55 protein-coding genes and 1 pseudogene (2 of these 56 only partly in view) are annotated in these 54714 nt (G+C 72.4%); 27 read left to right on the plus strand and 29 right to left on the minus strand.

Annotation, left to right across the window (positions count from 1 at the left end):
- Together ACFYUV_RS18775 and ACFYUV_RS18780 are read left to right on the plus strand one after the other, a co-directional pair.
- On the plus strand, positions 1–14 hold the 3' end of the coding sequence (locus ACFYUV_RS18775) for a CHAT domain-containing protein (protein WP_387670377.1). 292 nt of this gene lie to the left of the window's left edge; 14 of the gene's 306 nt are visible here — the last part of the coding sequence; the start codon falls outside the window, past its left edge; the stop codon is at positions 12–14.
- Between the two features lie 271 nt (positions 15–285).
- Positions 286–1647 carry a phenylacetate--CoA ligase family protein gene (locus ACFYUV_RS18780; RefSeq protein ID WP_387669889.1) on the plus strand — a complete coding sequence of 454 codons (1362 nt, stop codon included), beginning with the start codon at positions 286–288 and terminating at the stop codon, positions 1645–1647.
- A 25-nt stretch (positions 1648–1672) separates the two neighbouring features.
- On the opposite strand, the gene ACFYUV_RS18785 is transcribed toward ACFYUV_RS18780, so the two are convergent.
- The 6 genes from ACFYUV_RS18785 to ACFYUV_RS18810 are packed head-to-tail and all read right to left on the minus strand — an operon-like array spanning position 1673 to position 7506.
- Positions 1673–3262, minus strand: coding sequence for a SpoIIE family protein phosphatase (locus ACFYUV_RS18785; protein ID WP_387669891.1), 1590 nt, complete (start codon positions 3260–3262; stop codon positions 1673–1675).
- Positions 3255–4937 carry a hybrid sensor histidine kinase/response regulator gene (locus ACFYUV_RS18790; RefSeq protein WP_387669892.1) on the minus strand — a complete coding sequence of 561 codons (1683 nt, stop codon included), beginning with the start codon at positions 4935–4937 and terminating at the stop codon, positions 3255–3257. Before ACFYUV_RS18790 ends, ACFYUV_RS18785 begins: the two co-directional genes overlap by 8 nt.
- Positions 4924–5925 (minus strand): ATP-binding protein, encoded by a 1002-nt coding sequence (locus tag ACFYUV_RS18795; RefSeq protein ID WP_387669894.1) that lies wholly within the window; start codon positions 5923–5925, stop codon positions 4924–4926. Before ACFYUV_RS18795 ends, ACFYUV_RS18790 begins: the two co-directional genes overlap by 14 nt.
- Positions 5913–6296, minus strand: a complete 384-nt coding sequence (locus ACFYUV_RS18800) for an anti-sigma regulatory factor (RefSeq protein ID WP_352354272.1) — start codon at positions 6294–6296, stop codon at positions 5913–5915. The genes ACFYUV_RS18795 and ACFYUV_RS18800 overlap by 13 nt, the downstream gene beginning before the upstream one ends.
- Before the next feature lie 8 nt (positions 6297–6304).
- Positions 6305–6670, minus strand: a complete 366-nt coding sequence (locus tag ACFYUV_RS18805; RefSeq protein ID WP_221762408.1) for an STAS domain-containing protein — start codon at positions 6668–6670, stop codon at positions 6305–6307.
- Positions 6670–7506 (minus strand): STAS domain-containing protein, encoded by an 837-nt coding sequence (locus tag ACFYUV_RS18810; protein WP_387669895.1) that lies wholly within the window; start codon positions 7504–7506, stop codon positions 6670–6672. The genes ACFYUV_RS18805 and ACFYUV_RS18810 overlap by 1 nt, the downstream gene beginning before the upstream one ends.
- 255 nt (positions 7507–7761) lie before the next feature.
- Here ACFYUV_RS18810 and ACFYUV_RS18815 point away from each other — a divergent pair, with 255 nt between their 5' ends.
- Entirely contained in the window at positions 7762–8412 is a 651-nt protein-coding gene (locus ACFYUV_RS18815; RefSeq protein WP_352354231.1) for a biliverdin-producing heme oxygenase, read from the plus strand.
- Here ACFYUV_RS18815 and ACFYUV_RS18820 read toward each other — a convergent pair.
- From ACFYUV_RS18820 to ACFYUV_RS18835, 4 genes are read right to left on the minus strand one after another with little or no spacing between them, the layout of a single operon-like run.
- Positions 8396–10405 (minus strand): APC family permease, encoded by a 2010-nt coding sequence (locus ACFYUV_RS18820; RefSeq protein ID WP_387669896.1) that lies wholly within the window; start codon positions 10403–10405, stop codon positions 8396–8398. The genes ACFYUV_RS18815 and ACFYUV_RS18820 overlap by 17 nt on opposite strands.
- 22 nt (positions 10406–10427) lie before the next feature.
- On the minus strand, positions 10428–10805 hold the full coding sequence (gene crcB / locus ACFYUV_RS18825; RefSeq protein ID WP_387669898.1) for a fluoride efflux transporter CrcB: 378 nt from the start codon (positions 10803–10805) through the stop codon (positions 10428–10430).
- Positions 10802–11194 (minus strand): fluoride efflux transporter CrcB, encoded by a 393-nt coding sequence (crcB, locus tag ACFYUV_RS18830; RefSeq protein WP_352330239.1) that lies wholly within the window; start codon positions 11192–11194, stop codon positions 10802–10804. Before crcB (ACFYUV_RS18830) ends, crcB (ACFYUV_RS18825) begins: the two co-directional genes overlap by 4 nt.
- A complete protein-coding gene (locus ACFYUV_RS18835) occupies positions 11194–12411 on the minus strand; it encodes an ammonium transporter (RefSeq protein ID WP_387669900.1) in 1218 nt (405 codons plus the stop codon). Before ACFYUV_RS18835 ends, crcB (ACFYUV_RS18830) begins: the two co-directional genes overlap by 1 nt.
- Positions 12412–12636: 225 nt before the next feature.
- On the opposite strand from ACFYUV_RS18835, the gene ACFYUV_RS18840 reads away from it, so the two are divergent.
- From ACFYUV_RS18840 to ACFYUV_RS18880, 9 genes and pseudogenes are all read left to right on the plus strand, one after another.
- On the plus strand, positions 12637–13569 hold the full coding sequence (locus ACFYUV_RS18840; RefSeq protein ID WP_387669901.1) for an urea transporter: 933 nt from the start codon (positions 12637–12639) through the stop codon (positions 13567–13569).
- 9 nt (positions 13570–13578) lie between these two features.
- Positions 13579–13884 (plus strand): urease subunit gamma, encoded by a 306-nt coding sequence (locus tag ACFYUV_RS18845; RefSeq protein WP_387669903.1) that lies wholly within the window; start codon positions 13579–13581, stop codon positions 13882–13884.
- A gap of 31 nt (positions 13885–13915) precedes the next feature.
- Positions 13916–14221: pseudogene (locus ACFYUV_RS18850) on the plus strand (urease subunit beta); the annotation flags it as partial.
- A gap of 238 nt (positions 14222–14459) precedes the next feature.
- Positions 14460–16184, plus strand: coding sequence for an urease subunit alpha (gene ureC / locus ACFYUV_RS18855; RefSeq protein WP_387669904.1), 1725 nt, complete (start codon positions 14460–14462; stop codon positions 16182–16184).
- The gene (locus ACFYUV_RS18860) at positions 16181–16852 is read left to right on the plus strand and encodes an urease accessory protein UreF (protein WP_387669905.1); all 672 of its coding nucleotides are present in this window, start codon (positions 16181–16183) and stop codon (positions 16850–16852) included. The genes ureC and ACFYUV_RS18860 overlap by 4 nt, the downstream gene beginning before the upstream one ends.
- A 16-nt stretch (positions 16853–16868) precedes the next feature.
- Positions 16869–17552: an urease accessory protein UreG gene (gene ureG, locus ACFYUV_RS18865; protein ID WP_387669906.1), complete on the plus strand. Its 684-nt coding sequence runs from the start codon at positions 16869–16871 to the stop codon at positions 17550–17552.
- Positions 17534–18475 (plus strand): urease accessory protein UreD, encoded by a 942-nt coding sequence (locus tag ACFYUV_RS18870; RefSeq protein WP_387669907.1) that lies wholly within the window; start codon positions 17534–17536, stop codon positions 18473–18475. The genes ureG and ACFYUV_RS18870 overlap by 19 nt, the downstream gene beginning before the upstream one ends.
- A gap of 111 nt (positions 18476–18586) precedes the next feature.
- Positions 18587–19186, plus strand: a complete 600-nt coding sequence (locus tag ACFYUV_RS18875; RefSeq protein ID WP_352330623.1) for a TetR/AcrR family transcriptional regulator — start codon at positions 18587–18589, stop codon at positions 19184–19186.
- A gap of 57 nt (positions 19187–19243) precedes the next feature.
- Positions 19244–20650 carry an MFS transporter gene (locus tag ACFYUV_RS18880; RefSeq protein ID WP_387669908.1) on the plus strand — a complete coding sequence of 469 codons (1407 nt, stop codon included), beginning with the start codon at positions 19244–19246 and terminating at the stop codon, positions 20648–20650.
- On the opposite strand, the gene ACFYUV_RS18885 is transcribed toward ACFYUV_RS18880, so the two are convergent.
- Positions 20640–21869: a cytochrome P450 gene (locus tag ACFYUV_RS18885; protein WP_387669909.1), complete on the minus strand. Its 1230-nt coding sequence runs from the start codon at positions 21867–21869 to the stop codon at positions 20640–20642. The genes ACFYUV_RS18880 and ACFYUV_RS18885 overlap by 11 nt on opposite strands.
- A 136-nt stretch (positions 21870–22005) precedes the next feature.
- On the opposite strand from ACFYUV_RS18885, the gene ACFYUV_RS18890 reads away from it, so the two are divergent.
- The gene (locus tag ACFYUV_RS18890) at positions 22006–23385 is read left to right on the plus strand and encodes an FG-GAP and VCBS repeat-containing protein (protein ID WP_387669910.1); all 1380 of its coding nucleotides are present in this window, start codon (positions 22006–22008) and stop codon (positions 23383–23385) included.
- On the opposite strand, the gene ACFYUV_RS18895 is transcribed toward ACFYUV_RS18890, so the two are convergent.
- From ACFYUV_RS18895 to ACFYUV_RS18920, 6 genes are read right to left on the minus strand one after another with little or no spacing between them, the layout of a single operon-like run.
- Positions 23370–24848 (minus strand): sensor histidine kinase, encoded by a 1479-nt coding sequence (locus ACFYUV_RS18895; protein WP_387669912.1) that lies wholly within the window; start codon positions 24846–24848, stop codon positions 23370–23372. The genes ACFYUV_RS18890 and ACFYUV_RS18895 overlap by 16 nt on opposite strands.
- Complete coding sequence (locus ACFYUV_RS18900; protein ID WP_352330355.1) at positions 24845–25537, minus strand: response regulator transcription factor; 693 nt, start codon at positions 25535–25537, stop codon at positions 24845–24847. Before ACFYUV_RS18900 ends, ACFYUV_RS18895 begins: the two co-directional genes overlap by 4 nt.
- Positions 25534–26097 carry a hypothetical protein gene (locus tag ACFYUV_RS18905; RefSeq protein WP_387669913.1) on the minus strand — a complete coding sequence of 188 codons (564 nt, stop codon included), beginning with the start codon at positions 26095–26097 and terminating at the stop codon, positions 25534–25536. The genes ACFYUV_RS18900 and ACFYUV_RS18905 overlap by 4 nt, the downstream gene beginning before the upstream one ends.
- A gap of 5 nt (positions 26098–26102) precedes the next feature.
- Positions 26103–27362, minus strand: a complete 1260-nt coding sequence (locus tag ACFYUV_RS18910) for an ABC transporter permease (RefSeq protein WP_387669915.1) — start codon at positions 27360–27362, stop codon at positions 26103–26105.
- Positions 27349–28104, minus strand: a complete 756-nt coding sequence (locus tag ACFYUV_RS18915; RefSeq protein WP_387669917.1) for an ABC transporter ATP-binding protein — start codon at positions 28102–28104, stop codon at positions 27349–27351. Before ACFYUV_RS18915 ends, ACFYUV_RS18910 begins: the two co-directional genes overlap by 14 nt.
- Positions 28101–29189, minus strand: coding sequence for an efflux RND transporter periplasmic adaptor subunit (locus ACFYUV_RS18920; protein WP_387669919.1), 1089 nt, complete (start codon positions 29187–29189; stop codon positions 28101–28103). Before ACFYUV_RS18920 ends, ACFYUV_RS18915 begins: the two co-directional genes overlap by 4 nt.
- A 176-nt stretch (positions 29190–29365) precedes the next feature.
- Between ACFYUV_RS18920 and ACFYUV_RS18925 the strand changes: the two genes are divergently transcribed.
- Positions 29366–31300 carry an efflux RND transporter periplasmic adaptor subunit gene (locus ACFYUV_RS18925; protein WP_387669920.1) on the plus strand — a complete coding sequence of 645 codons (1935 nt, stop codon included), beginning with the start codon at positions 29366–29368 and terminating at the stop codon, positions 31298–31300.
- 138 nt (positions 31301–31438) lie between these two features.
- On the opposite strand, the gene ACFYUV_RS18930 is transcribed toward ACFYUV_RS18925, so the two are convergent.
- From ACFYUV_RS18930 to ACFYUV_RS18940, 3 genes are all read right to left on the minus strand, one after another.
- Positions 31439–32983: an alkaline phosphatase D family protein gene (locus tag ACFYUV_RS18930; protein WP_387669921.1), complete on the minus strand. Its 1545-nt coding sequence runs from the start codon at positions 32981–32983 to the stop codon at positions 31439–31441.
- Positions 32984–33078: 95 nt separating this feature from the next.
- Positions 33079–33669 (minus strand): HAD family hydrolase, encoded by a 591-nt coding sequence (locus tag ACFYUV_RS18935; protein WP_387669923.1) that lies wholly within the window; start codon positions 33667–33669, stop codon positions 33079–33081.
- Complete coding sequence (locus tag ACFYUV_RS18940) at positions 33666–34487, minus strand: hypothetical protein (protein ID WP_387669924.1); 822 nt, start codon at positions 34485–34487, stop codon at positions 33666–33668. The genes ACFYUV_RS18935 and ACFYUV_RS18940 overlap by 4 nt, the downstream gene beginning before the upstream one ends.
- Before the next feature lie 155 nt (positions 34488–34642).
- Between ACFYUV_RS18940 and ACFYUV_RS18945 the strand changes: the two genes are divergently transcribed.
- Complete coding sequence (locus tag ACFYUV_RS18945; RefSeq protein WP_387669925.1) at positions 34643–34909, plus strand: helix-turn-helix domain-containing protein; 267 nt, start codon at positions 34643–34645, stop codon at positions 34907–34909.
- A 20-nt stretch (positions 34910–34929) separates the two neighbouring features.
- On the opposite strand, the gene ACFYUV_RS18950 is transcribed toward ACFYUV_RS18945, so the two are convergent.
- On the minus strand, positions 34930–35709 hold the full coding sequence (locus ACFYUV_RS18950; protein ID WP_387669926.1) for a hypothetical protein: 780 nt from the start codon (positions 35707–35709) through the stop codon (positions 34930–34932).
- Between the two features lie 145 nt (positions 35710–35854).
- Between ACFYUV_RS18950 and arfB the strand changes: the two genes are divergently transcribed.
- Entirely contained in the window at positions 35855–36265 is a 411-nt protein-coding gene (gene arfB / locus ACFYUV_RS18955; RefSeq protein WP_387669927.1) for an alternative ribosome rescue aminoacyl-tRNA hydrolase ArfB, read from the plus strand.
- Positions 36266–36289: 24 nt separating this feature from the next.
- Here the strand turns inward: arfB and ACFYUV_RS18960 are convergent, their stop codons facing one another.
- From ACFYUV_RS18960 to ACFYUV_RS18980, 5 genes are all read right to left on the minus strand, one after another.
- Positions 36290–36823, minus strand: a complete 534-nt coding sequence (locus tag ACFYUV_RS18960; protein WP_352327446.1) for an NAD(P)H-dependent oxidoreductase — start codon at positions 36821–36823, stop codon at positions 36290–36292.
- 96 nt (positions 36824–36919) lie between these two features.
- Positions 36920–38887, minus strand: coding sequence for an AarF/UbiB family protein (locus ACFYUV_RS18965; RefSeq protein WP_358293201.1), 1968 nt, complete (start codon positions 38885–38887; stop codon positions 36920–36922).
- A 53-nt stretch (positions 38888–38940) separates the two neighbouring features.
- Positions 38941–39870, minus strand: coding sequence for an acyl-ACP desaturase (locus tag ACFYUV_RS18970; RefSeq protein ID WP_387669929.1), 930 nt, complete (start codon positions 39868–39870; stop codon positions 38941–38943).
- Between the two features lie 79 nt (positions 39871–39949).
- Positions 39950–40132 (minus strand): hypothetical protein, encoded by a 183-nt coding sequence (locus tag ACFYUV_RS18975; RefSeq protein WP_358293204.1) that lies wholly within the window; start codon positions 40130–40132, stop codon positions 39950–39952.
- Between the two features lie 163 nt (positions 40133–40295).
- The gene (locus tag ACFYUV_RS18980; protein WP_364334674.1) at positions 40296–41036 is read right to left on the minus strand and encodes an HAD-IIA family hydrolase; all 741 of its coding nucleotides are present in this window, start codon (positions 41034–41036) and stop codon (positions 40296–40298) included.
- Positions 41037–41136: 100 nt separating this feature from the next.
- Here ACFYUV_RS18980 and ACFYUV_RS18985 point away from each other — a divergent pair, with 100 nt between their 5' ends.
- The 8 genes from ACFYUV_RS18985 (at position 41137) to ACFYUV_RS19020 (ending at position 50062) form a co-directional block, all read left to right on the plus strand.
- Positions 41137–42330 (plus strand): M20 family metallopeptidase, encoded by a 1194-nt coding sequence (locus ACFYUV_RS18985; RefSeq protein WP_387669931.1) that lies wholly within the window; start codon positions 41137–41139, stop codon positions 42328–42330.
- Positions 42330–43295, plus strand: coding sequence for a zinc-dependent alcohol dehydrogenase family protein (locus ACFYUV_RS18990; protein ID WP_387669933.1), 966 nt, complete (start codon positions 42330–42332; stop codon positions 43293–43295). The genes ACFYUV_RS18985 and ACFYUV_RS18990 overlap by 1 nt, the downstream gene beginning before the upstream one ends.
- A gap of 170 nt (positions 43296–43465) precedes the next feature.
- Entirely contained in the window at positions 43466–45298 is a 1833-nt protein-coding gene (locus ACFYUV_RS18995; RefSeq protein ID WP_387669934.1) for an ABC transporter substrate-binding protein, read from the plus strand.
- A gap of 3 nt (positions 45299–45301) precedes the next feature.
- Complete coding sequence (locus ACFYUV_RS19000) at positions 45302–46309, plus strand: ABC transporter permease (RefSeq protein ID WP_387669935.1); 1008 nt, start codon at positions 45302–45304, stop codon at positions 46307–46309.
- Positions 46306–47211, plus strand: a complete 906-nt coding sequence (locus ACFYUV_RS19005) for an ABC transporter permease (RefSeq protein ID WP_387669937.1) — start codon at positions 46306–46308, stop codon at positions 47209–47211. The genes ACFYUV_RS19000 and ACFYUV_RS19005 overlap by 4 nt, the downstream gene beginning before the upstream one ends.
- Before the next feature lie 3 nt (positions 47212–47214).
- Positions 47215–48201: an ABC transporter ATP-binding protein gene (locus ACFYUV_RS19010; RefSeq protein ID WP_387669939.1), complete on the plus strand. Its 987-nt coding sequence runs from the start codon at positions 47215–47217 to the stop codon at positions 48199–48201.
- Positions 48198–49208, plus strand: coding sequence for an ABC transporter ATP-binding protein (locus ACFYUV_RS19015; RefSeq protein WP_352354161.1), 1011 nt, complete (start codon positions 48198–48200; stop codon positions 49206–49208). The genes ACFYUV_RS19010 and ACFYUV_RS19015 overlap by 4 nt, the downstream gene beginning before the upstream one ends.
- Entirely contained in the window at positions 49208–50062 is an 855-nt protein-coding gene (locus ACFYUV_RS19020) for a GNAT family N-acetyltransferase (protein WP_387669940.1), read from the plus strand. The genes ACFYUV_RS19015 and ACFYUV_RS19020 overlap by 1 nt, the downstream gene beginning before the upstream one ends.
- A gap of 2 nt (positions 50063–50064) precedes the next feature.
- Here the strand turns inward: ACFYUV_RS19020 and ACFYUV_RS19025 are convergent, their stop codons facing one another.
- Positions 50065–51177 (minus strand): exo-beta-N-acetylmuramidase NamZ domain-containing protein, encoded by a 1113-nt coding sequence (locus ACFYUV_RS19025; protein ID WP_387669941.1) that lies wholly within the window; start codon positions 51175–51177, stop codon positions 50065–50067.
- A 57-nt stretch (positions 51178–51234) separates the two neighbouring features.
- On the opposite strand from ACFYUV_RS19025, the gene murQ reads away from it, so the two are divergent.
- The 3 genes from murQ to ACFYUV_RS19040 are packed head-to-tail and all read left to right on the plus strand — an operon-like array spanning position 51235 to position 53669.
- On the plus strand, positions 51235–52134 hold the full coding sequence (gene murQ, locus ACFYUV_RS19030; protein WP_358293220.1) for an N-acetylmuramic acid 6-phosphate etherase: 900 nt from the start codon (positions 51235–51237) through the stop codon (positions 52132–52134).
- A 55-nt stretch (positions 52135–52189) separates the two neighbouring features.
- Positions 52190–53284, plus strand: a complete 1095-nt coding sequence (locus ACFYUV_RS19035; protein ID WP_387669942.1) for a serine hydrolase domain-containing protein — start codon at positions 52190–52192, stop codon at positions 53282–53284.
- Positions 53285–53288: 4 nt separating this feature from the next.
- Positions 53289–53669 carry a VOC family protein gene (locus tag ACFYUV_RS19040; RefSeq protein ID WP_358293224.1) on the plus strand — a complete coding sequence of 127 codons (381 nt, stop codon included), beginning with the start codon at positions 53289–53291 and terminating at the stop codon, positions 53667–53669.
- Here ACFYUV_RS19040 and ACFYUV_RS19045 read toward each other — a convergent pair.
- Together ACFYUV_RS19045 and ACFYUV_RS19050 are read right to left on the minus strand one after the other, a co-directional pair.
- Complete coding sequence (locus tag ACFYUV_RS19045) at positions 53666–54562, minus strand: TIGR03619 family F420-dependent LLM class oxidoreductase (RefSeq protein ID WP_387669943.1); 897 nt, start codon at positions 54560–54562, stop codon at positions 53666–53668. The genes ACFYUV_RS19040 and ACFYUV_RS19045 overlap by 4 nt on opposite strands.
- Positions 54563–54591: 29 nt before the next feature.
- A protein-coding gene (locus ACFYUV_RS19050; protein ID WP_387669944.1) for a hypothetical protein crosses the window boundary here: on the minus strand, positions 54592–54714 show its end. Its footprint extends 189 nt past the window's final position; 123 of the gene's 312 nt are visible here — the last part of the coding sequence; its start codon lies beyond the right edge, outside the window; it ends in the stop codon at positions 54592–54594.

A 54714-nucleotide genomic window follows, 5' to 3' on the forward strand; every position in this document is an offset into this window, starting at 1 on the left:
ACCACGGCCCCTGACCCCCATGCCGGCAAGTCCTGACCTCATGGCACGCCCCTGGCCCTTACGGCGCAGTTTCCCTTCGCGGGCCATGGGCGGCCGACATGCGACGGTGTCATCCCCTGGACGCGAGGCGACGCGGTACACCCAAGGCGTGACCGCCGCTCGGACGGTGAGGACGGGCGAGGAGTGGTGTCACCATGGGGGCTGGAGACGATCGATTCTTGGAGGGAGGAGGCGTGGGGGCTGGTCCGGGGCGCAGGGTTCCGGGCGGTCGGCCGCGCGTGCCCCATGGATCCCCTTGAGCTCTTCCATCAGGTGGCCGCCACCGTGCCCGCCTACCGTTCGTTCCTGGCCGAGCACGGTGTCGACCCGGCGGACGTCACCGATCTGGAGCGCTTCAGCCGGCTGCCGATGACGTCCAAGGACACCTACATCCGCCGTCACCCGCTCCCCGACCTCTGCCGGGACGGCGTGATCGGGGACATGATCGCCGTGTCCTCGGGCTCGACCGGCACGCCGTCGTTCTGGCCGCGCTCGGTGGCGGACGAGCGGGTGATCGCGTCCCGCTTCGAGGAGGTCTTCCGGGACTCCTTCGGGGCCCGCGAACGCCGTACGCTGGCCGTGGTCTGTTTCGCCCTGGGCACCTGGGTGGGCGGCCTGTTCACCATCGAGTGCTGTCGTCACCTGGCCGAACGCGGCTACCCGATCACCGTCGTCGCGCCAGGCACCGACCGCCGGGAGATCGCCCGGGTGCTGCCGGAGCTGGCGCCGCACTTCGACCAGGTGGTCCTGCTGGGCTATCCGCCGTTCCTGAAGAACGTCATCGACACCGAGCCGCTCCCCTGGGCCGACTGGAACGTCAAGCTGGTCACGGCGGGCGAGGTGTTCAGCGAGGAGTGGCGCACGCTGGTGGCCGAGCGGGCCGGGATCGCCGACCCCGTGCGCGGGATCGCCTCCCTGTACGGCACCGCGGACGCCGGGGTGCTCGGCAACGAGACGCCGCTCTCGGTCGAGCTGCGCCGGTTCCTGTCCGGCCGCCCGGACACGGCCAGGGAGCTGTTCGGGGAGTCCCGGCTGCCGACCCTGGTGCAGTACGACCCGGGGGTGCGCTTCTTCGAGGAGCACGAGGGCACGCTGCTGTTCTCCGGCGACAACGGCGTGCCGCTGATCCGGTACCACATCGCCGACGAGGGCGGCGTGATCCCGTACGAGCGCATGCTGGAGTTCGCCGAGCGGCACGGTTTCCGGTCGGACGTCGCCGGCCCGCGGCATCCGTTCGTCTACGTGTTCGGCCGGAGCCATTTCACGCTGTCGTACTACGGCGCGAACGTCTACCCGGAGAACATCGCGGTCGGGCTGGAGCAGCCGGAGGTCAGCGGATCGGTGACGGGCAAGTTCGTGATGGAGGCGGCCGAGGACGCCGACCACGACCGGCACCTGACGGTCACGGTGGAGCTGATGCCCGGCGAGAAGCCTGCCGACGAGGTCGCCCAGGCGGTGGGCGCCTCGATCCTGGCCCAGCTCCTGCGGCTGAACAGCGAGTTCGCGAACTATGTGCCGGTGGCGCAGCAGATGCCGTTCATCCGGTTGCGTGAGGCCGGGGACCCGGAGTACTTCCCGCCCGGAGCCAAGCACCGGTACACCCGCTGAGGGGTTCAGGCCCAAGCACGGCGGTTCAGGCGCCGGCGGAGTCCGCGTCGAGGGTGCGGCGGACGACGACGAGCGCCACGTCGTCCTCGCGCGCCCCGAACGCCGCCAGCATGCGCTCGGCGAACTCCTCCAGGTCGTCCTCGACGGTCTCGGCGAGTTGCCTGGCCTTCTCCATGCTGTCGTCGAGCAGGATGTGCCGGTCCTCCAGCAGGCCGTCGGTGAACAGCATCATCGTGCCGCCGGGCGGCAGCTTGAGCCGGTCCACCTGGTACCGCTCGGGCACCGCGCCGAGCAGCAGGTTGCCCAGCGTGTGGTACGAGCTGCCGGGCCCGGCGAACAGCGGCGGCATGTGCCCGGCGTTGGCCAGCTCGAGCTCGCCGGTGGCCGGGTCGATGAGCATCAGGCACACGGTGGCGGTCAGGCCCCGGTGGTAGCGCCGCATCATCTGGTTGAGCAGGTCGAGGGAGGCGCTCAGGTCGACCTGGGCGATGAGCGAGGCGCGCAGGGCGTGGCGCACCTCGGCCATGACGGTCGCGGCGTGCAGGGAGTGGCCCTCCACGTCGCCGACGGCGATCAGCACGCGTCCGTCGACCTGCAGCACCTCGTAGAAGTCGCCGCCGACCTCGACGTTGTCCACGGCGGGCTGGTAGCGCAGCGCGACCTGCAGGCCCGGCACCTCGGGGATGCGGCTGGGCAGCAGGCTGCGCTGCAGGGTCAGCGCGATGTCGTGCTCCTCGGTGTAGGCGCGCAGCGCGCCCAGCGCCAGGGCCAGCTCCTGGCCGAGCTGGCGCAGCAGGTTCACCTCGTCGGCGTCGAGCGGCGAGACGGCCTCGACGCCCAGGTAGACCGGCGACGGGGAGTTCTTGGTGCGGCAGAGCACGCCGGTGGTGGAGTCCTCGGCGCGCACGTCGGGCAGCAGGCTCTCCCATTCGCTGGTGGCCAGGGTGAACACCCGGGCCCTGGTGGCGTCCTTCAGCGTCCGCTCGGACAGGCGGTCCAGCACGTCGGGGGCGGCGGGCTGGACACTGGCCGGCTCGCCGGGGCGGGCGCGGAAGCGCCGGACCCGCCCGTCGGGCAGCATGGCGAGCGTGCCGCTGTAGCGGCCGAGCACCTCGGCGGTGCCCTCGACGGCCACGGTCAGCAGCTCGTCGAACGTCTCGGCCTCGTTCATCCGCAACGTCACCTCGGCGAGCTTGGCCAGGCGCTCGGCCATCAGCTCGGCCCGCCAGCGTGCCCGGTAGTAGCGCAGCATGGCCTCGACGGTCGCGGCGAACTCGGTGGGCTCGATGGGCTCGCTCAGGTAGGCGTCGGCGCCGCGTTCCAGCCCCTCGGTGCGGTCGGCGGGGGTGATCGCGTTGGCCGACACCTGGATGACGGGGATGGAGGCGGTGGCCGGGTTGGCCTTGATCAGCTCGCAGACCTCGTAGCCGTTGATGTCGGGCAGCCGGACGTCGAGGACGACCAGGTCGACCTGGTTGGCGGCGAGCAGGCCGAGGGCCTCCTCGCCGCCTCTGGCCTCCAGCACCTGGTGCCCCGACCGTCGTAGCCAGCTCGACAGGATGTAGCGCTTGGTGGGGGTGTCGTCCACCACCAGCACGCGTGCGGACTCAGACATCCTGGTCCTCTCCAGCACCGCTGTTCTCGCCCTGGCGGGCGCTGCGGATGGCCTGCAGGAGTTGTTCCCTGCGCAGCCCGTGCTTGGACAGTACCGGCCGGTTGCCGGGAGCGTGTTGCGGGGCGATGGTCACGATGACGACCGGGATGTCGCTCAGCCGCTCGTCCTCGGCCATCTGGTGCAGCAGCACGTGGCCGTCCACACGGGGCATGAGCAGGTCGACCAGGATCACGTCGGGCGGGGAGGCGGCCATGACCTCCAGCGCGGCGGCGCCGTCGGCGGCCTCGTCCACGTGCACGGTGAAGCCGTAGAGCATGCGGCGGGCGCTGGCGCGGAAGACCTCGTCGTCGTCGGCGATCAGCACCCGCTGCACCTCGGGCGTGCCGCTCTGGTGCGGCAGCCGCAGGGTGGCGGTGGTGCCCTCGCCCGGCGTGCTGGTGAGATCCAGCGTGCCGCCCAGGGCCTCGGCGAGCCTGCGCGCGTACGGCAGGCCGAGGCCGGTGCCCCTGGCCCTGACCTGGAGCGAGCCGGGAACCTGGTAGAAGTCCTCGAACACGCGCGTCAAGTGTTCCTCCGAGATGCCGATGCCGGTGTCCGCGACCGTGATGACGATCTCGCCCTTGGCTTCGTCGGCATGCGCGGCCAGCACTACCTGCCCGCTTTGAGTGAATTTGAGCGCGTTCGAGAGCAAATTGCGCAGAATTCTGAGCAGCATGCTCTCGTCGGCGTACAGCTCGGTGGCCTCCGGCGTGATCTCGTGGCTCAGCGTCACGCCGGCGCGCTCGCTGGTCGGCCGCATCGTGACGTGCAACTGCCCGGCCATCCGCGCCAGGTTGACCAGCGTGGGCTGCGGGTCCAGGCGGCCGGACTCGGCCTTGGCCATGTCGAGCAGCTCGCTGACGAGTTCGAGCAGCGTCTGCGCCGAGTCGCCGATCAGCCCGATCTGGTGGGCCTGCTCCTCGGTCAGCGGCTCGCCGCCCTGGCCGGTCAGCAGCCGGACCAGGCCGATGACGGAGTTCAGCGGGGTGCGCAGCTCGTGGCTGACGGTGGCCCAGAACCGGTTGCGCGCCTCGATGGTCTCGCGGAGCTGGGCGGACTTCTCGTCCAGCTCGGCGTACAGGGCGACGACTCCCCTGTTGGTCTCCTCCAGCTCGGCCGAGAGCTGGTTGTACATGGCCAGCACGCCGGTGTTGGTCTCCTGCAGCTCGGAGTTGAGCCGCAGCACGTCCTCCAGGGTCTCGGCCAGCTCCCTGTTCTGCTCGCGCAGCTCCTCCAGCGCGCTGATCGGCGCCAGCCTGGCGAGGTCGGCGCGGACGGCCTCCAGCGGGAGGGCGGTCGCCCGCGGCCGCAGCCGCTTGGTGATCGTGACGTGGCCGTCGCCGAGGGCGATGTCGTCGACGAGCCGGCCGGCCAGCGTCACGCCTTCGGAGCGGTCCAAAGCGGACGGCCTGGTGTGGCGGATGGTGATCGCGAGCACGTCGGGGCCGAGGGCGATCACGGCGGCGGCGCCCTTGCCGAAGGCCTCCCTGCCGACCTCGCTGAGGGCGGTGGCGACCCGGATCTGGTCCTGGGACTCCAGCCCGACCAGCTCGGCCGCGGCCCGGCCGAGGCGGCGCAGGACGAAGACGTCCTGGTCGGTGTCGAGCCTGACCCTGATGAGCTCAGTCGCCGCCATTGCCGGGCCTCACCGTCACCACGCAGGCGTCGTCACGCCTGCTGCCCGCCTCGCGCAGCAGGCCCGCGGCGATGACCGCGGGGGTGCGCGCGAACAGCCCCGGCACGTTCCCGGGGTCCCATCGGTCGGTCAGGCCGTCGGAGTGCATCACGACGGTGGCGTACGGGGGGATCTTGTACTCGTACTGGCGGAGCGTGCGTCCCTGGTGGCCGGCGATGCCGGGCAGCGAGATCATGCCCTGCCGGCCGCCGGCGTCGGCGACCCAGCCGGAGACGTTGCCCAGCCCTGCGTAGGTGACGGTGTCCCGGCCGACCCGGGCGACCGCGACGGCGCCGCCGCGGGTCCCGCTCAGTCCGCGGTGCAGGTGTTCCAGGATCGACAGCGGCTCCTGGTCCTGGACCTGCGCGAACAGCTCGATGGCGGTCTGCGCGGCGATGGCGGCGATGTGGCCGTGGCCGAGGCCGTCGCACAGCAGCACCGTGGTGCTCTCGCCGTTCTCGGCGATGGCGTAGCCGTCACCGCAGCTCACCTCGTCGCCGATCGGCCGGGTCAGGCCGCTGGCGCGCAGCGGAGGGCCGGGCGTGCCCTCGGCGGTGAAATGCATGACGAGCACAGTGCCCATGCCGGGCACCGAGTGAACGTCGTATCCGGTGGCGATGCGGGCGATGGCCCCCATGCCGATGCCGAGGGTCCCGGAGGTGGAGTAGCCGTCGCGCAGGGCGCGGGCCACGTCGGCCATGCCGGGGCCCTTGTCCACCGCGACGAGCTCCACGCCGGCCGGGGCCTCGGGGTGCGGCCGCACCAGGACGACGCCCTCCACGGCGTGCTTGACCAGGTTGGAGACGGCCTCGCTGACGGCCACGGCCGTCTGCCCGGTGCGGGTGGTGTCGAAGCCGGCCGCCTCGGCCAGCTCGACCGCCCGCCGCCGGACGGCGCCGACGGCACTCGGGTCCTCGGCGCGCACCCAGGCCGGGTTCACCTCGCCCACTTGGTCACCGTCACGGTCGTGCCCTTCCCTGGGGCGGAGATCAGGTCGAACTCGTCGACCAGCCGGCGGGAGCCGCCGAGGCCGAGGCCCATGCCGCCGCCGGTGGTGAAACCGTCGGTGAGCGCCTTGTCCAGGTCGGGGATGCCGGGGCCGTCGTCGCTGAAGACCAGCTTCAGGCCCCGTTTCCGGCCGTTCTCGACGAGGTCGATGCGCACGTCGCCGCCGCCGGCGTAGACGAGCGCGTTGCGGGCCAGCTCGCTGGCCGCCGTGACGATCTTGGTCTGGTCCACGAGGGAGAGCCCTGCCTCGATCGCGAGGGTCCGCACGATCTGCCGGACCATCACGACGTCCGCGCTGCCCGCGATCGTCATCGTCTCGGTCACGTGGCGGCGCCCCTGACGTGGTCGAGCAGCGCCACTCCCTTCTCCAGGTTCAGCGCCGTGCGCACGCCGCCCAGCGACAGGCCGAGCTCGACCAGGGTGATCGCCACCGCGGGACGCATGCCGACGACCACGGTCTGGGCGTCCAGCATGCGGCACATGGTGGCGATGGTGGCCAGCATGCGGCCGATGAAGGAGTCGACGATCTCGACCGCGGTGATGTCGATGATCACGCCTCTGGCCCCGGTGGCGACGACCCGCTCGGCCAGGTCCTCCTGGAGGGCCAGCACGCTCTGGTCCTCCAGGTCGATCTGGATGGAGACGATCAGGATGTCGCCGAGCTTGAGTACGGGCACCCGGTCCATCAGGCGCCCTCCGCCCGGACGGCGATGCGGGCGTGCTTGGACTGCGTCACCTGCACGCCGCTGCGCTTGAAGGCGTGGGCGAGGGCGTCGGCCAGCGACGCCTTGGTGACGATGTCGCCGAACTCGATGCCGAGCGTGACGATGGTGTGCGCGATCTGCGGGCGGATGCCGGAGATGACGCATTCTGCGCCCATCAGCCTGGCGGCCACCACGGTCTTGAGGAGGTGCTGGGCCACCTGGGTGTCCACGGCGGGCACGCCGGTGATGTCGATCACAGCGTGCTCGGCGCCGGTGTCGACCAGGGTCTGCAGCAGCTTCTCCATCACGACCTGGGTCCTGGCGGAGTCGAGGGTGCCGATCAGCGGCACGGCGACGATGCCCTCCCAGAGCTTGACCACCGGGGTGGACAGTTCGAGCAGTTGCTCGGCCTGGTCCAGGATGATCTTCTCGCGGGCGTCGGCGAAGGTCTCGAAGGTGAGCAGGCCGAGGTCGTCGATGAGCCGGGAGAACCAGATGAAGCCGCGCAGGGCCTCGGGCTCGCCGTCGGCCTCGACGATTTCGTACAGGGCCTCCTTGAGCCCGAAGACCGCGCGGGCGGTGTCGGCGGGCTGGTGGCCCGCACGGGCGCGGGTGCGGGAGAGCTCCGCGAGCAGCCCGCGGACGTCGGCGAGGTCTCCCTTGCCCTGATCGAGCGAGGACCGCAGGGCGCGGTAGATGTCGAGAAGCTCGTCCGACGGGGCCTTGGCGAGCTGCACCCAACGGGTGAGGATCTGCTCCTCGTGCTCACGGAGCAGCTCTTCGATGCGTCGCCTGGCGACGTCGGCTTGGACGGTCAAGGATCACTCCTGGGTTGGCTAGCGAGTGACGGTGTCACCGTATGTTAGAGCGATTTTTCCAGGTAGCGGACCGTTTGACGCCCGCCACTGTGCGCGACGGGCGGCCCCGCCAGGCCCGCCCCCTTGAGCGCCGCCTTCCTGGGTAGATGAACGGCGGAGGCGAGTTTTGCTGACATGCTGTCGCCATCACCTTGACGGAGCCTCCGAGGGTTGTGACACTGTGTCAGAAACATTCGCGCGAGTTGGGGAAGTGCTGTGACGACGTCGTTCTCCGAGACCTTGAGGGCCGCCACCTGGGGCGACCACGAGTCGGCCGAGTCCGAGGGCTACCTCGCCGAGCTGATGAGCGGCCGGTTGACCGAGCACGAGTACGGCGAGATGGTCGCCCAGCACTACTTCGCCTACCTCGCCCTCGACGGCGTCTCCAAGGAGCTGGCCGCCCACCCGGTCGCCGGCCGCTTCGTCTTCCCCGAGCTGTACCGCGAGCCCGCCCTGGAACGCGACCTGGCCACCATCTACGGCCCCGCCTGGCGCGAGCGCGTGGCCCCCTCCAAGGCCACCCGCACCCTCCAGGCCCGCATCCACCAGATGACCGACTGGCCCGGCGGCTACGTCGCCCACCACTACACCCGGTACCTCGGCGACCTGTCGGGCGGCCAGTTCATCCGCATGGAACTGCAGAAGATCTTCGGCTACCGGGCCGGCGGCGGCGTCGACTTCTACATCTTCGACGAGGTCGGCAGCCTGCCGCGGTTCAAGACCGAGTACCGGGCCCGGCTCGACGCCCTCGGCGCGGAGCTCGACGAGCGCGAACGGCAGCGGATCATCGGCGAGGTGCGGCTGGCCTACCAGCTCAACACCGAGGTCCTGGCCGAGCTCATGCACGTCGTCAGGGCCGCGGCGTAGCCGCCTGCGCCGGGTCGTCGCCGCCGTCCGGCGCCTGGGCCAGGACGGCCAGGCGCGTGGGCAGCCGCGGCGGGCGCTCGGCGCGTCCCTCGCCCGAGGCCAGCCGGTAGGGCACCAGGGTGACCATGACCCCGGGGAGCAGCAGCAGCCGGTCCCGCAGCCGGGCGGTCAGCCGGTTGTGCAGGGCCGGCTCCCACCAGCGGCCGGTGACGTAGTCGACGATGTAGACGGTCACGATCTGGCCGGGGTGCAGGGCCAGCCAGTCGCGTACGTGCCGCAGGATCGGGCCCACGGCGGTCCGGTAGGGCGCCTCGATCATCCTCAGCGGCACGGAGGAGGGCGCGTAGTGCTCCCAGCCCTCGCGCAGCTCGCGGGTCGCCTCCTCGTCGGTGCACACGTGCACGGCCTCCAGCCCGGCCGGGCGGGTGGCCGCGGCGTAGGCGACCGCCTGGAGCGCGGGGCTGCCCAGCCGGGAGACCAGCACCATGGCGTGGGCGCCGCCCGGCAGCTCGACGGGCGTGTCCGGGGTGGTGGCCGCCCGTACCTGGTCGTAGTGCCGCCTGATGCCCTTCATGAGCGCGAACAGGCCCGGAATGGCCAGGCAGACCAGCCAGGCGCCGTTCGCGAACTTGGTGACCAGCACGATCACCAGGACGGCGGCGGTCACCGTCGCGCCGGTCGCGTTGACGGCCTGGCGCCGCCGCACGCCGGGCGAGCGCGGGCCGGTCCGCTGCCAGTGCCGCACCATGCCGGCCTGGCTCAGCGTGAAGGAGATGAACACGCCGATGATGTAGAGCTGGATGAGCCGGGAGCTGTTGGCGTCGAAGACGACGAGCAGCACGGCCGCGGCCGTCGCGAGCAGCAGGATGCCGTTGCTGAAGACCAGCCGGTCGCCGCGCTTGTGCAGCTGGCTGGACAGGTAGGAGTCGGCGGACAGGATCGAGGCCAGCATGGGGAAGCCGTTGTAGGCGGTGTTGGCCGCCATGATCAGGATCGCCGCGGTGCTGGCCTGGAGGAAGGCGTACAGGACGCCGCGGCCGAGTACGGCGTCGCCGATCTGGGCCAGGGCGGTGGGCTCGACGTACCCGGCGGGCATCCCGGCGAGCCGGCCGGGGTGGTCGGGGTCGGTCATCCGGACGTGGGTGAGCAGGGCCAGCACGGTGATGCCGGAGAACATGGTGACCGACAGCACGCCCATGATCGCCAGGGTGTTCGCCGCGTTCCTGCTCTTGGGCCGGCGGAAGGCGGGCACGCCGTTGCTGACCGCCTCCACCCCGGTCAGCGCCGTGCAGCCGGAGGCGAACGCGCGCAGCACCAGGAAGACGGCGACGAAGCCGACGGGCTGGTAGAGCGGCTCGATGGTGAAGCCGGCGCTGACCGCCCGGGGACGTTCGCCGGTCAGCAGCCGCCAGGCGGCGACCAGGAACATCAGGTAGACCGCGGCGATGAAGGCGTAGGTGGGCACCGCGAACCCGCGGCCGGACTCGCGGGTGCCGCGCAGGTTGACCAGGGTGAGCAGCGCGACGCAGGCCACGCTCAGCGGCGCCGACCAGCGGTCCAGGCCGGGCGCGTAGGAGGTGATGGCGTCCACCCCGGCGGCGACGGAGACGGCGACGGTCAGCACGTAGTCGACCAGCAGCGCGCTGGCGGCGACCAGGCTGGCGTTGACGCCCAGGTTCTCCCGGCTGACGACGTACGCGCCGCCGCCGCCCGGGTAGGCGTAGCAGGTCTGCCGGTAGGACACGATGATGATCACCAGCATGGCCGCGATGGCCAGGGCGATCCAGCCGGTCACGTGCAGCAGGGCGAGACCGCCCAGGGTGAGGGCCATGATGATCTGCTCGGTCGCGTACGCCACCGACGAGATCGGGTCGCTGCAGAAGACCGGCAGCGCCAGCCGCTTGGGCAGGAGCTGCCGTTCCAGGTGCTGGGTCCGCAGCGGCCGGCCGACCAGGGCCCGCTTGGCCCGCTCCCACGGGGAGGCGGTGGTCATGGGCGTTCCCGCCTCCTTCCGGTCAGCCGGCGATCGCCCTGCCGAGCAGGTAGCCGAGGCTGACGACGGCCAGGCCGAGCACCAGGTTCAAGGCGATGTTGGCCAGCGCCCGGCCGGTGGACCCGGCGGCCAGCAACTTCCAGGTGTCGGCGCTGAAGGTGCTGAACGTGGTGAGCGCGCCGCAGAACCCGGTGCCGACCAGCGACAACACGGCCGGCGGCAGGGCGCCGTGGGAGGCGATGCCCATCAGGACGCCGAGCACGGCCGAGCCGATGACGTTGACGGCCAGCGTGCCCCACGGCATCGCCTTGCCGGCCGCCTTGGTGACGCCTGCGTCCACGAGGTAGCGGGCCGGCGCGCCGATCAGGCCGCCGACGAAGACGACCAGCGTGAGGATCATCGACGGCCGCCCAGCCGCAGGCCCGCCCAGACGGCCAGGAGGCCCAGGACGACGCTGAGCACCAGGTAGAGCACCGCCCAGCCGGCCGCGCCGCCGACGGTGAGCTCGCGGACGCCGTCCACCAGGTGCGAGAAGGTGGTGAAGCCGCCCAGGAAGCCGGTGCCGAGCAGCGCCTTGACCGGCATGCGGTGCAGCGGGTGGCGGGTCAGCTCGCCGGTGAGCAGGCCCATCAGCAGGCAGCCGAGGACGTTGACCACCAGCGTGGGCCAGGGCAGCGGGTGGTCGGCGCCCATCAGGGTCTGGGTGAGCAGGTGGCGGGCGACCGCGCCGACGCCGCCGCCCACCCCGATCAGGACGAGCGCGCGGGCCGGATGGCGGGTGGCGGCCATCAGTCCTCCGTCCCGAGCTGCGCGTCGGTGCCGGCGAGCTGTTCGGCCTCGGTCTCGCGCATCCGGCAGAGCCGGTCCACGACCCGGCCGATGAGGTAGGTGACGACGAAGGAGTAGAGGCCGACGACGACGATCGCGGCGAGCTGCTTGAGCAGCACCTCGATCGAGCCGCCGTACAGCAGGCCCTTGGTCCTGGTGGCGCTGACGCCGGTCGCGAGCAGGCCGATGAGGGCCGTGCCGACGATGCCGCCCGCGCCGTGCACGCCGACGACGTCGAGGGTGTCGTCGTAGCCGAGGACGAGCTTCCAGGTGACCGCGTACGACACCACGACGGCGGCCACGATGCCGACGACCAGGGCGCCCTCGGCGTTGACGAAGGCGCAGGCGGGCGTGATGGCCACCAGCCCGGCCAGCGCGCCGGTGGCCGAGCCGAGCCGGGTGAAGTGCCGGTAGCGCAGCCATTCCAGGACGAGCCAGGTCAGCATCCCGGCGGCCCCGGCGATCATGGTGGTCAGGAAGGCGTTGACCGCAATGCCGCCGTCGGCCATGGCCGAGCCGGCGTTGAAGCCGAACCAGCCGAACCACAGCAGGCCCAGCCCGAGCATGACGAACGGGATGTTGCTCGGCCGGGGCGGCTCCTTCCTGCGGAAGCGCACGCCGGGGCCGAGCGCGAGGGCCAGGGCCAGGCCGGCCATGCCGGAGTTCAGCTCGACCACCAGGCCGCCGGCGAAGTCGAGCACGCCCCACCGGCTGATCCAGCCCTGCCGGTCGAACACCCAGTGGGCGATCGGGAAGTACACCAGCGTCACCCACACGACGGAGAACACGATCCACGGCCCGAGCCGGGTCCGGCCGGCGACCGAGCCGCTGATCAGGGCCACCGTGATGATGGCGAAGGTGAGCTGGAACAGCGCGAAGGCGTAGGTGGGGACGCGGCCGTGCAGCATGGTGGGCGTGATGTCGGCGAAGCGCAGGTCGCCGAAGCCGATCACGCCGGCGCCGCCCACGTCGGGGCCGAAGACCAGCCCGTAGCCGTAGCCGAACCACAGGATCGTGACCAGGGCGATCGAGACGAAGCTCATGAAGAGCATGCTCAGCACGTTCTGGGCGCGGACCATGCCGCCGTAGAAGAAGGCCAGTCCGGGCGTCATGAGCAGCACCATGGCGGCGCTCACGAGCACCCAGGCCGAATCGCCGGTGTTGAGCCCTGGCGGCATCGCCCGACCTCCCTTCCTGTCCCCAGACAGAGATGTTCGGGAGAACTGGAGGCAAAACTCCCTGGCGAAGGGCCTTTGCCGGGCATGTGCATTGTTGAGGCGCTCTTAGTCCTCGACGGCTTTCGCAAAGAATGTCCATCCAGCCGCCGCCGCCGCGTGGCGCGCCGCCCGCGGGGGAATGTTGCCGCTCGTCAACCCCGGTTCCGGCGAGAGAGGCAGGCGGACATGCGCGCCGAGATGCCCGACCTGCCGCTCGCCACGCTCCGCGGCGTCAGCCAGGTGGACCTGCAGAACAACCTGGGGACCGCGATCTGCTTCGTCGTCGCGCTGCTCGCCGCCGGATGGCGCTTCGCGCTGTTCGGCCTGGTCGGCGCCGCCGTGGGCACGCTCACCGCCTGGTTCCTCGGCGCGGCCAGGGAGAGCGTGGCCGCGGGGCTCGAAGGGTTCAACGGCACGCTGATCGGCGTCGCGCTGGTGCTGTACTTCCAGGCCCGGTGGATCACGCTGCTGCTGGTCGTCGTCGGTGCGATCATGGGCAGCGTCCTGACGTCGGCGCTCAAGACGCTGCTCGGGCCGCACGACCTGCCGGGGCTCACGGCGCCGTTCTGCGCGGTGGCCACGATCATGGTGGTCGGCGGCCCGGCCTACGAGCGGGTCTGGCGCCGGCACGTCCTGGCGGCGCCGCCGTCGGCGACGTCCCCGGGGACCGCGGTGACGTTCGCCGACCTGTGGCAGGGGCTGCTGAACGGCGTCGGCCAGGTGTTCTTCCAGGGCAAGTGGTACGTCGGCCTGATCTTCCTGATCGGCCTGGCGTTCGCCGGGTGGCGGGTGGCGGGGGCCGCGCTGGCCGCCAGCGCCGTCGGGATCCTGGTGGCCGTGCTGCTCGGCGCGCCCGCGGCCGACATCGGCGCCGGCCTGTACGGCTACAACGCGGTGCTCACCGGCATCGCGCTGTGCTGCGCGTTCGTCGTGCCGACCGTCCTCGGCCTGCTGTACGCCCTGGCCGGCGTGGTGTCGGCGACCGTGCTGACGGCGTTCGTCGGCCACCTGTTCGCGCCGGTCGGCGGGCACACCCTGACCTGGCCGTTCGTCCTGGTCACCTGGATCTTCCTGGCGGCGGTCCCGGCGTTCTCCGGCGTCCGGCGCGCTTCCACCTAAGGAGAGCTCATGAACCTCGCACCGCGCGAGATCGACAAGCTGCTGATCTACGTCGTCGCCGACCTGGCCGCCAAGCGCCGCGAGCGCGGCGTGAAGCTGAACTACAGCGAGGCGGTGGCGCTGATCAGCGTCGCGGTCCTGGAGGCCGCCCGGGACGGCAGGACCGTGGCCGAGTGCATGGAGCTCGGCAAGCAGGTGCTCGGCGCCGAAGACGTCATGCCCGGGGTGCGCGAAATGCTCAAGCTGATGCAGGTCGAGGCGTCGTTCAAGGACGGCTCCAAGCTCGTTTCCTGCCACGACCCCATCGGCGGCTGACACCGCCGCGACCAGAAAGGAGCGGTTCGCCATGACGGACACGGACCGGATCATGTACGGGGACGAGCCGATCGAGATCAACGCCGGTCGCGCCACGGTCACCCTGACCGTGCGCAACACCGGCGACCGGGCCATCCAGGTCGGCTCGCACTTCCACTTCTTCGAGGCGAACCGGGCGCTCAGCTTCGACCGCGAGAAGGCGTACGGCATGCATCTCGACATCCCGGCCGGCACCGCCGTACGCATCGAGCCGGGCGACACCCACCAGGTCACCCTGGTCGAGTTCGCCGGCGGCATGCGCGTCGTCGGCTTCGCCGGCCTGGTGGACGGCGGCCTGCGGGCCAGGGACAGCCGCACCCGCGCCCTGCGCCGCCTGGCCGAGCTCGGGTACGCCGACCAGCCGGAACCGGGGGCCACGGTCCGCGCGCCGGGCGAGGAGCCTCCGGCGCGCAAGGCGCCCGCCAGGAAGGCCACCCCCAAGGAACCCGCCGCCAAGAAGGCCGCTCCCAAGGAACCGGCCGCCAAGGAACCGGCCGCCAAGAAGCCGGCCGCCAGGAAGAAGAAGGCCTGAGCCGATGAGCACCATGAACCGCAGGCAGTACGTCGCCATGTTCGGCCCGACCGTGGGCGACCGGGTCCGGCTGGCCGACACCAACCTGGTGATCGAGATCGAGAAGGACCACACGGCCGGCTTCTACGGCGACGAGGCCGTCTACGGCGGCGGCAAGACCGCCCGCGACGGCATGGCGGCCGACCCCGGCTCCCAGAACGCCACGATCGCGCTCGACCTGGTGATCACCAACGCGGTCGTGCTGGACCCGGTGCTCGGCGTCGTCAAGGGCGACATCGGCATCAAGGACGGGCGGATCGTCGGGATCGGCAAGGCGGGCAACCCGCACACCCAGAACGGCGTGGACCGCCGGCTGGTGATCGGCGCCGGGACGGAGGTGCTGGCGGGCGAGAACATGATCGCCACGCCGGGGGCGATCGACCCGCACGTGCACCTGATCGCGCCGCAGCAGGCCGAGGCCGCGCTCACCAACGGCGTCACGACGCTGATCGGCGGCGGCACCGGCCCCACCGACGGCACCCGCGGCACCACCTGCACGCCCGGCCCGTGGAACATCGGCCGCATGTTGCAGGCCGTCGAGGCGCTGCCGGTGAACATCGGCATCATGGCCAAGGGCAACGCCAGCCTGCCGGCCGCGCTGGCCGAGCAGATCGAGGCCGGGGCGTGCGCGCTGAAGGTGCACGAGGACTGGGGCTCCACGCCGGCGGTGGTGGACTGCGCGCTGCGCATCGCCGACGAGTACGACGTCCAGGTGGCGCTGCACGCCGACAGCCTCAACGAGGCCGGCTACCTGGAGGACACGATCAGCGCCATCGACGGCCGGGCGATCCACACCTTCCACACCGAGGGCGCGGGCGGCGGTCACGCGCCGGACATGATCCGCATCGCCGGCGAGCCGAACGCGCTGCCGTCCTCGACGAACCCGACGCTGCCGTACACCATCAACTCGGCCGACGAGCTGCTGGACATGGTGATGGTCTGCCACCACCTCAACCACGACATCCCCGAGGACGTCTCCTTCGCCGACAGCCGGGTGCGGGTGGAGACCATCGCGGCCGAGACCGTGCTGCAGGACATGGGCGTGATCAGCATGTTCTCCTCCGACTCCCAGGCGATGGGCCGGATCGGGGAGACCTTCACCCGCGCCTTCCAGACCGCCCACCACTGCAAGGACCAGCGCGGCCGGCTGCCGGAGGACTCCGAGCGCAACGACAACGCGCGGGTGCTGCGCTACCTGGCCAAGCTGACCATCAACCCGGCCCGGACGACCGGCATCGCCGAGCACGTCGGCTCGCTGGAGGACGGCAAGCTGGCCGACGTCGTGCTGTGGCCGTTCACCTCGTTCGCGGCCAAGCCGGCGCTGGTGGTCAAGGGCGGCCTGATCAACTGGTCGCAGATGGGCGACCCGAACGCGTCGCTGCCCACGCCGCAGCCGGTCTACTACCGGCCGATGTTCGGCGCGATGGGGATGGCGCAGCGCAAGAGCAACGTGACGTTCCTGCCGGACGCCGCCATCGCCGCCGGGGTGCCGGAGCGGCTCGGCCTGCAACGGCTGATCGCCAGGGTGCGCCACACCAGGACGGTGGACAAGCGGCACATGATCCGCAACAACGCGCTGCCGAGGATCACCGTGGACCCCGAGACGTACAAGGTCACGGTGGACGGCGAGCACGCGACCATCGCGCCGGCCCGCGAGCTGCCGCTGAACCACCTGTTCTTCCTGGCATGAGCCTGCTCGCCCAGCTCCAGCTCACCGACTCGGCCTTCCCGGGCGGCCTCTACACGCTCTCGCACGGGCTGGAGGCGTACGCGCAGGCCGGCCGGGTGGACGTCGCCGCGCTGCTGGAGGACCTGCTGCTGCACGCGGCGGGGCCGGGCGACGCCACCGCCCTGGTCCTGACCCACCGGGCGGTGACGGCCGGCGACTGGGACGCGGTGACCGAGGTGGACCGGCGGCTGCACGCCGTCAAGCTCGGCCGGGAGATCCGGGCCGCCGCCACCAGGACCGGCAACCAGGTCCTGCGCACGGCCGCCCTGGTCTTCGCGACGCCGGCGCTGGCCCGCCTGTCGGAGCTGGTGGAGGCCAGGGTCACGCCGGGCAACCACGCCGTCGTGCTGGGCACGGCCTACGCCGGGCTGGGCGTCCGGGAGGCCGACGCGGTGACCGGCGACCTGTACGCGTTCGCCGCGAGCTGGGTCAGCGCCGCCGTACGGCTGCGCCTGCTGGACTTCCGCCAGGCCCAGGCCACCCTGTACGGCGCGGCCGGCGCGATCGGGCGGGCCGCCGGGCACGCCCTGGCCGCCCGCGGCCCGCTGGACCTGCACGCCGCCACGCCGCTCGCGGACATGATGAGCGCCGCCCACGAACGGGCCGAGGCCCGGCTGTTCACCACCTGAGAAGGGAAGCGTCCCGATGCATCACCACCACCCGCACCCGCACCCCGCCGTGAACGTGCCCGCGGGCACCGCCATGGACCACGTCTTCAAGATCGGCGTCGGCGGCCCGGTCGGCTCCGGCAAGACCGCCCTCATCGAGGCGCTGGTGCCCGTGCTGCTCGACCGGGGACGCAGCGTGGCCGTCGTCACCAACGACATCTACACCCAGGAGGACGCCCAGCACGTCCGGCGCACCCTGGACGGCGTGCTGGACCCCGAGCGGGTCGTGGGCGTCGAGACCGGCTCCTGCCCGCACACCGCCGTGCGCGACGACCCGACGATGAACCTGGCCGCCGGGGCCGAGCTGCTGGAGCGCTTCCCCGACATCGACACGCTGCTGTTCGAGAGCGGCGGCGACAACCTGACCCTCACCTTCAGCCCCGTCCTGGCCGACGTCTACGTCTTCGTGCTGGACACCGGCGAGGGGGACAAGATGCCGCGCAAGCGGGGCCCCGGCATCACCGACTCGGACCTGCTGGTCATCAACAAGATCGACATCGCGCCGTACGTGCGGGCCGACCTGGAGGTCATGGCGCGCGACGCCGACCGGGTCCGCGACGGGCGGCCGGTCGTGCTCACCGACGCCCTGCGCGGCACCGGTGTGACCGAGGTGGCCGACTTCGTCCTCAGCGGGGCGCCGGCGTGCTCGCCGGCCCGGTAGACCGGCTGGCCGCCGGCCACTACACGATCGACTCGGTCCCGGCGGACGTGGCCCGGCACGCCGGCGTGCCCGACACCCTGCCGGTCGGCAGCCCCGGCAAGGTCGGCGTGCTGGAGCTGGCGTTCGAGCGGCGGGGCGGGCGCACCGAGCTGACCGGCCACTTCCAGAAGGCGCCGCTGCAGATCATGCGGCCGCACTACTACGACCCGGCCCGGCCCGACCTGCCGTACGTGATGGTGATGTCCACCGGCGGCGGCGTGCTCCAGGGCGACCGCCACCGGCTCGACGTCACCTGCGGCGCGGGCGCGTCCGTGCACGTCACCACGCAGGCGGCCACCAAGCTCTACCGGATGGAGCAGGACTACGCCACCCAGCTCGTCTCGCTCACCGCCGGGCCGGACGGCTACCTGGAGTACCTGCCGGACCCGGTGATCCCCTTCGCCGGGTCCCGGTTCTACCAGCGCACCCTGGTGAGCGCCGGGCCCGGGGCCACGGTGATCCTCGGGGAGACCGTGCTGGCCGGGCGGCTGGCCCGCGGCGAGCGGCACGCCTACACCGCGTACTGCAACGACCTGGACGTCCGCGACGCCGGCGGCGGGCTGCTGTTCGCCGACCCGCTCAGGCTCGTGCCCGAGCGCGCCCCGGTCACCGGGCCGGCGATGTTCGGTGAGCACGGCGTGCTGTCCACCCTGTACGTGATCACCTCCGCCGTGCCCGCGGCCGAGCTGGCCGGCGCGCTGCACGAGGTGGCGGCGGGCAGCGGGCTGCCCGGCGGGGCCAGCACGCTGCCGAACGGGGCGGGCGCCTGGGCCAGGCTGCTCGGGCCGGAGTCGCCGCCCGTCCTCGCCGCCCTGGAACGCCTGTGGGACCTCGCCCGGCGCGCCGTCACCGGCCACCCGGCCCCGGACCGGCGCAAACCCTGACCCCGGCGCGCACCGGCGCGGGGCTCCCGGGAGCAGTCACGGGCGCGCCGGCGCGGGGCTCCCGGGAGCGGTCAGGGGTGCGCCGGCGACGAACCGGCCTACCATGGGCCTATGCCCCGCATCTCGGCCGCCACGATCGGCGAGCATCGCGCCCAGACGCGCGACCGCATCCTGCAGGCCGTCTCGCGGCTGTCCAGGGCCCAGGGCATCGACGCCATCTCCCTGACGGACGTGGCCCACGAGGCCGGCATCACCCGCACGGTCCTGTACAACTACTTCCCCGACAAGGCCGCGCTGCTGCTGGCCTTCACCGAGCGCGTCACCAGCTACTTCATCGAGAGCTACGAGCGGGAACTGCCCGAGCACGCCTCGCCCGCCGACCGGTTGCGGGCCTTCGTCCGGCTGCAGCTCGCGGGGCTGCTCGCCCACCCCCACCCGGGCGCGGCCGACCTCGGCGCGGCGCTCGGGCCCGACGCCTACCAGCAGCTCGCCGAGCACGTCGCACCCATGCAGCGGGTGCTGGTGGAGATCCTCGACGACGGCGTGCGGGCGGGCGACTTCCAGGTGCCCGAGGTGGGCGCGACGGCGCGGATGGTGCTGGCCGTCATCGGGGCCGAGCGGGTGCCGCTGATCAGCGGCGAGGTCACGGTCGAGACGGCCGAGCAGGCCGTGTCCGGCTTCGTGCTCCGGGCTCTCGGCGCCCGCCCGTAGGGGCCGAACGCCGGGGTGGCCGCCGGAGGCCGCCGGGCACGGTGACAAGATTGCCGGATGGGACAGAACGGTCACATCCAGGTGAAGTCGGCGCGCGGGCGGTGGATTCTCGGCGCGACCGTGCTCGGCTCCGGGCTGGCCCTGCTCGACAGCACCGTGGTCAACGTCGCGCTGCCGTTCCTCGGCAAGGAGCTGCACGCGGCCATGGACGGCCTGCAGTGGACCGTCAACGCCTACACCCTCACCCTGGCGGGCCTGATCCTGCTGGGCGGGTCGCTCGGCGACCGCTACGGGCGGCGCAAGATCTTCCTCATCGGCACGGTGTGGTTCGCCGTGGCCTCGGCGCTGTGCGGCCTGTCACCGAACATCGAGTTCCTGATCGGGGCGCGCGCGTTGCAGGGCGTCGGCGGCGCGCTGCTCACGCCGGGGTCGCTGGCCATCATCCAGGCGTCGTTCGTCAGGCAGGACCGGCCGCGGGCGGTCGGCGTCTGGTCCGGGCTGGGCGGCGTGGCCAGCGCGATCGGGCCGCTGCTGGGCGGCTGGCTGGTGCAGACGGCGGGCTGGCGGTGGGCGTTCCTGATCAACCTGCCGTTCGCGCTGATCGTGGTGCTGGTGACGCTGCGGCACGTGCCGGAGAGCCGCGACGAGCAGGCGGCCGGGCGGTTCGACGTCCTGGGCTCGCTGCTGGCCGCGCTGGCGCTGGCCGGGATCACGTACGGGCTGATCGAGAAGGGCGCTCCGGTGCCGCTGATCGTGGGGGCGCTGCTCGGGGCGGCGTTCGTGGTGACCGAGCGGCGCAGGTCGCCGCAGGCGCTGGTGCCGGTCGCCATCTTCAGGAACCACGTCTTCACGGCGGTCAACGTCGTCACGCTCATCATGTACGCCGCCATGGGCGTGGTGTTCTTCCTGCTGGTGATCCAGCTCCAGGTGGTCTCCGGGTTCTCGCCGATCGCGGCCGGGCTGTCGATGTTGCCGACCACGATCCTGATGATGCTGCTGTCGTCGCGGGCCGGGGAGACGGCCCGGCGGCTCGGGCCGCGCTGGCCGATGACGATCGGGATCCTGCTGGCAGGGGCCGGGTTCGTGCTGATGAGCATGATCGGCCCGCACGCCTCCTACCCGCTGCTGGTGCTGCCCGCGGTGACCGTCTTCGGGCTCGGCCTGTCGGCGGCCGTCGCGCCGCTGACCGCGACGGTGCTGGCCACGGCCGACGAGCGTTACGCCGGCACGGCCAGCGGCGTCAACAACGCCGTGGCCCGCACCGGGAGCCTGCTGGCGGTGGCCGCCGTGCCGCCGCTGGTCGGCCTGGTGGGCGACGCGTTCGAGAACCCGCCGGTGTTCGACGCCGGGTTCCGGGCGGCCATGCTGATCAGCGCCGCCATGATGGCGGTCGCCGCGGCCGTCACGTTCTTCACCATCAGGACGAACGTGCTGGCCGGGGAGCCGGAGCCGGCTAGTACGTGAACGCCTGACTGCGCACGCTGTTGTCGAAGTTGGACAGCAGCAGCTCGGGCTCGCCGACCGAGCGCACGCCGGGCAGCCGGGTCAGCAGCTCCCGGAACATCGTGCGCATCTCCTGCCTGGCCAGGTTGGCGCCGAGGCAGAAGTGCGGGCCGGGCCCGCCGAACCCGACGTGGGGCTTGGTGTCGCGGGTGATGTCGAAGGTGTCGGGGTCGGGGAAGACCGACTCGTCGCGGTTGGCCGAGCCGTAGAACAGCACGACCTTGTCGCCCTGCTTCAGCTCCAGCCCGCGCAGCGTGTAGTCCTCGGTGACCGTGCGGCGGAACTGCATGATGGGCGAGACGTAGCGGACCATCTCCTCGATCGCGCCGTTGATGTGGGCGTCGAAGTCGGAGGTCAGCAGCTCGCGCTGGGCCGGGTTCTCGGTGAGCAGCCGGATGCCGTGGGCCATGGTGTTGCGGGCGGTCTCGTTGCCCGCCACCAGCAGCAGCGAGAAGAACGAGCCCAGCTCCTTGTCGGTCAGCTTCTCGCCGTCGGGGTTGGCGTTGACCAGGAGCGAGACCAGGTCGCCCTTGGGCTCGGCGACGCGCTCGTGGCCGAGCTTGATGACCATGCGCTGCAGGGCCAGCAGGGCCAGCATGTTCTGGCCGGCCATCTGGACGCTGCGGGCCAGGCTGGGACGCACGCCGGTGTAGGCGGTGGAGATGTCGACGTGCTGGTGGACCTTGGCGCGCAGCTCCTGCGGGATGTCGAGCATGTCGCAGATGACGTGGATGGGAAGCTTGGCGGCCACCTGCGTGACGAAGTCGCGCGGGCCCTCCCTGACGACGTCGTCGACGATGCGGGCGCAGGCGGCCTCGATGTCGCCCTGGAGCCCCGCCAGCATCCGGGGGCTGAACGAGCGCGTCACGATGCGGCGCAGGCGGGCGTGGCGGGGGTCGTCCATGTTGACCATGGACTCGCCGAACACCTGCTTGACCCAGCCCGGCGGCTCGGGGTTGGTCACGGCGGGCTCGCTGGAGAAAACCTTGGCGTTGCGGCTGGCCTCGACCACGTCCGCGTGCCGGACGAGGGCGTAGAAGCCCTTGCCGGAGCGGAGGAAGGGCACCTTCTTCTCCGGGAAGAACACCGGGTGCTCCAGTTGCCGGAGCCGGGCGAATGCCTCATTCCGCTCTTTGAGCGGTTTGCGCCAGAAGTCCAGATCAGCGAGGTCGATGTCCACCCGTCTATCCTGGCACGCTCCCACGCCCCGGCGGACGGGCCGAAAGTCCCTTCCGAAGCGGATGTGCATCGTGCCCTCCTGGGCCGTTCTCGTGGTGTTAAGTCCGGGTTCGGCCTGGACGGAGATGACTGTCGGTATGAACGCGTTGCTCGCCGTCTGCCTGGTCGCTCCCCTCGTGTCCGGTGCCGCACCCGCCGCCGCACCCGGGTGCGGCGGGCACCCTCTCGACTTCGACGGCGACGGCCGCGCCGACATCGCCGTCGCCGCTCCCTACGACGACTCCAGGGCCGGTTCGGTGACCGTCATGTACGGCTCGGGGCGGACCGTCAAGCTCACCCAGCCCGGCGCGGAACCCGGGGACGCCTTCGGCTCGGCGCTGGCCGTCGGCGACTTCGACGGCGACCGCTGCGCCGATTTGGCGGTCGGGGTGTCGGAGGAGTTCGCCGGGAAGCGGGTGCCCGGCGCGGACGGCAACGGCGTCGTGCAGATCTTCGACGGCTCCCCCGCCGGGCTGGTCGCCGGCGAGGAGCTGGCCCCGGCCCGGCGGGGCAGCGACCGGTTCGGCGCGGCGCTGGCGGCCGGTGACTTCGACGGGGACGGCCGCGACGAGCTGGCCGTGGGCTCCCCGAGCCACGCCTCGGGCGGCGCGGTCACCGTCTACGGGATGAAGGGCCGCAAGGCGTACCAGATCACCCAGAAGACGTCGTGGGTGCGTCAGTCGGCGAACGTCACCGACCAATGGGGCGCGGCGCTGGCGGCCGGCGACTTCGACGGCGACGGCCGCGACGAGCTGGCCGTCGGCGCGCCCGCCGACAGCGTGCGCCTGGACGGCCAGGGATCGGTGACCGTGCTCGACCCGCGCGCCCGCCGGGCCCGGCTGCTCACGCAGAGCTCGCCGGGGATCGCCGGCGCGTCGGAGAAGTGGGACGCCTTCGGCGCGGCCCTGGCCACCGGCGACTTCAACGGCGACGGCCGCGACGACCTGGCGATCGGCGTCCCCGGCGAGGGCCTCAGCGAGAACCAGCGGGCCATGGACTACGGCGACGGCACCGTGGACGTCCTGTACGGCTCGCGCGCCGGCCTGCGCACCCACGGCAGCGAGGCGTGGTCGCAACGCTCGCTGAAGGGCGAGCCGCGCTACTACGACCGGTTCGGCGCGGCGCTGGCCGCCGGGGACTTCACCGGCGACGGCAGGGACGAGCTGGCCATCGGCGTGCCCGGCGAGCACGCCGTCCAGGTGCTCCAGGGACGCGCGTCGGGCGGCCTGACCCGGAAGGGGAACCTGCTGATCAAGGGCAGGGGACGCGACTTCGGCGCCGCGCTGGCCGCGCTGCCCGGCGGGGGCGGCCGCTACCGCGCGCTGACCGCCGGCCGCCCCCTGGACGGGCTGCTGGTCGCCGCCCCCGACCAGGGCCTGGTCATGTACGCCCCCGGCGTCCGCGAGACGGGCCTGCGCCTGGGCCGCCTCCGCCAGGTCTCCCAGGGCGCCGGCCTGTACGGCTACACCTTCGGCTGAACACCCCCTGGGCTCTCAGCGGATGGCAGCAGCACGCGGAACAGGGCGCCCTTGCCCGGCTCCCCCTCGGCCATGACGACGCCGCCGTGCGCCTCGACCAGCGTCGCCGCGATCGACAGGCCGAGCCCGGCCCCGCCCACCCCGCGCGCCGGATCGGCCCGGTAGAACCGCTCGAACACCCGCTCGGCCACCTCCGGCGGGAACCCCGGCCCCTCGTCGGCCACCTCCACCACGGCCCGCTCGCCGTCCACGCCGACGCGCACCTCGAACGGCGTCCCGGGGGGCGTGTGCTGCAGCGCGTTGCTCACCAGGTTCCCGACCACCTGGCCGAGCCGCGACTCGTCGCCGGTCACCAGCACCTCGCCCTCGCCGCCGTCCAGGCGGACCAGCTCGATCCGCCGGTCGGGGGCGAGCGTCTGGGCGTCGATCACGGCGGTCGCGGCCAGGCTGAGCAGGTCCACCGGCCGTCGTGCCAGCTCCCGCCGCTGGTCCAGCCTGGCCAGCAGCAGCATGTCCTCCACCAGCAGGCCCATGCGCGCGGCCTGCCCCTCGATCCGGCTCAGCAGCCGCACGGCCTCGGCCAGGTCCTTCTCCTCCCCCAGCCGGAACAGCTCGGCGAACCCCCTGATCGAGGTGAGCGGCGTGCGCAGCTCGTGCGAGGCGTCGGCCATGAACCGGCGCATGACCTCCTCCGAACGCCGCGCCGCCGTCGCCGACTCGCGCGCCGACTCGGCCGCCGCCTCCCGCTCGCGCACCGCCGACTCGATCTGGGCGAGCATGCCGTTGAGCGAGCGGCCCAGCTTGCCGACCTCGGTGGTGCTCGCCCACATCGGTACCCGGCGCGACAGGTCGCCGCCCGCGATGTCCCTGGCGGTGCGGCCGATCTCGCGCAGCGGGCGCAGGCTCCGCCGTACCAGCCAGTAGCAGGCGACGCCCAGCACGGCCAGCGTGCCGCCGCCGGCGAAGGCCACGATGAGGGCGAGCCTGGCCACCGTGCCCTCGACGTCGCCGAGGCTGATGGCGATCACCCGGCTGTCGCCGTCGCGGGCCGGGACGGCGACCACCCGCCAGTCCGGCCCGCCGGACGCGCGCGACTCGACGGTGAACGGCCGCCCGCCGCGCGCGGCGACGTCCGCGCCGCTCAGCCGGGGCAGCTTGGGTGTGTGCTCCTCGGTGGACTCGCTCAGCACCCGTACGGTGGCGCCGCCCGCGTCCACCAGCACCGAGTGGAACAGCCCGAAGAAGCGCTGCGGCTGCCGCCCGGCCGGCCACGCCTCGGGCGGCGGCGGCAGGTCGCGCGGCGCGGCGGCCGCCACCAGTTGCCGGTCCACCCGCTCGACCAGGTATCCGCGCAGCAGCCGCACGGCGAACAGGCCGGTCACCGTGATGGCGAGGGTGACCAGCAGCAGCGTGGCCGAGACCAGGCGCAGCCAGAGCGGTGCGCGGGCGAGGTGCTTCCTCATAGGCGCGGCGGGCGCAGGATGTAGCCGACCCCGCGCAGCGTGTGCAGGTACTTCCGGTCGCCGGTGTCGATCTTGCGCCGCAGGTACGACACGTACGACTCGACCAGGCCCACGTCGGTGCGCCAGTCGCCGTTCCAGACGTGGTCGAGGATCTGCGTCTTGGACAGCACCCGGCCGACGTTCAGCATGAAGTAGCGCAGCAGCCGGAACTCCGTCGGCGACAGCCGCACCGGTACGCCGTCGCGCCACACCTCGTGGCTCTCCTCGTCCAGCTCCAGGTCGGCGACGCTCAGCCGGTGGGGCGGCGGCGCGCCCCTGCGGGTCCTGCGCAGCACCGCCCGGATCCGCGCGATGACCTCCTCCAGGCTGAACGGCTTGGTCACGTAGTCCTCGCCGAGACCGAGACCGGTGATCCGGTCCTCCGGCGTGTCCTTGGCGGTCACGAACAGCACCGGGACCCGGCGGCCGCGGGACCGCAGCCTTCCCGCGACCGCCAGGCCGTCGATGTCGGGCAGCATCACGTCGAGCATCACCAGGTCGGGCGTGCTCTCCTCGGCCACCCGCAGCGCCTCCCGCCCGTCGGCGGCGGTCAGCACCTCGAACCCGGCCATGCGCAGGCCGGCCGAGAACAGCTCCCTGATGTTGGGCTCGTCGTCGACCACCAGCAGCCTGGCCTCGGGCTGGTTCATCGCGGGCCCCCTCCCGGCGTGCCCTGGGCTCCCTGGGTGCCCTGGGTGATGGCGGTCGCGGTGACCGAGCCGTCGCCGGACTGCTGACCGCGCACCACGACGGTGGTGCCGGCGGCCAGGTCGGCGACCTTGCCGGGCCTGGAGATCTGGACCGTGGTCTGGTCGCTGGTGGTGACCGTCACCGTGGCGCCGTCCATGGTTCTGACGTAGATCTTGTCGCCGTCGACCTTCTCGACGGTGCCGACCGTGCCGCCGCCCATGCGCTGCCCGAACCCGCCGTTCTGGGTGCCGTTCTGGGCGCCGGAGCCGCGCTGGCCGTAGCCGCCGGGGGACTGGCCGTCCGTACGCCGGAGCTGCGCGGCGGCCGGCGCGGCCTCGGACGTGCCGAACAGCTTGCCCGCCTGGATCCCGATGAGCACGCCGGCCACCAGCACCACCCCGGCGGCCAGCCCGAGCGTCAGCTTCGAGACGCCGCCGCGCGGCCGGACGGCGAGCTCCTCCCCCAGGTCGTCGGGGAAGGGCGAGGAGTCGAGCCGGTCCATGTCTTTCTCCTTACTCATGCCGCCTACTCGTGCCGCAGGGCCTGGATCGGCCGGAGCTTGGCCGCCCTGTTGGCCGGGTAACTGCCGAAGAACAGCCCGATCCCCACCGACACGCCGAGCGCCAGCGCGACGGACGACGGCACGAGGACCGGCTCGATGCCGGCCACGGTGAACCGGGTGCCGACGAAGGCCACCAGCACCCCGAGCAGCCCGCCGACCAGGCTGAGCAGGGTGGCCTCCATCAGGAACTGGCTCAGGATCGCGCCGCGCGGCGCGCCGATCGCCTTGCGGATGCCGATCTCCCGGGTCCGCTCGGTCACGGTGACCAGCATGATGTTGGTGATGCCGATGCCGCCCACCAGCAGCGAGATCGCCGCCACCGCCCCGAGCAGCACGGTGAACGTGCCGGTGGCCTCGCTCACCGTCTCCTGCAGGGTGGCCTGGTTGAGTATCCGGTAGTCGGGGTTGCCGTCGGTGATGCCGTGCCGCTGGTTGAGGACGGCGGTCACCTCCGACTGCGCGGCCGTGGTGGCCTCGGCCCCGGTGGCCTGCACGACGATCGAGTCCAGCGAGCCGAACCCGCTCAGGCTCTGCTGCACGGCGGGCAGCGGCGCCACGGCCACGTCGTCGGCGTCCTGCATGCCGGTGGAGCCGCTCTCCTTGAGCACCCCCACCACCGTGAACGGCACCCCGGACACGCTGACCTGCCGGCCGATCGGGTCCACCGCGCCGAACAGCTCTTCCACCACCGTCTGGCCGAGCACCACGACCTTCCTGGCGGCCAGCACGTCGTCGTTGAAGAAGTACGTGCCCTTGGCCACCGGCTTGTTCATGGCCTCGAAGTAGCTGGGGTAGGTGCCGACGAACTGCGCGATCGTGTGGCTGGCGGCGCCGTACGCGGCGGTGGCGGAGTTGGCGCCGACCACCGGCGAGACGGACCTGACCGACGGCGCGAGCGTCCGGTCGGTGAGCGCCTTGGCGTCGGCCAGGCTGAGCTGCCTGGCCTGCGTGCGCGGCCCGGTGTTGCCGCCGCCGCCCGGCGCGCGCCCGCCGAATCCGCCCCCGCCGCCGCCCCCGCCCGAGAAGGACGGGGAGATCGTCAGCGTGTTGGCGCCGAGGCGCTGGATGTTCTTCTGGATGCTCTGCGAGGAGCCCTCGCCGACCGCCACCAGCAGGATGACCGCGGCGACGCCGATGAGGATGCCCAGGGTGGTCAGGGCGCTGCGCATCTTGTTGGCCAGCAGGCCGCGCAGCGCGAAGCGGAGGATCTCAAGCTGGTTCACTGGCCGCCGTCCTCGGGGGTGGTCCGTCGACCGGCGCCTGGCGGCGGTCCTCCACGATCTCGCCGTCCACCAGCCGGATCACCCGTTTGGCGTGCGCGGCCACGTCGTCCTCGTGGGTGATGAGGACGATCGTACGTCCGGACTCGCTCAGCCGGTCGAGGATCCGCAGCACGTCGCGGGTGGAGGCGGTGTCGAGGTTGCCGGTGGGCTCGTCGGCCAGCAGCAGCGCGGGGGCGGTGACCAGCGCCCTGGCCACGGCCACGCGCTGCTGCTGGCCGCCGGAGAGCTGGTTCGGCTCGTGCCGCACGCGGTCGGTCAGCCCGACCTGCTCCAGCGCGGCCAGGGCGCGCGAGCGCCGCTCGGCCGGGCCGACGCCGCCGTACACCAGCGGCAGCTCGACGTTGGCCAGCGCGCTCATGCGCGGGATCAGGTTGAAGGACTGGAAGACGAACCCCACCCTGCGGTTGCGCAGGATCGCGAGCTGGTGCTCGGTCAGCCGTCCCACGTCGGCGCCGTCGATCTGGTACGTGCCGGAGGTGGGCACGTCGAGGCAGCCGAGGATGTTCATCAGGGTGGACTTGCCGGAGCCGGACGCGCCCATGACGGCGACGTAGTCGCCGCGCTCGACGTCCAGGCTGACGCCGCGCAGGGCGTGGACCTTGGCGTCGCCCTCGCCGTACTCCTTGACCAGGTCCTTCACCCGCAGGACGGGGGCCGCCGTCGCGGTGGCGGGGGCCGTCATCGCCCGCCGCCCGGCATGCCGCCGCCGCCCGGGAAGCCGCCGCCGAACCCGCCGCGCTGGTTGGTGCTCTGCGTGCCGGTCGCGGGCGGCACGAGCTGGTCGCCCTCGGACACCCCGGACCTGATCTCGGTGAGCGCCGTGCCCCGGACGCCGACCTCGACCGGGGTCCTGACCTGGCGGCCGTCCCTGAGCAGGGTGACCGTGGTCTGGCCGCCGCTGGTGGAGACCGCGGTGGAGGGGACGGTGACGACGTTCTCCGCCCTGCCGACGACGACCTCGACGGTGGCGGTCTGGCCCAGCCTGACCTTCGCGGGGACCTTGGTGAAGGTGACCGTGACCGGGTACTGGACGACGTTGTTGCTGGTGGAGGCGACCGGCTGGATCTGCGTGACCTTGCCGTCGGCGGTCACCCCCGGCAGGGCGTCGAAGGTGACGGTGGCGTTCTGCCCCTGTTCGAGCTTGCCGACGTCGGACTCGGTGAAGGTGCCCACGAGCTGGAGCCGTCCGGTGTCGGCCAGGTCGACGAACCCGCCCGTCCCTGTGCTGTTCCCACTGCCGCCGCTCTGCGACTGGCCCTGGGACTGGCTCTGGCTTCCGCCCGAGCCGGAGGCGGTGCCGCCGACGGATCCGTTGACCGCCGTGACCGTGCCCTTGAACGGGGCTCGCAGGACGGTGGCCGCGACCGTGCGCTCGGCCTCGCGGTAGGCGTTGCGCGCCTTGACGTAGGAGGCGTAGAGCGCGGCCGTGCCGGTGCCCTCGTCGACCGCGCTCTGGTACGTGGCCTTGGCCGCCGACAGGCTCTCCTGCGCGGCGGAGTCGTCGAGCCTGGCCAGGATGTCGCCCTTGTCGACCTTGTCCCCCGCCTTGACGTAGATCCGCTCGACCGTGCCGCCCGTGCCGAACGACAGGGACCTGGTCCTGGAGCTGGCCACCGCGCCCGACGCGGACACCGACGCGGACACCGAGCCGCGGCTCGCGGTCACCGTGCGCACGGCCGTCTCGCCGGCCGCGCGGTCCGTGCCGAGCTGGACGTAGGCGAGCGTGGCCCCGCCCAGCAGGAGCACGCCCAGCGCTCCGTTGGTCATCAGCGCTCTGCGCCTTGTCGACACCTTCACAGCCGGTGACCCTTGCACACCAGCCTGCGCCGCAGCCGTGACGGAGCTGAACGTTCGCTGACAACCCGGGCCCGTGCGGGGTCACACAGCGAACTCTCAGGCTGCTCGCAGGCTGCCGTGAAGCTGGTCGGCCAGGATGGGCGGCCATGAGACCGACTTTCGCGCTGGGCGGGCTCGCCCTGGCCGTGCTCGTCGCCGGGTCGGGCCTGGCGCTGGCACTCCGCGACGACGACCCGCCCGCCGTCCGGGTACGGCTCGCCGCCGCCCAGCGGGGCCCGGTCACGGCCCTGGTCAGCGCCGCCGGCAACACCGTGGACGGCGCCCGCCGGGACCTGGCGTTCGGCTCGTCCGGCCCGGTGACCAAGGTGTACGTCAAGGTCGGGACCAAGGTGACCAAGGGCCAGGTGCTGGCCAGGATCGACGGACGAGGGGCCCGCGAGGCGTACGCAGCCGCCAAGGCCGACCTCTCCGCCGCCCAAGAAGCCCTCACCACCGCCACCACCGCCAGCTCCACCGGAACGACCGGAACCACCGGGACCAGGACCACCGGTTCGCCGTTCTCCGCCGGGTCGCCGAACGCCGGCAACTGCCCCACCCCGTCAGCTTCCTCGAAGCCCACACCGCCGGTCACTTCGAACCCCACCCTGACCACTGGCGGCACCGGCCCCGCCACCTCCCCCGCCCCGGACACCGGCGCCGCTGCCACTCCCGGCAGCGCCGCCACCCCTGGGGGCGCGACCGTCCCGGGGGCGACGGGCGGCCCTGGCACGGCTATCGGCGGAGGTTCGGCGGGCGAGGGCGTTTTCGGCCCGACCACCCCGCCTACCACCACCTCGCCCGCCACCACTCCGCCCACCACCGCCACGAGCGCCACGAGCGCCACGACCGCCACGAGCGCCACCACCGCCACGAGCGCCACGGCGACCACCGCCGCGCCTACGGGCGCACCCGCCACCAAGGCCAACAAGGCCGCCTCCCCCTCCTCGACGCGGACCTCCGGCGCGTCCCCGGCCCACAGCCGGCCCCCGACCGCAACCCCCACCCCCACTCACGAGCCCTCCGAGCCCCAGCCCACGGTGACGGTCACCGCGACCGCCACGGTGACGGCGACGGTGACCGTGACGGCGACCCCGCCCGGCGGCGGCCCCCCCGGAGGCGGCACCCCCGGAAGTAGCCAGACCCCCGGCACACCGTCCAACCCCGGCGAACCGTCCACACCGGGCGGCCCGTCCACCGCCGAGCCGCCCGCCACGGCCAGGCCCTCGACCACCGCGCCCCCGTCCGCGACCGCCAGGCCCACCGCGAAGGCCACCGCCAAGCCGCGCGCGACGGCCTCCGCCCGTCCCACCGGCTCCTGCTCACCCGGCACGACCTCCCGGGACACCACCACCAGGACCGCCACCACCCCCAAGGACGGCGCCAGGGGCGGGATCACCGAGGACCAGGCCGCCGCGAACGTCGACCGCGCCGAAGCCGCTCTTGAGGAGGCCGCCGACGCCGTGCGCGCCACCCGCATCGTGGCCCCCACCTCGGGCACCGTCCTGTCGGTGGCGGGACGGGTCGGCGACACGGCCGGCACCGGCACCTTCATCAGCCTCGGCAACCTGAACGAGCTCCAGGTCCAGGCCATGGTCACCGAGTCCGACGTCAACCGGCTCAGGCTCGGCCAGCAGGCCGCCATCACCCTCGCCACCCGTCCCGGCGAGCGCCACGGCGGCACGGTCACCGCGATCGCCCCGACCGCCACCGTCGAGGACCGGCTCGTCCGCTACTCCGTCACCCTGGCCTTCGACGAGCCGCCCGCCGGGCTCATGCTCGGCCAGACCGCCACGGTGTCGGTGACCACCGCCGAGGCCAAGGACGCGATCTACGTCCCGGCCGCCGCCGTCCGCAGCCGTTCCGACGGCGCCCAGGTGGTCACCGTGCGCTCGGGCGGGCACGACGCCGCGAAGGTGGTCGGCACCGGCGTCCGCGGCGACCAGTACGTCCAGATCACCTCAGGTCTGGACGAACGGGACCAGGTCGTCATGTCGGGCACCACCACCGGCGAGTTCCCCGACGCGACCTGGCCGGGCGCCTGACCACCCGCCCCGGCTCCCAGCCGGCCCTCAGCCCGCTCCCAGCGATCCTTCAGCCGACGCCCCCCGCAGCTCCCCGGCCGACGAAGACCGCGGATCCCGCCGTCCCCAGCCGGCGAAGGCTGCGTGCCCCGCCGTCCCTCAGCCATGGCGGGGCGCGGCCCGGCCGGCGGCTGAGCGGGGCGGTTCGGCCGGGATCGTGAGCCGGTGGGCGGTGCGGGCCCGCGCGCCGCGGCGGGAGATGTAGTCGAGCGTGCGGAAGTCCACCGACAGCTCGTCCCGGGTCAGCCGGGCCATGAGGTAGCCGCGCCGCTGGTCGATGTAGGAGATGTGCGGGTTCTCCTGCAGGGCCTCGGCGATCCACGTACGGTCCCGGTAGCCGTCGCCGTCGCTGGCGATCGACGACGTCACCAGCTCCCTGGCCACCACCGGCGAGTCCGGGTCGTCGAAGTCGGTCTTGAGGTCGGCCAGGTGGTGCATGTGCGCGTCCCCGGTCAGGACGACGGGGTTCGAGGTGCCCGACAGCGACCCGAGCAGGCGGGTGCGCTCGGCGGCGTAGCCGTCCCAGGAGTCGAGGTTCACCTCGCGGCCCGGCCCGATCCTGTAGTCGCGCTGGGCCATCAGGATCTGCTGGCCCAGCAGGTTCCACCGGGCGCCGGACCCGCTCAGCCCCTCCTCCAGCCATCGCCACTGGGCGGACCCGAGCAGCGTGCGCCCGTCGGACAGCCGTTCGTCGCAGCCGGCCCGCACCCCGTCCAGGCAGGCCTGGTCGTCGCGGAACTGGCGGGTGTCCAGCAGGTGGAAGCGGGCCAGCGTCCCCCAGGAGACGCGCCGGTTGATGCGCAGCACCGCGCCCTGGAGGCTGGCGCGGCGCAGCGGCATGTTCTCGTAGTACGCGCGGAAGGCGTCGGCGCGGCGGCGGGCGAAGCCGGGCGCGCCGGTGCTGGAGACGGGGCCGGCCCAGTTGTTCTCGATCTCGTGATCGTCGAAGGCCACCAGCCAGGGCGCGACCGCGTGCGCGGCCTGCAGGTCGTGGTCGCTCTTGTACTGGGCGTGCCGCAGCCGGTAGTCGGCGAGGGTGGCGCACTTGCCCGGCGTGTGCGTGCGCACCCGTCCGGCCAGGGCGGTGTAGCCGCTGGGGCCGTACTCGTACATGTAGTCGCCGAGGAAGACGACCAGGTCGGGCTCCTGCTCGGCCAGGCGGCGGTAGGCGGTGTAGTAGCCGTGCTCGTAGTGCGCGCAGGCGGCCACGGCGAAGGTGAGCGGGCTCTCCCCGGCGGGCGTCGTCCGGGTGCGGGCGGCGGGCGAGAGCCTGCCCTGGCTCCTGAACCGGTAGAAGTAGTCGCGGCCGGGCTCCAGCCCGTCCAGCTCGACGTGCACGCTGTGGGCGTCGCGCGGCCGGGCGGTCGCGGTGCCCGACCGCACGACCGAGGAGAACCGTTCGTCGGTGGCGACCTGCCAGTCGACCTCGACGTCGCGGGCGGGCATGCCGCCGCGGCCGTCGCCGCCGAGCGGGTCGACGGCCAGCCTGGTCCACAGAACGAAGCCGTCGGCGGAGGGGTCGCCGGAGGCCACGCCGAGGGTGAACGGATCGGATCTGAGTGTCGTGGCGGAGGCGGGCGAGGTGACGGCGCGGGGCGCGACGAGGCCGGCTGCCGCCGCGGTCAGGAACGTTCTGCGGTCCACGCTCCAGGTATGTCCGCCCGCGCTGACCCCGTCGTGGCCCCGTCATGACAGCGGAGTCAAGCGTGGGTGAACAGCGCCGGTCGCCCGGCGGGAGGTCAGCGGGGCAGCTCGCGCAGGGACTTGCGGAGCGCGGCGGCGCCGGTGAAGAGCACGCCGGTCATGCCCGCGCGTTCGGCGCCCTCGACGTTCTCGGCCCGGTCGTCGACGAAGACGATCTCGGACGGGTCGGCGCCCAGCTCGCGGGCGACCTCGTCGAAGATCTCCCGGTCGGGTTTGACCAGGCCCATCCTGCCGCTGTAGAAGCGGTGGCCGATGGCGGCGATCCAGGGCAGCTCGTCGAGGCCGTCGGCCATGCAGACGGGCATGTTGGACAGCAGCGCCACGCCGTCGCCCGCGTCGAGGACCTCACCGAGGACGGCGACCGTGCCCTCGTCGGGGTAGGCCCAGCTCGCGACGTCCATGGCCACCAGGCGGGCGACCTCGGAGGGGGTGGCGGCCCGGTCCAGCACGGCCGACCAGTAGCCGATGGGGCTCAGGCTCGCCCGGTCGAACTCCAGGCGGTGCTCCCAGTAGCGGCGCAGGAACGCCTCGGGCTCCGCGCCGACGGCGAGCGCCATGGCCTCGGCGTCGGCCGCGGGCTGCGGCAGGGACAGGACGTTGCCGTAGTCGAACACAATCCACGTCATGCAAGGAATGGTCGCAGATGCGGGTCGAGCGCCGGGCAGCCCAGGTATTTCTCGGCCGTGTGGAAGTCGATCCAGTCGAGGTTGACCAGCTCCTCGACGTCCACGCCGGTGAAGCTGGCGCGCAGGGCGGGCGGGATGGCGGCGATGTCGTCCTTGTCGGCGATGTTCACCCAGCGGGCGACGTTCCTGGGGCGTTCGCCGAGGCCGTTGACGGGGGCGGGCAGCAGGCGTTCGAAGACGACGTTGCGCATGCCGAGCGGGCTGCCGAGCGTCAGCAGCAGGTCGACGGGCAGGTCGGGGTTGGCCCACAGGGCCTCGTAGGCCACGACGCTGCCGAGCGAGTGGGCGATGACCACCCGCGGCCGGTTCCTGCGGATGGCGTCGGCCACGGCCAGCCGGCACTTCTCGCGCCGCTCCTGGTCGGTGAGGTAGACCGCGACCTCGGGCGCGAACAGCTTGGCGAACGCCGCCGACCTGCTGTCGAGCTTGCCGAGCAGCCATCCGGTGAACGACTTGAGCGCGCCGGTGACGTGCTCGCCGAGCCCGAGGTCCTTGGCCCATTCGACGAGCACCTGCTGGGTGGCGGCCTCGACGCGGGCCGCCGCCTGCGGGGAGCTCTCCCCTGGCTTGGGGTCGCGCAGCAGGTGGGAGAAGTAGGCGACCTCGCTGAAGTAGGCGGCCGTCTCGCCGCCGAGCGCCGCGTGCAGGTAGCGGTCCCACTTGAGCCGCATGGCCGCGGCGGCCCCGGTGGCCGACCCGCCGGCCTCCAGGTAGTAGTTGTACTTGCCGATCCCGTGCACGCCCACGATGGCCGTCACAGCGCCTCCCCCTGACCGCTCGATCTTTCCGCGGATATTGGCATACGCCGCCCGTCCCCGCCCGTCAAGAGCCGTCGGAGTTTAGCCTTGCCTAAAGGTTTAGGTAGAGCTAAAGTGGAGTCACGAGGACGGACAGCGTCGAGAGCGAGACCGACATGGCCTTTCGCCGGAACCCCCGCGACGAGGTGGGCGGTCTCGCCCAAGAGGTCGTCGACGAGATCACGTGGTACATGCGGGAACACAAGATCACCCGTGCCGATCTGGCCACGTCGCTGGGCGTCTCGCCCGGCCGGGTGAGCCAGATACTCTCCGGCGACGAGAACCTGACGCTGCGCACGCTCGGCGCGGTCGTCGACGCGCTCGGCGCCCGCCTGGAGCTCACGCTCGGCGACGCCGAGGACTCCCCCGCCGCCCTGGCCTGAGCGCCGGCCGCCACGCCCGGTCAGCGGGCGCGGGCGATGTGCTCGCCGCCGCGGGCCCGTGACGGCGGCACGTATCCCGGCAGCGAGCGGTAGCCGGCCCGGTAGGCCGCGGCCAGCAGGCGCAGCACGTCGTTCTCCGCGTCGTGCCGCAGCACGCCGTGCAGCCGGTGGAGGTTGCCGAGGTAGCGCTCGTACCTGGGGGTCCTGGTGTGGCGGGAGAGGGTGAGCGCGGTGGCCACCTTCGAGCGGGCGGCGCCGTCCTCGATCAGCGCGGCCACGTCCAGCCTGCGTTCGACGGCGTCCAGGCGGGCGTGCACCCGTTCGCGCCGCCGGTCGTCGGCCGACAGACGGTCGCGGATGCGCTCGTGGTAGCGGGCCGCGGCCAGGCTCAGCTCGTAGACGTTCCAGGACGGGTCCACCCGTTTCTCGCACCAGACGCGCTCGTCCTCGGCCATCGCCTGGTCCAGCCGGGCCAGCAGCGACACCAGCCAGAACGTGGCCGCCTCCCGGGCCAGCGAGCGCCGCTCGTCCTGCCTGGCGCGCATCTGGCCGAGCCACAGGCCGCTCGGCGCGGCCGCGCCCAGGACGGTGGCCAGCGAGTCGCTCAGCAGCGCGTGCCCGGCCAGCGCGACGCCGGCGGACAGACCGCCGGTGAGCAGGCTGATGGCGACCGCGAGCCGCCGCCCGGCGGGCCCGAAAGGCCGGCCCTTCCCCTGGCACCTCAGCAGCAGGAAGACGACGGCGGAGACCACGGCGAGCCCAACGGTCAGCGCCGCCTGCGCGACCCACTTCGGGTCCATGGAATGAGCCCTTCCCGCGAAATGTTCTCTCCATATTCGCAGCGAGGACAGTGATTGAAAATGCCGTTGCGGACGGCATATGTCGCTCATATACGGTGACACTCATCTGAGCAAGGCGCATTCATCCGGAACAGGAGCTCCCACCATGCCCGGCCCGCTGGTCGTCAACGACTCGATCGTCATCCCCGACGTCGAGCTCGTCTGGCGCTTCTCCCGTTCCTCAGGTCCGGGCGGCCAGGGCGTCAACACCACCGACAGCCGGGTGGAGCTGATCTTCGACGTGGCCGCGAGCACCGCGATCCCGCCCGCGCTCAAGGCCCGCGCGCTCGACCGTCTGGGCGCCACCACGATCACCGTCGTGGCCTCGGAGTACCGGTCCCAGCTGCGCAACAGGGAGGCCGCCGGTCACCGGCTGGCCCAGCGCGTCCGGGAGGCGGTCGCGCCGCCGCCCAAGCGCCGCCGCCCGACCAAGCCGAGCCGGGGCGCCGTCGAGCGCCGCATCGCGGGCAAGAAGCACCGTTCCGACGTCAAGCGCCTGCGCCGCGACCCCCACTGAGCCCGCCCCGGGAGCACGCCGGGATCAGAGCGAGAACGCCGGTTCCCTGACCCCCGCCGGGCAGAGCTGCCCGATCACCGCGCGCACCTGGCCGCGCAGCACGGGGTCGGTGAGGTGGCCGTCGTCGTCGAAGTGCGGGCAGGCCGGCGAGATGACCAGCTCGGCGCCCATGACGACCGCGTCCGCGCCCTGGAGCTGCTTGTAGAGCTCCGCCTGCGCCCACATCGCGCCGCACGCCCGCGCGCTGGCGCTCATCACCGCCACGTGCTTGCCGGACAGCACGTCGCCGGCCGAGAGCCATTCCAGCGTGTACGTCAGCTCCGGCGGCAGCAGGCTGTGCTCGGGAGCCGTCAGCAGCACCGCGTCCGCCCCGGCGACCAGCCCGAGCAGCTCCCTGGCCGCCACCGGCACCTTGCCCGGCTGGTACGGCGGGACGTCGCCCATCCCCGTCCAGATCTCGAACCGTACGCCTTCCGGCAGTTCGCCGCCCGCTGCGTCCAGCAATCTGTTGATGAAAGACCCCGCGTGGAGACTGGCGGCGATCCCGATGATTTTCACCTACTGCTCCCCAGGCGTTCCGGTGTCACCTGGAAACTTCCCGATGCCTCGGATGTCCAAGACCAGCCCGAGGTCAAAAGCAGCTCAGTCTTCGCCTCAGCGCCGGTGACGCTCCTGGTCAGGCGGGCGTCGGAAGATCAGCGCGAGCACCCGCAGCACCATGATCGAGGCGATCACCAGCAGGTTGTAGCCGAGGAGCTGGTACAGGCTCGTGGTGCCGACCACGACGGGCCCGCCCTCGATGCCGAGCAGCAGCACCGCCATGAGCCCGGCCGTCGCGCCGAGCACGGTGAGCAGCACCTGGTGGACCAGGCCGGTGACGTAGCGGCGGTCGCGGTCGTCGGCCAGCAGCCGGACGTTCAGGCTGAACCTGCCGTGCTCGGCGGCGCTGGCGATGCGCTCGACCCGGCGCGGCAGGCGGCGCAGCATCGGCAGCAGCGCGGCCAGCTCCTGGCCCACGGCCTCCTTGACCGACTCCGGCCCGGCCCGCTCGGCCAGGTAGCGTCCGGCGAACGCGCGGGCCTCGCCGATCAGGTTGAAGCCCGGCGACAGGCGCACGAGCGTGCCCTCCAGCGTGGCCAGGGCCCGGAAGACGGCGGCCACCTCGGGCGGGATGGACAGCCCGTACTCCGAGACGATCTTGAACAGGTCGGTGAACATCTGGACGCTGTCCATGCCGGGCCCGAGATGCCTGGCCATGAACTGGCCGAGCGCCCGCTCCAGCGCCGCCTCGTCGATCTCCTCCGGCCGTGGGACGACCTCCAGCAGCGCGTCGGTGACGCCGAGCGGGTCCTGCCGGTTCATCGCGAGCAGGAAACGCTGCAGGGCCGAGCGGACGGAGCCGTCCAGGCGGCCGACCGAGCCGAAGTCGAGCAGGCCGAGCGTGCCGTCGTCGAGCAGCATGAGGTTGCCCGGGTGGGGGTCGGCGTGGAAGACGCCCTCGACGAGGATCTGCCTGAGCAGGCAGTCGAGCAGGTCGCGGGCCAGCGCGGGCCCCTGGCCGGGGGCGGCCGCGGTGACCGGCCCGCCCGACAGGCGCCGCATGACCAGCACCTGCTCGGTGCAGAGGGCGGGGAACGGCTCGGGGTAGGTGACGCCGCCGCTGCCGGAGGCGGCCACGGCGGCCATGTTGGCGGCCTCGACGCGGAAGTCCAGCTCCTCGCGGATGGCGACGGCGAACCCCTCGGCCAGGTCGCGCAGCCCCAGCGAACGCCCCCACCGGGTCCTGGACTCCAGCGTGGCGGCCAGCCGGCGGACGATGTCGAGGTCCTGGGCCACCACGCCCTCGATGCCCGGCCTGCGCACCTTGACCACGACGTCCTCGCCGGTGTGCAGGCGGGCGGTGTGGGCCTGGCCGATGGAGGCGGCGGCCAGCGGCGTCCGGTCGAAGGCGGCGAACACCTCCTCGACCGGCCCGCCCAGCTCGGCGGCGAGCACCGGCTCGATGCGCTCCCACGGCGCGGGGGCGACGTGGTCCTGCAGGCGGCCCAGCTCGTCGATGAACTCGGCCGGCAGCAGGTCACGCCGGGTGGACAGCACCTGGCCGAGCTTGACGAAGGTGACGCCGCCGTCGTCGAGCGCCTGGCGCAGCGACCTGGCCAGGCGCACCTTGCCCGACCTGTCCTCCAGGCTCTCGCCACGGCCCCGCAGGTAGGGGCCGAGGCCGTGCCGGAACGCGATCCTGGTGATCTGCGAGTAGCGCCGGGCCCGGCGGATCCGGCCGCGCAGCGAGCGCAGCACCTCCAGCGGCCCCGGCACCGAGCCCGGCGGGACCAGCGCCTCGGCCAGCACCAGGATCACCATGGGGATGAGCACCATGCACATGGCGATCAGGAGCAGCAGCCCGAGCGCGCCCGCGTCGGGCGTGGTCTCCGGGTTGACCGGCCCGAACGAGGCGATCACCGGCGTCAGCATCGGCTGGGCCAGGCCCCAGGCCACCATCGCGGCCAGGAAGGTGCGTAACGCGCCGAACCTGACCCCGAGCAGGCGTTGGGCCGCCGTCGCCAGCAGCAGGATCATCACCAGGATGGCGAGCGAGACGAACAGCGTGCCCAGGAGCTCCATGAGGAGGGATCATGCCACGGCCGCGCAGGCGGCGGCCCGGCGGCGGCCCGGTGTCAGCCCCTGGCGGCGGCGCGGGCGCGGCGCTCTTCGCGGCGCTCGACGAACCTGGCGGCCGTGACCTCGGTCTTGGCCAGGAACGCCGACAGCTCCTCGCGGGCCCGCTCGCCCTCGGCGTCGAGCCCGGTCTTGTCGAAGACCGCCCACTGGCGCAGCACCGGCATGAGCACGTCGTCGAGGTGCAGGCGCAGGTCGTAGATGCCCTCGTGGGCGATGATCATGGCCTTGCGGGCGAAGCCCTCCATGCCCGTGCCGGGCATCTGGAAGGTGGTGACGACGTCGGTCACCGCGCGCATGGTCTGGTTGGGGTCGAGCTCGAAGGCCGCCTTGAGCAGGTTGCGGTAGAAGAGCATGTGCAGGTTCTCGTCGGCGGCGATGCGGGCGAGCAGGCGCTCGCAGCCCTCGTCGCCGGAGGCCCTGCCGGTGTTGCGGTGGGAGATGCGGGTGGCCAGCTCCTGGAAGGAGACGTAGGCGAGCTGCTGGAGCATGGTGTTGTACTCGGTGACGAAGCCCTGCTCCATGTGGTGCATGCGGGCCCGCTCCAGCGCGACCGGGTCGACCGCGCGGGTGACGGTGAGGTAGTCGCGCAGGGCGGTGCCGTGGCGGTCCTCCTCGGCGGTCCAGCGGTGGACCCACGTGCCCCACGCGCCGTCACGGCCGAACGTGGTGGCGATCTCGTGGTGGTAGCTGGGCAGGTTGTCCTCGGTGAGCAGGTTGACGATCAGCGAGATGCGGGCGGCCTCGGGGATCTTCGAGTCGCCCTCCTGCCACGCCTGGCCGCCGTAGATGCCGTCGAAGTCACGCCCTTCGCTCCACGGGATGTACTCGTGCGGGAACCACTCCTTGGCCGTCGCGTTGTGGCGATCGAGCTCCACGCCCACGACGGGTTCGAGCTCGTGCAGCAGTTCCGTCTGAGACATCGCCATAAAGATCTTCTCCTTCAGGTTACGGGACCGTAGGTTAGGCTACCCGAAGGCCATGTGATGCGGTGTCGACCTCGTTGTCCTAAATGCCGACGTGTTGCAGCAGCCGGTCCAGTTTGATGTTGAGGTCGAGGATCTCCGAGCGCAGCGAGTTGAACTCCTCGGCCATCGCCGTCCTGACGAACCGCAGCTCCTCGGTCACCTCGACGCGCAGTGTCGCCAGCTCCGCCTCCGCGCCCTGCTCCCCCGGCTCCTCACGCCACACGGCCGCCTCCTCGCATTCGGTAAGTCACCTTCCGCGACCAAGGATCGCAGCCGGGCGCGCGCCGCACCGCCGGACGGCGGCCGCCGGGAGTGGTTTTCTTCTTCCGGGCCACGATCCTCCGCGCCTCGGAAGAAGACTTGTCATCCCGGGCGAGCCACCGCGCTCAGATCAGGTCGACGAGGTCGGCGACCGACTCGACGACCAGCGAGGGACGGTAGGGGAAGCGGTCGATCTGGTCGCGCTGGGTGACGCCGGTCAGCACCAGGATCGTGAACAGCCCCGCCTCCATGCCGGAGACGATGTCGGTGTCCATGCGGTCGCCGATCATGGCGGTGGTCTCGCTGTGGCCCTCGATGGCATTGAGCGCGCTGCGCATCATGCGGGGGTTGGGCTTGCCCACGAAGTACGGCTCGACGCCGGTGGCCTTGGTGATCATCGCGGCCACCGCGCCGCAGGCCGGCAGCGAGCCCTCGGTGGAGGGGCCGATCGGGTCGGGGTTGGTGGCGATGAAGCGGGCGCCGGCCTCGATGAGCCGGATCGCCCGGGTGATCTGGGTGAAGCTGTAGGTGCGGGTCTCGCCGAGCACGACGTAGTCGGGGTCGAGGTCGGTCAGGATGTAGCCGACCTCGTGCAGGGCCGTGGTCAGGCCGGCCTCGCCGATCACGTACGCCGACCCGCCGGGACGCTGGTCGTCGAGGAACTGGGCGGTGGCCAGGGCGGAGGTCCAGATGGACTCGGCGGGCACGTCGAGGCCGGCGCCGGCCAGGCGCACCGACAGGTCGCGCTGGGTGTAGATGGAGTTGTTGGTCAGGACCCGGAACTTCTTGTCGGACTCCTTGAGCCGTTTGATGAATTCGTCCGCACCGGGGATCGGCCGCCCCTCGTGGACGAGGACGCCGTCCATGTCGGACAACCAGGAGTCGATCCGCTTACGCTGAGTCACCCGTTCATGGTATCGAGCGTGCCTTGTCGACTTCTCGCCGCACACGTGAACAATGTTCATCATGTCGTTCACTGAATCCGCCCTGGACATGCGGGACGAACTCATCCAGCTCCGCCGCTCCCTGCACACCACCCCCGAGCTCGGCCTGCAACTGCCGAGGACGCAGGAGAAGGTGCTGGCCGCGCTCGACGGGCTCCCCCTGGAGATCACCACCGGCAAGACCCTCAGCTCGGTCACCGCAGTGCTGCGCGGCGGCCGGCCTGGCCCCGCGGTGCTGCTGCGCGGCGACATGGATGCCCTGCCGGTGACCGAGCGCAACGACCTGCCCTACATCTCGCAGAACGTCGGCCAGATGCACGCCTGCGGCCACGACCTGCACACCGCCATGCTGGTCGGCGCGGCCCGGCTGCTCAGCGCGCGGCGCGCGGACGTCGCCGGTGACGTGATCTTCATGTTCCAGCCGGGCGAGGAGGGGCACGACGGCGCCAAGCACATGATCGGCGAGGGCGTGCTCGACGCGGCCGGCGCCCGGCCGGTGGCGGCGTACGGGATGCACGTGGTGTCGGCCATGCTGCCGCCGGGGCTGTTCGCCTCGCGGGGCGGCCCGATGATGGCCGCGGCCGACGTGTTCTGCGTGACGGTGAAGGGCACCGGCGGGCACGGGTCGAGCCCCCACCGCGCCAAGGACCCGATCGCGGCCGGCTGCGAGATGGTGACGGCGTTGCAGACGATGGTGACCCGCACGTTCGACGTGTTCGACCCCGTGGTGATCACCGTGGGCACCTTCCACGGCGGCTCGGCCGACAACGTGATCCCCGACGAGGCGCGCTTCGAGGCGACCGTGCGCACGTTCAGCAAGGAGCACCGGAGGCTGGTCAAGCGGCGTCTGGTGGAGGTGGTCGAGGGCATCGCGGCCGCGCACGGGCTCGCGGTCGAGGCGTCGTTCGGCATGGGGTACCCGGTGACGGTCAACGACCAGGGCGAGGCCGGGTTCGTCTCGGCGACCGCCGACGAGCTGTTCGGGCCGGGCCGCTACTTCGTGGCGCCGCAGCCGGTCATGGGGTCGGAGGACTTCTCGTACGTGCTGGAGGAGGTGCCGGGCGCGTTCGTCTTCCTGGGGGCCTGCCCGCCCGACCGCGACCCGGCCACGGCGCCCTACAACCACTCGCCGGACGCCGTCTTCGACGACTCCGTGCTGCCCGACGGCGCCGCGCTGTACGCCTCGCTGGCCTACGAGCGCCTGTCGAGGCCGTGATGCGCGCCTGGGTGGTGGACCGGCCGGGGCCGATGGCGACCGGCCCGCTCGTGCGGGTCGAGCGGGACGTCCCCGAGCCCGGCCCCGGCGAGGTGCTGGTCCGGGTCGAGGCGTGCGGCGTGTGCCGGACCGACCTGCACCTGGCCGAGGGCGACCTCGCGCCGCGGCGGCCGCGGACCACCCCCGGGCACCAGGTGGTGGGCCGGGTCGAGGGCTCCGGCGAGCGGGTGGGGGTGGCCTGGCTGCGCTCGACGTGCGGCCGGTGCCGCTACTGCCTGCGCGGCACGGAGAACCTCTGCCCCGACTCCACCTACACCGGCTGGGACGCCGACGGCGGCTACGCCAAGTACGTCGTGGCCCCCGCCGGCTACGTCTACCCCCTGCCGGACGACGTGCCGGCCGAGCGGCTGGCGCCGCTGCTGTGCGCCGGCATCATCGGCTACCGGGCGCTGGCCCGCTGCGACCTGCCGCCGGGCGGCCGGCTCGGCATCTACGGCTTCGGCTCCTCGGCCCATCTCACCGCGCAGGCGGCCATCGCGCAGGGCGCCACGGTGCACGCCGTGACCAGGTCGGACGCCTCCAGGGAGCTGGCGCTGGAGCTGGGCGCGGCCTCGGCGGGCGACCGGCCGCCCGAGCCGCTGGACGCGGCGATCCTGTTCGCGCCGGTCGGCGACCTGGTGCCGCCCGCGCTGGAGGCGCTCGACCGCGGCGGGACGCTGGCGATCGCCGGCATCCACCTGACCGACGTGCCCGCGCTGAACTACGAGCGGCACCTGTTCCAGGAGCGCACGCTGCGCAGCGTGACCGCCAACACCAGGGCCGACGGCCGGGCCTATCTGGAGCTGGCGCTGGCCCATCCGCCGCGGGTGGCGACCACGCTCTACCCGCTGGAGGAGGCCGGCCGGGCGCTGGCGGATCTGGCCGCCGACCGCGTCAGCGGCGCCGCCGTGCTGGTCGTGGACTGAAGCCCCGCTCCGTCGCACGATGGAGATTGGCGCCACGGCGGACCTCTATGAAGGAAAGTTACATTACACTCACAACATCTGGAGATTATTGACGCTGCCTGCTGGCGACCGTAGGGTCCGGTCAATTCCCTACAGATCCTCAACAGGTCCGACATCCCCCGGAGCGGCAGATGAAGCGACTGGCAGCGGTAGTGGCGTTGCTGGGCCTCGCCACCGCCACAGCGGCGTGCAGCGGTGGTACTAACAACAAGTCCGGCGGCTCGAGCGGTGGTGGTGGCGGGCTCTTCACCACGATCGACGTCAACAGGCCCGGCCTGGAGGCCACGGCCCCGGCCAACCCGTACAACCCGAAGGGCAACTCCTTCCCCGGCTACACGGCGATGAAGCTGGGCTGGGTCAAGAACCACCTGACCGACCCCAACCAGGCCCTCCCCGGCATCGCGGAGAGCTGGGAGATCGCGCCGGACAACTCGGCGATCACCCTCAAGCTCCAGCCGAACGCCAAGTGGTCCGACGGCAAGCCGGTCACCGCCGAGGACGTCAAGATGTCCATCGGCATCGCCTACACCCAGGGCAGCACGGCGTTCTCCATCACGCCGGGCGCCGCGGGCGCGGCGGCGGACGTGACCGTGGTCGACGACCACACCCTCAAGATCACCCAGGACATGGCGAACCCGAGCCCCAAGTTCGCCCGTGGCGTGCTCGACACGTTCGTCCTGCCCTCCCACGTGTGGAGCAGCGTGCTCCCCGCGGACTTCTGGGACCAGCTCAAGGCCTCCAGGGGCGAGGGCGCCGAGGCCGACAAGGCCCGCGAGACCATCACCGGCCTGGGCGAGAAGGTGCTCACCTTCGCCCCGCCGAAGGACACCTCGGCCGGCCCGTTCGTGCTGGAGCGGGTGAACCCGTCCGAGGCGCTGCTGGTCAAGAACAAGTACTTCTACAACGCCGCGAACGTGGCGCCGGCGCAGGTGAAGTTCCTCAACTACACCGGCAACGAGCAGATCTGGAACTACCTCACCGCGGGCAAGCTCGACCACGCCGGCTTCACCGCCGCCCCGTCCGACGTGATGAACCGGATCAAGGCGGCCGCCGGCAACGAGGTCATCAAGGGCTACTCGCCGGTCGCGGTGAGCATGGCCTTCAACCAGTCCAAGAAGCCGTACGACAACGTGCACGTGCGGCGCGGCCTGGCCTACCTGATCAACCGCGAGGAGGTCACCAAGGTCGCCTCGCCCGAGGGCGGCACGGCGGCGGTCACCACCAGCGGCATCCACCAGAAGGCCGCGCAGGCGTGGATCCCTGACGAGCTGCCCAAGCTGGAGCCGTACGCGCCCAACGTGGCCAAGGCCGAGGCCGAGTTCAAGGAGGCCGGCCTCACCAAGAAGGACGGCAAGTGGACGCTGGCCGACGGCTCGGCGTGGAAGGTCTCCATGCACGCGCCCTCCGGCTTCTCCGACTGGCTGTCGGCCCAGGAGAACATCAAGAGCCAGCTCGTCAAGGCCGGCGTCGACGCCGAGGTCGTCACGGCCAACGACTACCCCCTCTACCTGGAGGAGCTGGCGGCCGGCAAGTACGACGTGGGCTTCTGGCTGATGGCGCTCGGCCCCGCGCCGTACGACATCTACCAGCGCCTGTACGGCGCCTCCAACGGCTGGACGAACGTCGCGGGCAAGGTCAAGCACTCCGAGCCCGGCAAGGCCGGCAACTGGATGGGCGGCCCCGAGGAGATCGAGGTCGACGGCGCCAAGATCAACCCCGGTGAGCTGACCGGCAAGCTGAACTCCGCCACCGAGGAGCAGGCCAAGCCGATCATGGCCCAGCTCGCCAAGGCCGCCAACCAGGACCTCCCGGTCATCCAGCTCTGGGACTACGTCAACACCCAGTTCGTCAACAACAGCCGCTTCACCGGCTGGCCGCACGACGACGAGATCCTGCGCATGGGCGCCGGCGTCCTGCCCTCGGGCGTCTGGATCCAGCTCGGCATGATCAAGGCGAAGTCGTAGTTCATGGCGCTCATCGCACGACGACTCGCGGGCCACCTGGCCCGCGGGTTCGTCATGATCCTCGTAGTCGCGACGATCAGCTTCTTCATCATCAACAACATCCCCGGCGACCCGATGGCCGCCCGCTACGAGAAGCTGATCGAGCAGGGCATGTCGCCCGACGCCGCCGCGCAGGCCGTCAAGGTCCTGTACGGCTTCCTGCCCGACGGCACGCTGTGGCAGCAGTACACCGACTACATGACCGGACTGCTCCACCTCGACCTCGGCATGTCGGTCAGCCGGCCCGGCACCTCCGTGGTCGACGTGCTCACCGACGCGGCCAAGTGGACCGTTCTACCGGTGCTGGCCGGCACGCTGCTGAGCTTCTTCGTCGGGATCCTGCTCGGCGTGTACGCCGCCATCAAGCGCACCGGCAAGCTGGGCGACGCCCTGGCCATCTCCGGCTCGCTGCTGCACGGCATCCCGCAGTACGTGCTGGCGATGCTGCTCGTGGTGATCTTCGCGACCCTGCTCCCGATCCTGCCGGCCGACGGCTCGGTGGACATCCTGTTCGAGCCCGGCTTCAACGCCGGCTACATCGGCTCGCTGGTCGAGCACGCGGTGCTGCCGGTGGCCACGTACGCGCTGTCGGCCTACGGCGGCTGGATCCTGGCGATGAAGTCGAGCGTGGTCACCGTGCTGGGCGACGACTTCATCCTGGCCGCCGAACTGCGCGGCATGAAGCGCTCGATCGTGTTCCGCTACATCGCGCGCAACGCGATCCTGCCGCTGTTCACCATGCTCGCCCTGTCGCTGGGCCTGCTGCTGGGCGGCGCGGTCTTCATCGAGAAGATCTTCAACTACCCGGGACTCGGCTGGCTGCTGATCAGCGGCGTCCAGGACCGCGACTACGGCCTGATGGGCGGGGCGTTCCTGCTGATCACGGTCGGCACGATCATCGCCAACATCGTCGCGGACCTGTTCTACACGGTCATCGACCCACGGGTGCGCAGCGGAGAGGAGGGCTCGTGAGCGCCACGCTCATCCCGGAGGCCGCGCCGGCCGCCTCGGCCATGCGCCGCAACTTCTGGAACGGCGTCTGGCGGGTGATGAGGCGCAAGCCCAGCCGCATGGCCGGGGTCGTCATCATCGCCGGCTTCATCGTCATGGCGGTGATCGGGCCGATGCTGCTGCCCGAGCACCTGCCGGGCAACGCGAGCGCGATCACCCAGCCGCCGAGCTGGGACCACTGGTTCGGCACCGACCCGCAGGGCCGGGACGTGATCGCGCTGGTCATCAAGGGCTCGCGTTACGTCCTGCTCACCGCCCTGGTCACCGCGATCATCACGGTCGTCGCCGGCACCGCGATCGGCCTGTTCTCCGGCTTCAGGCGGGGCCGCTGGGACACCGTGCTCATGCGGCTGACCGACATGAAGCTCACCATCCCCGGCCTGCCGCTGCTGCTGGTGCTGGCGACCGTGTGGAAGTTCGGCAACCCCGTCCAGATGGGCCTGGTGCTCGGCCTGCTCGGCTGGGGCGGCGTGGCGCGGGCGGTGCGCGCGCAGACGCTGTCGCTGCGCGAGCGCGGGTTCATCGAGGCCGCCCGCGGGCTCGGGCTGTCCACCACGCACATCATCGGCAAGGAGCTGCTGCCGAGCATGGCGCCCTACATCGCGATGAACATGCTCATCGCGGTCACCGGCGCGGTCTACTCGCAGGTGGGCCTGTTCTTCCTGGGCGTGCTGCCGTACGAGTCGGACAACTGGGGTGTGATGCTCAACCTCGCCGTGTTCCAGGCGGGCGCGATGATCACGCCGAACGCGCTGGGCTACCTGCTGGCGCCGCTGCTGGCGATCCTGCTGCTCACGCTCGGCATCGTGCTCGTTGTGGACGCCATGGACGAGATCTTCAACCCCCGGCTGCGCGAGGAGTAGCAAGTGGCCGAACAAGCGCCGGGAGTGCGCATCGACGGCCTGACGGTCGTCTACAAGACCCCCGCGGGCGAACTGCCCGCCGTCCGGGACGTCACGCTGACGCTGGAGCCCGGCACGATCACCGGCATCGTCGGCGAGTCCGGCTCGGGCAAGTCCACGCTGGCGCTGTCGCTGCTCAACGCGGTGCAGCCGCCGGGCAGGATCGCCGCGGGCAGCGTCGAGATCGACGGTCTCGGCGACGTGACCGGTTTCGCCGGCGAGGAGCTGCGCAAGGCTCGCGGCCGGCACATCGGGTACGTCTTCCAGGCCGCCCAGAACTCGCTCAACCCGCTCAAGACGGTCGGCAAGCAGCTCCTCGACCTGGGCCGCTCGCACGGCGTCGAGGACCTGCCCGGCCTGGTCCGCGAGGCCAAGGAGCTGCTCGGCCGGATGGGCCTGGACGGCGCGCGCGTGCTCGACTCGCACCAGCACGAGCTGTCCGGCGGCATGCGCCAGCGGGTCGGCATCATGCTGGCGCTGGTGCTCAACGCCCACCTGGTGGTGCTCGACGAGCCGACGACCGCCCTGGACATGATCACTCAGGCGAACATCCTGAAGATCGTCCGCGAGGTGCACGCCGAGCGCGGCCTGACCACCCTGGTCATCACGCACGACATCGGCGTCGTGGCCGAGGTCGCCGACCGCCTGGTCGTCATGTACGGCGGCCGCCTGGTCGAGCAGGGCCCCACCCGCGACGTGCTCGGCTCCCCCAGCCACCCCTACACGCGGGGCCTGATCAGGGCCATCCCGCGGCTCGTGGGCGACATCGCCGAGGCCCAGGCGCTGCCCGGCCGGCCGCCGACGCTGGCCACGGTGCCGAAGGAGGGCTGCGTGTTCAGGGAGCGCTGCGCGCTGCGCATGGACGTGTGCGACACCGTCGACCCGCAGGCCGTGGCGCATGGATCGAGGGTCGTGGCCTGCCACGCCGTGACCGTGAAGGAGCACGCGTGATCACCGGGACCGGCATCGTCAAGACGTACAAGCAGCGCGGCAACGTGCTGGCCGGGCGGGAGGTGCGGGCGCTGCGCGGGGTGGACTTCTCCATCCCCAAGGGCGGCGCGGCCTCCTTCATCGGCGAGTCCGGCTGCGGCAAGACCACGCTGGGCCGGATCATCGCCGGGCTGGAGACCTACGACGAGGGCGAGATCGTCATCGGCGACGTGTCCATGTCGGGGCTCAAGCAGAAGAGGCGCCAGCCGTACTTCCGCAAGATCCAGATGATCCACCAGGACCCGTACTCGGCGCTCAACCCGACCCGGACCATCCACCAGACGCTGTACGCGCCGCTCAGCCTGCGGGCCGGGCAGACCGGGCGGTCGAAGGAGTGGATCGAGGAGCGGGCCGCCGAGGTGCTGTCGATGGTGGGCCTCGACCCGGGCTCGGTGCTGGGGCGCTACCCGCACCAGCTCTCGGGCGGCATGCGGCAGCGGGTGGTCATCGCCCGCGCGCTGACCGTCGACCCGGAGATGCTGGTCGCCGACGAGGCCGTCTCGATGATCGACGTCTCGCTCCGGCTGGGCATCCTCGCGCTGCTGAAGGACCTGCGCGAGCGGCTGGGCGTGAGCGTGCTGTTCATCACCCACGACGTGGCCACCGCCCGTTACATCGGCGACGACGGCGAGCTCTACGTCATCTACCGCGGCCAGGTCGTCGAGCGCGGCCCGGTGGACACGGTCATCGCCGACCCGGTGCACCCGTACACGCAGTCGCTGCTGTCGGCCATCCCCGTGCTGCACGGCCTGGAGGAGCCCGGCGCGCAGCCGGTGACGCCGCTGGAGTCGCTGGACGAGAGCAAGGCCGACGAGGGCTGCCTGTTCGCCCGCCGCTGCCCCTTCCAAGGCGAGCGGTGCGCGGGCGAGCGGCCGTTGCTGCAGATCACCGAGGGCGTGCCGCAGCAGCACGCGTGCTTCTACCCCGAGCGGCGCGACGTGATCGCGCGCCCGATGAGCGAGGTGTGATGTCGCCCACCGTCCGCGGCGCGGACCTGGCCGAGGCCGCCCGGGTGGCCGCCGCCGCGCTGACGCTGGACGCGTCCGAGGCCCCCGACCTGGTCCGGCGCCTGGCCGAGCCGCCCGCCGACCGCCGCTGGACGGCGCTGGCGACCGACGGCGGGGTGGTGATGACGTCGGTCTCGTCGAGGGACCCCGAGGTCGGGCACCTGGACCTGCTGGCCGTGCACCCCTCGGTCCAGGGTCGCGGGCACGGGCGGGCGCTGGTGGGAGCGGCCGAGGAGTGGCTGCGGGGGCACGGCGTGCGGCAGGCGCGCTTCGCCGGGAACCCGCCCTGCTACGCCTGGCCCGGCATCGACGTGCGGTACACCGCGGCCGCCTGCCTGGCCGAGAGCCTGGGCTACGAGCGTTACCACGTCGCCTGGAACATGACCGCCGACCTGCGGGCCGACCTGTCCGTCGAGGACGACCTGGCGCGGCTGGAGCGGGCGGGGGTCACGGTGCGGGCGGCGGGCGCCGACCGCACGGCCGTGGCCGCGTTCGTCGAGGAGCACTGGAACGAGCGGTGGGCCTGGGAGGCGGCCAACGCGACCGGCCTGCACTACGCCGAGCGCGACGGGCGCGTCCTGGCCTTCGCCGCCTGGGGGGCGCGGCCGGCCTGGTTCGGCCCGATGGGCACCGCTCCGGACGCCCGCGGGCTCGGCCTCGGCGGGGTGCTGCTGCGCCGCTGCCTGGCCGAGCAGCGGGCCGCCGGTCAGGAGAGCGCCGAGATCGGATGGGTGGGGCCGTTGCGGTTCTACTCGCGCGCCGTGGGCGCGCGAGCCGAACGCGTCTTCTGGCTCTACCGGCGCGATCTGGCCTGATGTCAGCTGTAGAGCAGATGTCCTTCGGGACGGCCGGGCGGCGGGCACAGCTCGCGCGGGTCGTCCCCGGCCTCCAGGCAGCGCGTGAGCGTGTCGGAGCCCCAGAGCAGGTCGAGGAACAGCTCCTCGCCCTTCCAGACCAGGTCGTCCGGGTAGAGGACGCGGGCCGTGTGCAGCATCGACAACCCGGTCAGCACCGGCCGGAAGGCCCGCGGGTCGTGCACGTGCAGCTGCACCCCGCGGACGGGCAGGCCCGCGTGCTTGTGGAACGTCGGGGTGAACCAGGTGTCCCTGAACCGCACCCCCGGCAGCTCCAGCCCGTTCAGGGCGGCCGCGTAGCGCTCGTCCGCGTACGGCGCCCCGACCAGCTCGAACGGCCGGGTGGTGCCACGGCCCTCGGAGAAGTTGGTGCCCTCGAACAGCCCGGTGCCCGGGTAGACCAGCGCGGTGTCGGGGGTCGGCATGTTGACCGAGGGCATCACCCAGGGCAGGCCGGTCTCCGCCCAGCTCATGTCCCGCCGCCAGCCCTCCATCGTCACCACCCGCAGGTCGGCGTCGAAGCCGAACAGCGCCGCCAGCTCCCCCGCGGTCCTGCCGTGGCGCACGGGCAGCGGGAAGCGGCCCACGAAGCTGGCGAACGCCGGGTCCAGCAGGGGGCCCTCCTCGACGGTCCCGCCCAGGGGGTTGGGCCGGTCCAGCACCACGAACCGCAGGCCCAGCCGCGCGGCCGAGGCCAGCAGGTCGTACATGGTCCACACGAAGGTGTAGAAGCGGGCGCCCACGTCGGCGATGTCGAAGACCAGCGTGTCCACGCCGGAGGCGGCGACCACGCGGTCGAGGTCGTCGCCCGACAGCTCGTGGGTGTCGTAGACCGGCAGTCCCGTCGCGGGGTCCACCGCGTCGCGCTCGCTCGATCCCGCCTGGGCCGTGCCGCGCAGGCCGTGCTCGGGGCCGAACAGCGCGGTCAGGGGCAGCCCCGCGGCCAGCAGGGCGTCGGTCGTGGGGGTCAGGTCGGGCAGGACGCCGGTGGGATTGGTGATCAGGCCGAGACGGGCGCCGCCGGCCAGCGCGGGGTCCGCGGCCAGCCGTTCGGCTCCGGTGCGTACGTGTGACATGGATCCATTCTCTGAAAGATATTTACAACTGAGAAGTAAAGGGTGGAAATTAGCGTCATGATTGATCCGCTGCCCGAGCTGTCCACCGAGCAGAGCGATCCCCGCTACAGCCAGATCGACCGGCTGCCGACGGAGCAGATCGCCCGACTGATGAACCAGGCCGACGCCGAGGTGCCCGTGGCCGTGGCCGCGGCCGTGCCGGCGATCTCGGCGGCCATCGACGCGATCGCCGCCCGGATGGCCGAGGGAGGCAGGCTGCTGTACGTCGGCGCCGGCACCTCGGGACGGCTGGCCGTGCTCGACGCCAGCGAGTGCCCTCCGACGTTCGGCACCGACCCCTCGCTGGTGCAGGGGGTCATCGCCGGCGGGCCGGAGGCGCTGACCCGGTCCATCGAGGGCGCGGAGGACGACGCCGAGGCGGGCGCGGCGGCCATGAAGGACCTGGAGGTGGGCGCGCTCGACTCGGTGGTGGGCGTGTCGGCCAGCGGGCGGGCCCCGTTCGTGCTGGGCGCGCTGGCCGAGGCCGCCGGCCGGGGGGCGCTGACCGCGGCGCTGTCGTGCAACACGGGCGCGCCGCTGTCGGCCGCCGCCGAGCACGGGATCGAGGTCGTCGTGGGGCCCGAGGTGGTGGCGGGCTCGACCAGGCTGAAGGCGGGCACGGCGCAGAAGCTCGTGCTCAACATGATCTCGACGATCTCCATGGTCCGGCTGGGCCGGACCTACGGGAACAAGATGATCGAGATGTCGGCCATGAACAGCAAGCTCGCCTCCCGCGCGCTGCGCATGGTGCGCGAGATCACCGGGGCCGACGCCGCGACGGCGGGCGCGGCGCTGGAGGCGGCCGGCGGGCAGGCGAAGACGGCCGTGGTGATGATCCAGCACGGCCTGGACCCCGACGCCGCCCGCGCGCTGCTGGAGTCGCACGGAGAGCGGCTCAGCGACGCGCTCAGCGGCTGACGTACGGGCGGGAGGCGCCGGGGCGCCATCGGGGACTGACGAGGGGGGAACGGGGATGTCGGACCGGCTGGAGCGCCTGCTGGCCGCCGCGGTGCCCGAGGTGTGCCCGGCGGCGGTCGCGCTGATCGCCGCGCACGGCACGGTGACCGCCGCCGCGGCGGTGGGCGAACTGGTCAGGTACGCCGACGCCGAGCCGGCCACCGGATCGGACGCCGGGCCGGGGGCCCCCGGGACGCTCGCCGCCGATCGGCCCCCCGCGCACCGGGACTCGGTGTTCGACCTGGCCTCGGTCAGCAAGCTGTGCACCACCACGGTGGTGCTCTCGCTCACCGAGGAGGGCCTGCTGGACCTGGACGAGCCGGTCCGGTCGTGGCTCCCCGGGGCCGACCCGCGGATCACGCTGCGCCGCCTGCTCACCCACACGGCGGGCCTGACGCCGACCCGCCGGATCGACCTGGAGCTTCCGCAGGCCGGGCCGGACGAGCGCATGGCCGCGATGGTCACCACGCCGGTCACCGGCCCGGTCGGCGGCCCCTACCTCTACAGCGACGTCGGCATGGTGATGGCCGGCCGGATCGCCGAGCTGGCCGCGTCCGCCCCGCTCGACGTCCTGGTCCGCGCCCGGATCACGGACGTGCTCGACCTTTCCGGCACCGGCTACCGCCCGGTCGGCGGCGGCGGGCGGGTCGAGCGCGTCGCGGCGACCGAGTTCAAGCCCGAACGCCCCGGCCCCGGCTGCGTGCGCGGCGAGGTGCACGACGAGACGGCCCACGCCCTGGGCGGGGTGGCCGGGCACGCGGGCCTGTTCGCCCCGGCGGACGACCTGCTGGCCTTCGGGGAGGCGCTGCGGGTGGGCGGGGGCGCGATGCTGAGCCCGTCGAGCGTGGCGGAGATGACCCGCGACCAGGGGGCGGAGGGGGCCGCGTTCCGGCACGGGCTCGGCGTGCGGATCGGCGACCCCGGCATCGTGGGCCCGCTGAGCGGCGCCTACGGCCACTCCGGGTTCACCGGGACGTCGCTGGTGGTCGATCCGGCGCGCGGGCTGACCGTGGTGCTGCTGACCAACGCCGTCCATCCGGTGCGCGGGCGGCCGGGGATGCGCGAGCTGCGGTGCGCGGTGGCCGCCGAGGCGCTGCGGCACGTAGCGTGAACGCATGCCCGTGCAGCTGAACCACACCATCGTCGCCGCCACCGACCGGGACGCCACGGCCGCCTTCCTGGTCGACGTCCTCGGCCTGGAGCCCGCGCCGGTCTACGGCCCGTTCCGGGTCGTGACGCTGGCCAACGACGTCTCGCTCGACGTGATGCAGGCCGACGGCGAGGTGACCCCGCAGCACTACGCCTTCCTCGTCGGCGAGGAGGAGTTCGACCAGATCTGGGGGCGGATCAGGAGCCGCGGCCTGACGTTCTGGGCCGATCCGGGGCACACCAGGCCCGGCGTGATCAACACCCACGACGGCGGCCGCGGGCTCTACTGGTCGGGCCCCGACGGGCACAACCTGGAGATCATCACGGTCCCCTACGGCGGCGGTTAGGGCGCCAGCGCCTCCAGGGCCTCCTCGGCCCGGCGCATCGCCTCCCCGGCGTCGGCGGTGACGATCTCCTTGTCGAAGTTGAGGTCGTGGAAGACGTCCGTGACGCCCTCGGCGGCCAGGGCGGCGACGTCCTGCCTGATCTGCTCGTACGTGCCGGTCAGCGGCCGGCGGGCGTCCTCGGCGCCGGCGGGCCGCACCTGCGTGACGCCGCGGCACACGTAGCGGAACGAGGTCGCGTCGCGTCCGGCGCCGGCGATCGCCTCCTTGATCAATGCGATCCGGCCCGCGACCGCCGACAGGTCCTCCCTGCTGGAGCTGATCCAGCCGTCGGCCAGCCGGCCGGCCCGGCGCAGCGCGACCTCGGCGGTGCCGCCCAGCAGGATCTGCGGCGGCCCCGGCGCCGGCTTGGGGTCCATGTGGGAGGCCGGCACCCGGTAGAACTCGCCGTCGTGCTCGACGACGTCGTCCGTCCACGCCTTGCGCAGCAGCTCGACGAACTCCTCGCCCCGGCGCCCGCGGCGCTCCATGCCGACCCCCGCGGCCTCGAACTCCTCCGGCACCCAGCCGAGCCCGATGCCGGCGCTGACCCGGCCGCCGGAGAGGGTCTGCAGGGTGGCGAGCTGCTTGGCCAGCACGACCGGCTGCACGTACGCGTTCACCACGGCCACGCCCAGCCGGATCGTCCGGGTGACGCCGGACAGGTGCGCCAGCGTGACCAGCGGGTCGTGGACACTGCGGTAGGTCGGCCCCATGGGATGCCCGACGGGGTACAGCAGCCGCTGGAACGTCCAGAGCTCGTGGTAGCCCAGCTCCTCGGCCCGCGCGGCGACGCGGCGCATGTTCTCCGGTGTGGCCCAGGGCCCTGACTGGGGTACGGCGAAACCGATTCTCATGCTCCCAGTCTGACCGGTGGCTTCATCCGTCACCCGTGTCCCCGCTCCCGCCGCGCGCGAGCCCGCGCCCGCTCCAGCGAGGTCGCCCGCGCCAGCGCCGCACGCGCCCGCTCGATCTCCTCCTGGCCCGGACCGTCCGCCGCCTCGGGCTC

The sequence above is a fragment of the Nonomuraea sp. NPDC003560 genome, assembly GCF_042878785.1.
Taxonomy (GTDB): domain Bacteria; phylum Actinomycetota; class Actinomycetes; order Streptosporangiales; family Streptosporangiaceae; genus Nonomuraea.

Bases quoted from the DNA above. Each gene is read 5' to 3' on its own strand.
- ACFYUV_RS18780 (WP_387669889.1), top strand. From the start codon at position 286: ATGGATCCCCTTGAGCTCTTCCATCAGGTGGCCGCCACCGTGCCCGCC.
- ACFYUV_RS18785 (WP_387669891.1), bottom strand. From the start codon at position 3,262: ATGTCTGAGTCCGCACGCGTGCTGGTGGTGGACGACACCCCCACCAAG.
- ACFYUV_RS18790 (WP_387669892.1), bottom strand. From the start codon at position 4,937: ATGGCGGCGACTGAGCTCATCAGGGTCAGGCTCGACACCGACCAGGAC.
- ACFYUV_RS18800 (WP_352354272.1), bottom strand. From the start codon at position 6,296: ATGACGATCGCGGGCAGCGCGGACGTCGTGATGGTCCGGCAGATCGTG.
- ACFYUV_RS18805 (WP_221762408.1), bottom strand. From the start codon at position 6,670: ATGGACCGGGTGCCCGTACTCAAGCTCGGCGACATCCTGATCGTCTCC.
- ACFYUV_RS18820 (WP_387669896.1), bottom strand. From the start codon at position 10,405: ATGACCACCGCCTCCCCGTGGGAGCGGGCCAAGCGGGCCCTGGTCGGC.
- crcB (WP_387669898.1), bottom strand. From the start codon at position 10,805: ATGATCCTCACGCTGGTCGTCTTCGTCGGCGGCCTGATCGGCGCGCCG.
- crcB (WP_352330239.1), bottom strand. From the start codon at position 11,194: ATGGCCGCCACCCGCCATCCGGCCCGCGCGCTCGTCCTGATCGGGGTG.
- ACFYUV_RS18835 (WP_387669900.1), bottom strand. From the start codon at position 12,411: ATGCCGCCAGGGCTCAACACCGGCGATTCGGCCTGGGTGCTCGTGAGC.
- ACFYUV_RS18840 (WP_387669901.1), top strand. From the start codon at position 12,637: ATGCGCGCCGAGATGCCCGACCTGCCGCTCGCCACGCTCCGCGGCGTC.
- ACFYUV_RS18845 (WP_387669903.1), top strand. From the start codon at position 13,579: ATGAACCTCGCACCGCGCGAGATCGACAAGCTGCTGATCTACGTCGTC.
- ureC (WP_387669904.1), top strand. From the start codon at position 14,460: ATGAGCACCATGAACCGCAGGCAGTACGTCGCCATGTTCGGCCCGACC.
- ACFYUV_RS18860 (WP_387669905.1), top strand. From the start codon at position 16,181: ATGAGCCTGCTCGCCCAGCTCCAGCTCACCGACTCGGCCTTCCCGGGC.
- ureG (WP_387669906.1), top strand. From the start codon at position 16,869: ATGCATCACCACCACCCGCACCCGCACCCCGCCGTGAACGTGCCCGCG.
- ACFYUV_RS18875 (WP_352330623.1), top strand. From the start codon at position 18,587: ATGCCCCGCATCTCGGCCGCCACGATCGGCGAGCATCGCGCCCAGACG.
- ACFYUV_RS18880 (WP_387669908.1), top strand. From the start codon at position 19,244: ATGGGACAGAACGGTCACATCCAGGTGAAGTCGGCGCGCGGGCGGTGG.
- ACFYUV_RS18890 (WP_387669910.1), top strand. From the start codon at position 22,006: ATGAACGCGTTGCTCGCCGTCTGCCTGGTCGCTCCCCTCGTGTCCGGT.
- ACFYUV_RS18895 (WP_387669912.1), bottom strand. From the start codon at position 24,848: ATGAGGAAGCACCTCGCCCGCGCACCGCTCTGGCTGCGCCTGGTCTCG.
- ACFYUV_RS18900 (WP_352330355.1), bottom strand. From the start codon at position 25,537: ATGAACCAGCCCGAGGCCAGGCTGCTGGTGGTCGACGACGAGCCCAAC.
- ACFYUV_RS18905 (WP_387669913.1), bottom strand. From the start codon at position 26,097: ATGAGTAAGGAGAAAGACATGGACCGGCTCGACTCCTCGCCCTTCCCC.
- ACFYUV_RS18915 (WP_387669917.1), bottom strand. From the start codon at position 28,104: ATGACGGCCCCCGCCACCGCGACGGCGGCCCCCGTCCTGCGGGTGAAG.
- ACFYUV_RS18920 (WP_387669919.1), bottom strand. From the start codon at position 29,189: ATGACCAACGGAGCGCTGGGCGTGCTCCTGCTGGGCGGGGCCACGCTC.
- ACFYUV_RS18925 (WP_387669920.1), top strand. From the start codon at position 29,366: ATGAGACCGACTTTCGCGCTGGGCGGGCTCGCCCTGGCCGTGCTCGTC.
- ACFYUV_RS18935 (WP_387669923.1), bottom strand. From the start codon at position 33,669: ATGACGTGGATTGTGTTCGACTACGGCAACGTCCTGTCCCTGCCGCAG.
- ACFYUV_RS18945 (WP_387669925.1), top strand. From the start codon at position 34,643: ATGGCCTTTCGCCGGAACCCCCGCGACGAGGTGGGCGGTCTCGCCCAA.
- ACFYUV_RS18950 (WP_387669926.1), bottom strand. From the start codon at position 35,709: ATGGACCCGAAGTGGGTCGCGCAGGCGGCGCTGACCGTTGGGCTCGCC.
- arfB (WP_387669927.1), top strand. From the start codon at position 35,855: ATGCCCGGCCCGCTGGTCGTCAACGACTCGATCGTCATCCCCGACGTC.
- ACFYUV_RS18965 (WP_358293201.1), bottom strand. From the start codon at position 38,887: ATGGAGCTCCTGGGCACGCTGTTCGTCTCGCTCGCCATCCTGGTGATG.
- ACFYUV_RS18970 (WP_387669929.1), bottom strand. From the start codon at position 39,870: ATGGCGATGTCTCAGACGGAACTGCTGCACGAGCTCGAACCCGTCGTG.
- ACFYUV_RS18980 (WP_364334674.1), bottom strand. From the start codon at position 41,036: ATGGACGGCGTCCTCGTCCACGAGGGGCGGCCGATCCCCGGTGCGGAC.
- ACFYUV_RS18985 (WP_387669931.1), top strand. From the start codon at position 41,137: ATGTCGTTCACTGAATCCGCCCTGGACATGCGGGACGAACTCATCCAG.
- ACFYUV_RS18990 (WP_387669933.1), top strand. From the start codon at position 42,330: ATGCGCGCCTGGGTGGTGGACCGGCCGGGGCCGATGGCGACCGGCCCG.
- ACFYUV_RS18995 (WP_387669934.1), top strand. From the start codon at position 43,466: ATGAAGCGACTGGCAGCGGTAGTGGCGTTGCTGGGCCTCGCCACCGCC.
- ACFYUV_RS19000 (WP_387669935.1), top strand. From the start codon at position 45,302: ATGGCGCTCATCGCACGACGACTCGCGGGCCACCTGGCCCGCGGGTTC.
- ACFYUV_RS19020 (WP_387669940.1), top strand. From the start codon at position 49,208: ATGTCGCCCACCGTCCGCGGCGCGGACCTGGCCGAGGCCGCCCGGGTG.
- ACFYUV_RS19025 (WP_387669941.1), bottom strand. From the start codon at position 51,177: ATGTCACACGTACGCACCGGAGCCGAACGGCTGGCCGCGGACCCCGCG.
- murQ (WP_358293220.1), top strand. From the start codon at position 51,235: ATGATTGATCCGCTGCCCGAGCTGTCCACCGAGCAGAGCGATCCCCGC.
- ACFYUV_RS19035 (WP_387669942.1), top strand. From the start codon at position 52,190: ATGTCGGACCGGCTGGAGCGCCTGCTGGCCGCCGCGGTGCCCGAGGTG.
- ACFYUV_RS19040 (WP_358293224.1), top strand. From the start codon at position 53,289: ATGCCCGTGCAGCTGAACCACACCATCGTCGCCGCCACCGACCGGGAC.
- ACFYUV_RS19045 (WP_387669943.1), bottom strand. From the start codon at position 54,562: ATGAGAATCGGTTTCGCCGTACCCCAGTCAGGGCCCTGGGCCACACCG.